This is a genomic window from Desemzia sp. FAM 23989 (genome assembly GCF_045528345.1).
In the GTDB taxonomy this organism is placed as follows: Bacteria; Bacillota; Bacilli; order Lactobacillales; family Carnobacteriaceae; genus Desemzia.
Genome location: NZ_JBGQQT010000018.1, coordinates 1 through 57,671, shown reverse-complemented (window position 1 = coordinate 57,671; position 57,671 = coordinate 1). Strand labels below are relative to the sequence as shown.

At 39.5% G+C, this 57,671-nt stretch carries 48 protein-coding genes, 1 pseudogene and 2 other annotated features (1 of these 51 running past the window's edge); of the genes and pseudogenes, 5 read left to right on the top strand and 44 right to left on the bottom strand.

Annotation, left to right across the window (positions count from 1 at the left end; all coding sequences use genetic code 11):
- From ACEN36_RS10135 to ACEN36_RS10075, 13 genes and pseudogenes are all read right to left on the bottom strand, one after another.
- Positions 1-981 carry the 5' portion of an AI-2E family transporter gene (locus ACEN36_RS10135; protein WP_407097101.1) on the bottom strand. The gene continues 204 nt to the left of window position 1, outside the view, so 981 of the gene's 1,185 nt are visible here — the first part of the coding sequence; the start codon lies at positions 979-981; its stop codon lies beyond the left edge, outside the window.
- Between the two features lie 385 nt (positions 982-1,366).
- The gene (lysS, locus tag ACEN36_RS10130) at positions 1,367-2,866 is read right to left on the bottom strand and encodes a lysine--tRNA ligase (RefSeq protein ID WP_407126553.1); all 1,500 of its coding nucleotides are present in this window, start codon (positions 2,864-2,866) and stop codon (positions 1,367-1,369) included.
- Positions 2,867-2,885: 19 nt separating this feature from the next.
- A complete protein-coding gene (locus ACEN36_RS10125; protein WP_407126552.1) occupies positions 2,886-3,149 on the bottom strand; it encodes a hypothetical protein in 264 nt (87 codons plus the stop codon).
- Positions 3,150-3,556: 407 nt separating this feature from the next.
- Positions 3,557-4,486 (bottom strand): cysteine synthase A, encoded by a 930-nt coding sequence (gene cysK, locus ACEN36_RS10120; RefSeq protein ID WP_407126551.1) that lies wholly within the window; start codon positions 4,484-4,486, stop codon positions 3,557-3,559.
- Between the two features lie 310 nt (positions 4,487-4,796).
- A complete protein-coding gene (gene hslO, locus ACEN36_RS10115; protein WP_407097105.1) occupies positions 4,797-5,672 on the bottom strand; it encodes an Hsp33 family molecular chaperone HslO in 876 nt (291 codons plus the stop codon).
- A 117-nt stretch (positions 5,673-5,789) separates the two neighbouring features.
- Entirely contained in the window at positions 5,790-7,979 is a 2,190-nt protein-coding gene (gene ftsH, locus ACEN36_RS10110) for an ATP-dependent zinc metalloprotease FtsH (protein WP_407097106.1), read from the bottom strand.
- Positions 7,980-8,086: 107 nt separating this feature from the next.
- Positions 8,087-8,623, bottom strand: coding sequence for a hypoxanthine phosphoribosyltransferase (hpt, locus tag ACEN36_RS10105; protein WP_407097107.1), 537 nt, complete (start codon positions 8,621-8,623; stop codon positions 8,087-8,089).
- 18 nt (positions 8,624-8,641) lie between these two features.
- Positions 8,642-10,039, bottom strand: a complete 1,398-nt coding sequence (tilS, locus tag ACEN36_RS10100; protein WP_407126550.1) for a tRNA lysidine(34) synthetase TilS — start codon at positions 10,037-10,039, stop codon at positions 8,642-8,644.
- 138 nt (positions 10,040-10,177) lie between these two features.
- Positions 10,178-10,837: a hypothetical protein gene (locus tag ACEN36_RS10095; RefSeq protein ID WP_407103029.1), complete on the bottom strand. Its 660-nt coding sequence runs from the start codon at positions 10,835-10,837 to the stop codon at positions 10,178-10,180.
- A 24-nt stretch (positions 10,838-10,861) separates the two neighbouring features.
- A pseudogene (locus ACEN36_RS10090) lies at positions 10,862-11,453 on the bottom strand (sugar O-acetyltransferase).
- A 72-nt stretch (positions 11,454-11,525) separates the two neighbouring features.
- Complete coding sequence (locus ACEN36_RS10085) at positions 11,526-11,993, bottom strand: DUF805 domain-containing protein (RefSeq protein WP_407103028.1); 468 nt, start codon at positions 11,991-11,993, stop codon at positions 11,526-11,528.
- Positions 11,994-12,484: 491 nt separating this feature from the next.
- Positions 12,485-13,333 (bottom strand): SDR family oxidoreductase, encoded by an 849-nt coding sequence (locus ACEN36_RS10080; protein ID WP_407097111.1) that lies wholly within the window; start codon positions 13,331-13,333, stop codon positions 12,485-12,487.
- Positions 13,334-13,472: 139 nt separating this feature from the next.
- Complete coding sequence (locus ACEN36_RS10075) at positions 13,473-15,104, bottom strand: peptide ABC transporter substrate-binding protein (protein WP_407126549.1); 1,632 nt, start codon at positions 15,102-15,104, stop codon at positions 13,473-13,475.
- Positions 15,105-15,402: 298 nt separating this feature from the next.
- On the opposite strand from ACEN36_RS10075, the gene ACEN36_RS10070 reads away from it, so the two are divergent.
- On the top strand, positions 15,403-16,722 hold the full coding sequence (locus ACEN36_RS10070; protein WP_407126547.1) for an APC family permease: 1,320 nt from the start codon (positions 15,403-15,405) through the stop codon (positions 16,720-16,722).
- A 47-nt stretch (positions 16,723-16,769) separates the two neighbouring features.
- Here ACEN36_RS10070 and ACEN36_RS10065 read toward each other — a convergent pair whose 3' ends face one another.
- The 5 genes from ACEN36_RS10065 to ACEN36_RS10045 form a co-directional block, all read right to left on the bottom strand.
- Positions 16,770-16,949 (bottom strand): 2-hydroxymuconate tautomerase, encoded by a 180-nt coding sequence (locus ACEN36_RS10065; RefSeq protein ID WP_407097114.1) that lies wholly within the window; start codon positions 16,947-16,949, stop codon positions 16,770-16,772.
- 65 nt (positions 16,950-17,014) lie between these two features.
- Positions 17,015-17,929: a nuclease-related domain-containing protein gene (locus tag ACEN36_RS10060; protein WP_407103024.1), complete on the bottom strand. Its 915-nt coding sequence runs from the start codon at positions 17,927-17,929 to the stop codon at positions 17,015-17,017.
- A gap of 895 nt (positions 17,930-18,824) precedes the next feature.
- Positions 18,825-19,940, bottom strand: coding sequence for a lactate oxidase (locus tag ACEN36_RS10055; protein WP_407126546.1), 1,116 nt, complete (start codon positions 19,938-19,940; stop codon positions 18,825-18,827).
- A 56-nt stretch (positions 19,941-19,996) separates the two neighbouring features.
- A complete protein-coding gene (locus ACEN36_RS10050; RefSeq protein ID WP_407097117.1) occupies positions 19,997-20,704 on the bottom strand; it encodes an LrgB family protein in 708 nt (235 codons plus the stop codon).
- Entirely contained in the window at positions 20,697-21,089 is a 393-nt protein-coding gene (locus ACEN36_RS10045) for a CidA/LrgA family protein (RefSeq protein ID WP_407126545.1), read from the bottom strand. The genes ACEN36_RS10050 and ACEN36_RS10045 overlap by 8 nt, the downstream gene beginning before the upstream one ends.
- Positions 21,090-21,266: 177 nt before the next feature.
- On the opposite strand from ACEN36_RS10045, the gene ACEN36_RS10040 reads away from it, so the two are divergent.
- Positions 21,267-22,154: a LysR family transcriptional regulator gene (locus ACEN36_RS10040; RefSeq protein WP_407097119.1), complete on the top strand. Its 888-nt coding sequence runs from the start codon at positions 21,267-21,269 to the stop codon at positions 22,152-22,154.
- Positions 22,155-22,209: 55 nt separating this feature from the next.
- On the opposite strand, the gene ACEN36_RS10035 is transcribed toward ACEN36_RS10040, so the two are convergent.
- The 3 genes from ACEN36_RS10035 to ACEN36_RS10025 form a co-directional block, all read right to left on the bottom strand.
- Positions 22,210-22,932: a GntR family transcriptional regulator gene (locus ACEN36_RS10035; protein ID WP_407097120.1), complete on the bottom strand. Its 723-nt coding sequence runs from the start codon at positions 22,930-22,932 to the stop codon at positions 22,210-22,212.
- Positions 22,933-23,321: 389 nt separating this feature from the next.
- Positions 23,322-24,638: a PTS sugar transporter subunit IIC gene (locus ACEN36_RS10030; protein WP_407126544.1), complete on the bottom strand. Its 1,317-nt coding sequence runs from the start codon at positions 24,636-24,638 to the stop codon at positions 23,322-23,324.
- 22 nt (positions 24,639-24,660) lie between these two features.
- Positions 24,661-26,040, bottom strand: a complete 1,380-nt coding sequence (locus tag ACEN36_RS10025; protein WP_407126543.1) for a glycoside hydrolase family 1 protein — start codon at positions 26,038-26,040, stop codon at positions 24,661-24,663.
- 573 nt (positions 26,041-26,613) lie between these two features.
- On the opposite strand from ACEN36_RS10025, the gene ACEN36_RS10020 reads away from it, so the two are divergent.
- Positions 26,614-27,081, top strand: a complete 468-nt coding sequence (locus tag ACEN36_RS10020; RefSeq protein ID WP_407126542.1) for a hypothetical protein — start codon at positions 26,614-26,616, stop codon at positions 27,079-27,081.
- Positions 27,082-27,226: 145 nt separating this feature from the next.
- Here ACEN36_RS10020 and dgoD read toward each other — a convergent pair whose 3' ends face one another.
- From dgoD to ACEN36_RS09905, 23 genes are all read right to left on the bottom strand, one after another.
- Entirely contained in the window at positions 27,227-28,372 is a 1,146-nt protein-coding gene (gene dgoD / locus ACEN36_RS10015) for a galactonate dehydratase (RefSeq protein WP_407126541.1), read from the bottom strand.
- Positions 28,373-28,411: 39 nt separating this feature from the next.
- Positions 28,412-29,812, bottom strand: a complete 1,401-nt coding sequence (locus tag ACEN36_RS10010; RefSeq protein ID WP_407126540.1) for a PTS galactitol transporter subunit IIC — start codon at positions 29,810-29,812, stop codon at positions 28,412-28,414.
- Between the two features lie 24 nt (positions 29,813-29,836).
- On the bottom strand, positions 29,837-30,112 hold the full coding sequence (locus ACEN36_RS10005) for a PTS sugar transporter subunit IIB (RefSeq protein ID WP_407126539.1): 276 nt from the start codon (positions 30,110-30,112) through the stop codon (positions 29,837-29,839).
- Between the two features lie 17 nt (positions 30,113-30,129).
- The gene (locus tag ACEN36_RS10000; RefSeq protein WP_407126538.1) at positions 30,130-30,609 is read right to left on the bottom strand and encodes a PTS sugar transporter subunit IIA; all 480 of its coding nucleotides are present in this window, start codon (positions 30,607-30,609) and stop codon (positions 30,130-30,132) included.
- Positions 30,606-31,250: a bifunctional 4-hydroxy-2-oxoglutarate aldolase/2-dehydro-3-deoxy-phosphogluconate aldolase gene (locus ACEN36_RS09995; protein WP_407126537.1), complete on the bottom strand. Its 645-nt coding sequence runs from the start codon at positions 31,248-31,250 to the stop codon at positions 30,606-30,608. Before ACEN36_RS09995 ends, ACEN36_RS10000 begins: the two co-directional genes overlap by 4 nt.
- Positions 31,247-33,319, bottom strand: coding sequence for a BglG family transcription antiterminator (locus tag ACEN36_RS09990; protein ID WP_407126536.1), 2,073 nt, complete (start codon positions 33,317-33,319; stop codon positions 31,247-31,249). The genes ACEN36_RS09995 and ACEN36_RS09990 overlap by 4 nt, the downstream gene beginning before the upstream one ends.
- A gap of 374 nt (positions 33,320-33,693) precedes the next feature.
- Positions 33,694-34,644, bottom strand: a complete 951-nt coding sequence (locus ACEN36_RS09985) for a carbohydrate kinase family protein (protein ID WP_407126535.1) — start codon at positions 34,642-34,644, stop codon at positions 33,694-33,696.
- 16 nt (positions 34,645-34,660) lie between these two features.
- Positions 34,661-36,142, bottom strand: coding sequence for a sucrose-6-phosphate hydrolase (locus ACEN36_RS09980; RefSeq protein WP_407126534.1), 1,482 nt, complete (start codon positions 36,140-36,142; stop codon positions 34,661-34,663).
- 38 nt (positions 36,143-36,180) lie between these two features.
- Entirely contained in the window at positions 36,181-37,623 is a 1,443-nt protein-coding gene (locus ACEN36_RS09975; RefSeq protein ID WP_407126533.1) for a sucrose-specific PTS transporter subunit IIBC, read from the bottom strand.
- Positions 37,624-37,751: 128 nt separating this feature from the next.
- A complete protein-coding gene (locus tag ACEN36_RS09970) occupies positions 37,752-38,729 on the bottom strand; it encodes a LacI family DNA-binding transcriptional regulator (RefSeq protein WP_407126532.1) in 978 nt (325 codons plus the stop codon).
- Positions 38,730-38,953: 224 nt separating this feature from the next.
- Positions 38,954-39,781: a MetQ/NlpA family ABC transporter substrate-binding protein gene (locus tag ACEN36_RS09965; protein ID WP_407126531.1), complete on the bottom strand. Its 828-nt coding sequence runs from the start codon at positions 39,779-39,781 to the stop codon at positions 38,954-38,956.
- 18 nt (positions 39,782-39,799) lie between these two features.
- Positions 39,800-41,020 (bottom strand): aminotransferase class I/II-fold pyridoxal phosphate-dependent enzyme, encoded by a 1,221-nt coding sequence (locus ACEN36_RS09960; RefSeq protein WP_407126530.1) that lies wholly within the window; start codon positions 41,018-41,020, stop codon positions 39,800-39,802.
- A gap of 1 nt (position 41,021) precedes the next feature.
- Positions 41,022-42,122, bottom strand: a complete 1,101-nt coding sequence (locus ACEN36_RS09955; RefSeq protein WP_407126529.1) for an iron-containing alcohol dehydrogenase family protein — start codon at positions 42,120-42,122, stop codon at positions 41,022-41,024.
- Between the two features lie 63 nt (positions 42,123-42,185).
- Positions 42,186-42,457, bottom strand: a binding site (T-box leader).
- 80 nt (positions 42,458-42,537) lie between these two features.
- The gene (locus ACEN36_RS09950) at positions 42,538-43,371 is read right to left on the bottom strand and encodes an energy-coupling factor transporter transmembrane component T family protein (protein WP_407126528.1); all 834 of its coding nucleotides are present in this window, start codon (positions 43,369-43,371) and stop codon (positions 42,538-42,540) included.
- Entirely contained in the window at positions 43,364-45,079 is a 1,716-nt protein-coding gene (locus ACEN36_RS09945) for an ABC transporter ATP-binding protein (RefSeq protein WP_407126526.1), read from the bottom strand. Before ACEN36_RS09945 ends, ACEN36_RS09950 begins: the two co-directional genes overlap by 8 nt.
- A gap of 24 nt (positions 45,080-45,103) precedes the next feature.
- Complete coding sequence (locus ACEN36_RS09940) at positions 45,104-45,652, bottom strand: ECF-type riboflavin transporter substrate-binding protein (protein WP_407126525.1); 549 nt, start codon at positions 45,650-45,652, stop codon at positions 45,104-45,106.
- Between the two features lie 21 nt (positions 45,653-45,673).
- A complete protein-coding gene (locus tag ACEN36_RS09935; RefSeq protein ID WP_407126524.1) occupies positions 45,674-46,522 on the bottom strand; it encodes an S-adenosyl-l-methionine hydroxide adenosyltransferase family protein in 849 nt (282 codons plus the stop codon).
- A gap of 39 nt (positions 46,523-46,561) precedes the next feature.
- A complete protein-coding gene (locus ACEN36_RS09930) occupies positions 46,562-47,869 on the bottom strand; it encodes an O-acetylhomoserine aminocarboxypropyltransferase/cysteine synthase family protein (RefSeq protein WP_092481198.1) in 1,308 nt (435 codons plus the stop codon).
- A gap of 17 nt (positions 47,870-47,886) precedes the next feature.
- Entirely contained in the window at positions 47,887-48,819 is a 933-nt protein-coding gene (gene metA / locus ACEN36_RS09925) for a homoserine O-succinyltransferase (RefSeq protein ID WP_407126523.1), read from the bottom strand.
- Positions 48,820-48,877: 58 nt separating this feature from the next.
- Positions 48,878-49,147 (bottom strand) — a binding site (T-box leader).
- Between the two features lie 116 nt (positions 49,148-49,263).
- The gene (locus tag ACEN36_RS09920) at positions 49,264-49,596 is read right to left on the bottom strand and encodes a hypothetical protein (protein WP_092481200.1); all 333 of its coding nucleotides are present in this window, start codon (positions 49,594-49,596) and stop codon (positions 49,264-49,266) included.
- 280 nt (positions 49,597-49,876) lie between these two features.
- Entirely contained in the window at positions 49,877-52,027 is a 2,151-nt protein-coding gene (locus ACEN36_RS09915; protein ID WP_407126522.1) for a choice-of-anchor J domain-containing protein, read from the bottom strand.
- A 294-nt stretch (positions 52,028-52,321) separates the two neighbouring features.
- The gene (locus tag ACEN36_RS09910) at positions 52,322-53,497 is read right to left on the bottom strand and encodes an acyltransferase (protein WP_407126521.1); all 1,176 of its coding nucleotides are present in this window, start codon (positions 53,495-53,497) and stop codon (positions 52,322-52,324) included.
- 414 nt (positions 53,498-53,911) lie between these two features.
- Complete coding sequence (locus ACEN36_RS09905; protein WP_407126520.1) at positions 53,912-54,730, bottom strand: MurR/RpiR family transcriptional regulator; 819 nt, start codon at positions 54,728-54,730, stop codon at positions 53,912-53,914.
- A gap of 194 nt (positions 54,731-54,924) precedes the next feature.
- Between ACEN36_RS09905 and ACEN36_RS09900 the strand changes: the two genes are divergently transcribed.
- Positions 54,925-55,617 (top strand): N-acetylmannosamine-6-phosphate 2-epimerase, encoded by a 693-nt coding sequence (locus ACEN36_RS09900; protein ID WP_407126519.1) that lies wholly within the window; start codon positions 54,925-54,927, stop codon positions 55,615-55,617.
- 11 nt (positions 55,618-55,628) lie between these two features.
- Positions 55,629-57,134 (top strand): PTS transporter subunit EIIC, encoded by a 1,506-nt coding sequence (locus tag ACEN36_RS09895; RefSeq protein ID WP_407126518.1) that lies wholly within the window; start codon positions 55,629-55,631, stop codon positions 57,132-57,134.
- The last annotated feature ends 537 nt before the right edge of the window (positions 57,135-57,671 follow it).

The window sequence follows — 57,671 nt, the reverse complement described above, 5'->3', positions numbered from 1 at the left end:
GATGATTGTTAATGGATGGATTTTTAAATTTTTTCCCATAACATTTGGTTCCACAAGATTTCCGTCTAAGAATTGGACAACCAACCAAACAATGATCAACTTGACCAGCATAAACCACGATGTAGTCAAGGCGATAATAATTGCCGGTATCATTGCCAGTGTGGCGCCAATATAGGGAATAATACTAGTAACACTGGCTACAATAGCTAAAATTCCTGCATAATTCAGACCGATAATGGAGAATCCGATAAACATCATAATACCTAAAAATAACGAAATCGTTAATTGGCCTTTGACATAAGAACCAACTTGATCTGCAATGATTACAGCTAAAGAGCGTGTATCTTTTCTAAATTTTGGAGGAATGATCTTCATCACATAATTAACGAACTTTTTATCATCCTTCAATAAAAAGAATAGGATAATAGGGAAAGTTACCATTATAACGATAAAGCTGGATACCGTAGAAACGACACTTGAAATCCCTGTGACAGCAGTTGTCAGATAATTTACGATATTGCTTGGCAATTCTCCTATCCAACCATTGAACCATTCGATTACGTTATTCGTCGTTTCTTCAAAGACTGAGTTCTCCGTCCATCCCATAATAGCAGCACCGATGCTGTCTACATACCCAGGAAAGGCTTCTACGAATTGAGTCACTTGTTCACTGATATATGGAACAACTAAGAATATCAACCCCACTAAAGCACCTAGTAAAACAACAAACAAGAGAATGACTCCCCAAATACGTTTCAACCGATGTTTTTCCAGCCAGTCGATTAAAGGGTTAAACAAGAAATAGGTTAATATAGCTAAAATAACCGGCGCTATAATCGATGAAAAGAAAACAAGAAGCGGTTCAAAAATGAAGGCAATTTGATCATAAATGAAGATCAATATCCCTACCATAATGAATATGCCTAATGTATATAATAAATTCTTCCCGCCAAGAAACGAGATATATTTTGAATCTTTCATAAGTAGAAACACTCCTAGTATTTAATTCTGTTTTTTTACAAAAAGCGAAGTCTTAAGGAATCAAAATAATCGTTATTTCATTTATCCTTTCTATTCATCCGGATCGGGTTGGAATAGAGAAGAAAAACGTATAACGCACCTAATAAAGAAAAAATGGCTATATAATTACGTTTATACCAAAGGTGCTTATGTTCTGTCCTTAACTCCCCTCCTTTAGATACATTATACTAGTTTTTTTTCATTTCTGTGAACGATTCACTTTGATTAGCGAAATAATCAAAAAAAGATCAGGAAATGATCCTGATCTTTTGATTTTTTTATTTTGTGTTTCATGAGAAATCCTCTTCTAGCCAATGAACGGGGTCAAAGCGATCTGTTCCAATCTCTATAGGTTTCTCATAGTTGGGAACAATAGTACGTCTCGGATAGATTGTGCGTCTGTTAATAACATAACCAAACGATCGATTCCGATTCCTAGTCCACCTGTTGGCGGCATACCGTATTCTAATGATTCAAGGAAATCTTCATCGATTTGATGAGCTTCGTCGTTTCCTTGTTCACGTTCTTTCATCTGTTGTTCAAACCGTTCTCTTTGATCGATTGGGTCGTTCAACTCACTGAACGCATTGCCGTATTCGTGTTGCACGATAAATACTTCAAAACGATCTGTGAAACGTGGGTCTTTAAGATTTTTCTTCGCTAATGGAGAAATTTCCACGGGATGTCCACAAACAAATGTTGGTTGGATCAATGTTTCTTCCACAAACATTTCAAAGAATTCATTGACCACATGACCAAATTGGCTATGTGCTTCTACAGGAACATTGTGTTGTTTAGCAATTTCGCGCGCTTCTTCATCAGTCATCTTTTGCCAGAAGTCAACACCTGTTTGTTCTTTGATCGCATCCACCATATGGATTCTCTTCCAAGGGGTTTCCAGATCAATGTCTATTTCGTTGTAAGTGATTTTGCCGGTACCCAAAACATTTTGAGCAACCGTGCGAATCAAGCCTTCAGTTAAGTCCATCACATCTTCATAATCTGTGTAAGCTGTATAAACTTCTAACATAGTGAATTCTGGGTTGTGAGTTGTGTCGACCCCTTCATTACGAAATACACGTCCGATTTCGTAAACGCGTTCCATTCCACCGACAACCAATCGTTTCAAATGCAATTCTAGAGCGATACGCAGATACAGTTCCATATCCAATGCATTGTGGTGAGTTGTAAATGGACGAGCCGCAGCTCCGCCAGCAATATTATGAAGCGTTGGTGTTTCTACTTCGATATAGTCTTGGTTATTTAAATATTTACGAACTTCCGCAATGATTTGGCTGCGTTTTACAAAACGGTCATAGCTTTCTGGATTACTAATCAAGTCTAAGTAACGTTGACGGTAACGTTGTTCTACATTCGTCAAACCATGGTATTTGTCCGGTAATGGACGTAAAGCTTTAGACAATTGAGTAAGCGAAGTCGGTTTTACTGTAACTTCTCCCGTGTTGGTTTTCATTAGAGTTCCCGTAACTCCAACAAAGTCTCCTAAATCGGCATTTTTAAACGTTTCATAATCGTCTTCTCCAACAGCATCTTTACGAACATAAATTTGGATTTGGCCTTTACGGTCTTGTAAGTGAGCGAATCCTACTTTCCCTTTACCACGTTTCGTCATGATACGACCAGCAACGGTTACCTCGATGTTTTTTTCTTCAATTTCTTCTTTCGTTAATGCATCATATGTTTCATGTAGCTCTTTAGACAAATGGGTACGGTTAAATTTGCCACCGAACGGTTCAATATCGCGATCACGCAATGTTTGTAGTTTTTCACGGCGTACTTGCAATTGATCATTCAATTCTTCTACATGCGAATTTTCATTGCTCATTAGTTTCTCTCCATTCTTCTTAGCTTCTCAATTCACCCTTTATAATGCCAAGAGCACGCAAAAAAAGCAAGGCAATTAGCACATTCTCGACTAACGCCCTCAAACGATTTTCATATGCTCTATCATACCATATTTTAAACCGGTTTGAAAAGACAGTGAAAATCGTTGAAAAAGTGTCAAAATCTGGATTCGATTGTCTCATCGCAACTAAAAAAGGAACCTGATGAAGAACACACTCTTCTGATGCAGCTTCCTTTGGCTCTTCATCTTCTAACGTTGGCAAAGAAATTTCCTCCAGCCTATGGGGTGGCTTATGGAAAGCCATGGGAACGCCTTGAGCCGAAAATCACGTCTCAAGGCTTGCAAGCGTCAAACTTAGTGTAACGGCTAAAGCCTAACACTAAGTAATTGCCATGATTGTTGCTGCTTCAGGAGCTTACAAGCATGGTACACTGAGGCTACGCCCACAGTGTTTCCTTTTTTTGCATCCTTTTCATGGCTATAAGCCACCCCATATTCCTCCGAAAATTTCTAGGAGTGAGTTTCTAAAAGGTTTAGAATTAAAAAGAAATCTATTTTTTACTTACCAACATCAAATGTTGAAGAACCGATTAAATTGCGCTTTTTTAGTGGTTGAAAGCAAAAAAGCAAGCACCCCACTTTTAGGGTGCTTGCTTTTGGTTAAACTCATTATTGTTCTACGTCAAAAACACCTGTCGACAAGTAACGTTCTCCATTGTCAGGAGCAACTGTTACTACGCGTTCATTGCTTTTCATTGTTTTAGCTACATCGATAGCAGCTTTGATCGCCGCACCAGAAGATGGTCCGACCAACAATCCTTCTTCTTTCGCTAAACGTCTTGCCATATCAGCCGCATCGGAACTGGTTACTTGAAGCACTTTATCGTATAAAATAGTATCTAATACCGTTGGCACAAATCCTGTTCCGATACCTTGGATCTTGTGAGACCCAGGATCGCCACCACTTAACACTGGAGATTCAGCTGGTTCTACAGCATAGATCGTAATATCAGGATCTACATTTTTCAATACTTTACCGGCACCGGTCAGTGTACCACCCGTTCCAACACCAGCCACAAATGCATCTGGCGCTTCTCCATTGAAAGCTGCCAAAATTTCTGGACCAGTTGTCGCAGCATGAACTGCCGGGTTGGCTAAGTTTTCAAATTGCATCGGCATAAAGAAACCGTCTTGCTCAGCCAATTCTGTTGCTTTAGCAATGGAAGCTTTGATCCCGTCAGCACCAGGAGTCAGCAGTATTTCAGCTCCATAAGCTTGCGCTAATTGGCGGCGTTCCATACTCATCGTGTCAGGCATGACAATCAGCACTTTATACCCTTTAGCAGCACCGATCATAGCTAAACCAACACCTGTATTCCCACTTGTCGGTTCTACAATAGTATCGCCTTTTTTCAATTTACCTTCTTGTTCAGCTACTTCGATCATGTTTAACGCAATACGGTCCTTAACACTTCCACCTGGGTTAAAGGATTCCAATTTAACGTATACTTCTGCTGCATCTGGCGGAACGACTTTCGTCAATCTTAAGAGCGGTGTTTCTCCGATCAGATCTGAAACTGAATGTACAACTTTTCCCATATACTTAAAGCCTCCTATTTTTTCAACTCTTCTTACTTTTAGTGGGTTCTTCCTCCTTAGTCTACCGTTCTTTCTTTGCAAATGCAACCATTTACATTTGCTGAAAAAAATCAGGCGTTTTTCTTTTGTGTGACGAATTTGAGTGAACTTTCTTCAAAAAGGAACGCAAATCGGTTCTTCACCATTCCTGTACTCCTACTAAAACAAAAAGACTGCTGAAAAAGTTCCAAATTACTAGGGGAATTTTTCAGCAGCCAGTGTCAAGCAGCCGCAGCTCTTAACAAGGATTCTATTTGCATGATGAGCGTTTTTACGCGTTAGCTTTTAATTCTTCCAAATCTTCTACTGAGAAGTGGTACTTGTTGCCACAGAAGTGACAAACTGCTTCAGCACCATGGTCTTCAGTGATCATGTCGTCGATTTCTTTATTACCTAGCGACACGATAGCTCCGGCAAAACGTTCTTTTGAACAATCACATTCGAAAGCGATCGGCATTTTTTCTAAGATTTTTGCATTGCCTTCACCCATTAGACGGTTCAGGATTTCTTCAGGAGTTTCGCCATTTTCCATTAATCTAGAAACCATCGGGATTTCTGCAACAGCTTTTTCGACAGCTGCAATTGTTTCTTCTGTTGCACCTGGCATAACTTGGATCATAAATCCGCCAGCAGCTTTGATAGACTCATCTGTATCTACTAAAACACTCAATCCAATTGCAGAAGGTGTTTGTTCACTTGTTGCCATGTAATACGTAAAGTCTTCTGCTAATTCTCCACTGATCAACGGAACTTGTCCAGCAAATGGTTCTTTCAAACCTAAGTCCTTGGTTACCGTTAATGTACCTTCTGTTCCAACAGCTCCACGAACATCGATTTTACCTTTTTCGTTCAACGGTAAACTTACTTTAGGATTGGCAATATATCCTTTTACAGTTCCTCTACCATTACTGTCCGCAATAATATGGCCAGCTGGCCCATTACCTTCTACTTTGACAGTTACCTTTTCATCACCTTTTACCATTACACCTAATAGCAATGCTCCAACCATTGTACGCCCTAGTGCTGCTGAAGATGCACTCCAAGTGTCATGTCTGCGTTGTGCTTCTGCAATTGTATCTGTAGCATCAATCGTAAACACACGGATTTGTCCATCGTAACAAACACTTTTCAATAAATAATCTGACATTCATTTCCCTACTTTCTGATTCTTTCGTACATTCATATCGTATGAAAGAGGGTTGCGGATTTTGCCGCAACCCTCTTTCATTTTGTTATTCAGTATACAATCTTACTAACTTTTTGTCTACTCTTTATGTGAGTCTGAATCTGTTTCTTCATTGTCAGATTCGTTTCCTTGAGGTGTCAATGCAGTATCGTCACCTTGTGAAGGCTGATCTTCATCAGTACCTAATTCTTTTTTAGCTTCTTCAACTATTTCCTCAGGGTTTTCTGTTGCTTGCTGACCTTGAGCTTTAGCTTGTTGTTCACGTTCGCGTTCTTTTTGTTCACGAGCTCGTTTAATTTCTTCAAAAGATAAGCCTTCTCCTTCACGTTTTTCACGTGGGAACTCTTCCTCTTCTGTCACTGGAGGCATTTCTCCTGTTTCAAATAAACTCTTGATTGTGCGTTCGTCTAACGTTTCAAGTTCAAGCAATTTCTCAGCAATCAATTTGTGCGCTTCTTTATGTTCTTCTAGAATTCTGCGAGCTTCATCATGTGCTTTATTCATGATCGCCAATACTTCTTGGTCGATTTGGTAAGCAATTTGCTCAGAAAAGCCTTTCGTATTTCCGTAGTCGCGACCAACGAATACTTGACTGTTTCCTTCATATTGTACTGGACCAAGTTTCTCACTCATTCCGTACTCAGTTACCATACTACGTGCCAATTGTGTCGCTTGTTGGAAGTCATTGCTGGCTCCAGAAGATTGAGAATCAAAGACCATTTCTTCAGCCACACGTCCGCCAAGTAATCCAACAATTTGTTCAGTCATTTCTTTTTTCGTCATTAGGAAGCGATCTTCTTTAGGAAGCATGATCGCATATCCGCCTGCGCGTCCACGAGGTACAATTGTAACTTTGTGAACAACACGAGCATCATTTAATACCATACCGACAATTGTATGTCCAGATTCATGGTAAGCCACCATAGCTCGTTCCGTTTTACTAATTACACGATCTTTTTTAGCTGGACCTGCAATCACGCGGTCTTGAGCTTCATCGATATCTGAAGCATCAATCGTCTTCTTGCTTCTTCGTGCAGCTACTAGAGCTGATTCATTCAATAAGTTTTCTAGATCTGCACCGGCAAAACCAGGTGTTTGTCTAGCCACTACGCCTAAATCTACATTCGCAGCAAGCGGTTTGTTTTTCGCATGTACTTTTAAGATTGCTTCACGTTCTTTAACGTCTGGACGGCCAACCATGATTTGGCGGTCAAAACGACCTGGACGAAGCAACGCTGGGTCTAATACGTCAGCACGGTTTGTTGCTGCAATAACGATGATTCCTTCATTTCCTGAGAAACCATCCATTTCAACCAGCAATTGGTTCAATGTTTGTTCACGCTCATCGTGTCCGCCACCCATACCGGCTCCACGTTGACGACCAACTGCATCGATTTCATCAATAAAAATGATCGCTGGTGCATTTTTCTTAGCTGTTTCAAACAAATCCCGTACACGGCTTGCTCCGACCCCAACAAACATTTCCACAAATTCAGAACCTGAGATGGAGTAGAACGGTACTGCTGCTTCACCGGCAACGGCTTTAGCAAGCAAGGTTTTCCCTGTACCTGGAGGTCCTTCTAATAAAACTCCAGCAGGAATACGAGCACCTAAGTTGGCAAAACGTCTTGGATCTTTTAAGAACTCAACCACTTCGACAAGTTCTTCTTTTTCTTCTTCCGCTCCGGCAACATCTGAGAAGCGTACTTTACTTGCTTTTGTATCGGCTTCTTTGGCTTTTGATTTACCAAAGTTCATTACTCCACGACCGCCTTGTCCGCCGCCGCCTTGACCACTTTGTCCCATCATCATATAAATAAAGAAGATGAAGATGACTAAAGGTAAGACAGATATCAATAATGTAACCCATACACCTGATGACTCTTCTTGCATTGGAGTCACTTCAGTATTGTTTTCTTTTGATACTTCCCATATTTCAGAAACGATTGGATCATTTTGTAAAATTGATGTCGTAAAGTTTGTTACTTCTGAATCAGTTGTTCCAATAATCGGAATACTGCTGCTTTCTTCCGATTCTTGTGCAGGTTGTTCCTCTCGGTATTTACCTGAAATCGAGTAGACACCAGCACTTGGTTGCATGGTAAATGATTCGATCTCATTATTTTCCAATTGCGTTACAAAATCACTAGCTGAAATACCTTGGCTTTGTTCATCAGAGTTTCCTCCGGTCGCCCAAGATACGATTCCGATGATCCCGATAAACACAATGGCATAAAAAATCCCATTTTTTAAGAATCCCTTTTTCACACAGTCGACCTCCCTTACTTTCATTCAAACTTTTCATTTATTTATATTTTTATTGCGACTGAATCCACTTAATCATAACATATTTGACCATAATTGACCAAACATTTTTACTCGTAAATTTTAGGTTTTAACACACCAATGTAAGGAAGATTACGGTAATGTTCAATAAAGTCTAGACCATATCCTACTACAAATTCATTTGGCACTAAGAAACCTACATAATCAGCTTCTAATGGCACCACACGACCTTCTGGTTTATCAAGCAAAGTAACGATTTTGATGGATTTTGCTTTGCGGTATTTAAACATATCGATGATGTAAGATAACGTACGCCCGCTATCGATGATATCCTCTACGATTAAAATATTGCGGCCTTCCACATTCGTGTCTAAATCTTTTAAAATTTTTACTTCTCCTGAAGAAACCATTGCATTTCCGTAACTTGACACATCCATGAAATCCATTTCTAAATAAGTATCCATAGCTTTCGTCAAATCAGATAAAAATGGGATAGCTCCTTTCAAGATTCCAACTACTAAAGGATCTTTCCCCTCATATTCTGCGCTTAATTCTTTCCCTAATTCTCGAGTTCGTTTTTGGATCTCAGCTTCAGTTACTAAAATTTTTTCGATATCATTTTGCATAAATTTAAGTTCTCCTTTTTAGCTTTCATCACCGTTTGGGTCATGAATTAGTATGTACTGTATTGTATCAGTTTCCCGCTCAATAGACAATCTTGAATCTTTGAACCCAAGGAAACAAATCACGTCTCCCGTAGCATCACAGACAATTCTAAACTCATCCCGCTGTTCCAAAGGGACCTTTCGATCAATCAAAATATCTTTGATCTTTTTTGTTCCGGTACTGCCTTTCAGCGACATTCGATCTCCCGCTTGGCGGCGACGAATCGTTAATGGCAACTGAACGCTGGCTGCATCCAGCCAGATTGCTCTCTGACCGCGGCTCTTTTGATCCATTTCTGCAGGGAACAAGCCAACTTTTCCGACTTGTGGCAAATGCACCCACTCACCCAATTCCAATTTCCTATCTGGTTCAAAAACAACTTTGCTTTCAACAAACGGGGAAAAAGTAAGTGTATCATAACTTCTCTTGGCTAGCCACTTCCCTGGCAAATCAATCTGCCCATTCGGTTTGTCGCTGTTCACTAAACCATGCAGGTCTTTGATGTGCTGCCGTTGAAATTGTTGATCTCCGCCCTTATAAACTTCCATCAATAACTGTTGTAGCACCAATCGCTGCAAACCGGCTTCCAAATGGAGATAGGGTTTGCGATCCATCACCCAGTTTCCATCGGGCAGCTTCTTGCTGATGATCGCTAGTTGTCGGTTGATTTCTATCTGCGCCACAGCTAACGCATCTTGTAAGTCATTTGAAAAGTTGGCAAAATGAGGCACCAATTGAGGAGTTTCTTGTTTCAATAACGGAATCACTTGATTGCGGTACCGATTCCGAGTATACGCTAAGCTATGATTGCTTTCATCTTCAAAATACTGCAGTCCATGTTCAGTACTGTATTGATACAATTGTTCTTTCGTATACGACAGTAACGGTCTGATCAACTCGCCTGTTAAAAAAGGACGAGCTGCTTTGATACCAGCCATACTCTCTAATGAACCTCCACGTACCAACCGCATCAAGATGGTTTCGATTTGATCATCTCCATGATGTGCCGTCAGCAAATGCGTGGCCTGCTGTTCAGCAAATACATCCCGGAAAAAAGCATAACGGAATTTCCGAGCCGCTTCTTCCACATTAGCTTTTGGCTGCTGATACTTGTCCCATTTGGCCATAAAAAACGGAATGTTTTTCTTGCAACACAATTGTTCCAAAAATTCTGCTTCTTGAATGGAAACTTCTCTTAATTGGTGGTTGACGTGAACGACTCCGAACCAAGGCTTTATATCATCTGGCAGTTGCTGCATCATATCCAGCAACACTATAGAGTCTACGCCTCCAGATACCGCCACCAGTACGCGGGAACTGTTATTCCAGTACAATTGTTTTTGACACTGCTTTAAAAAATCCGCCAACAAATCCATGGAAATAAGCTCCTTTAACCTGTCATATTTCTATTATACCTATAGAATACGAAGAATTTAAGAACATTCTACAGAATTTTATAATAAATTAAGAAATATACACTCTTTGACACAACTGTACGCTAAAAAGATACGCACTTAATCTTCATCCTCTTCTTCATAAAATTGCACCGCAACGCCCGAAGAATACAAGTTTTCTACCGGCTCACCTTGCATCTCCGCGATTTCGACCAGCGAATGCCCATTGTTTTGCCATAATCGCATACAATAGAACATTTCCTCGACCAACTTATGGATGTACAATACTTGTTCTTCCGTTTTCAATCTCACACCCATTCGTTGTAACTCAGTGAATGTATTACTGGTATTTCCATCTAAATGAATCGTATCGTAGATCTGTTCGCATACTTCTTGGGTATAATCTTCTTCACCATGAAAATAATCCTTCATATAATCGAAAAACGCTTGGTAAGCTGTTGTTTTCTCAAAATAGTAATGATCTTGATAACAAAGCAGCTCTTCTTTTTTTGGAATGTAATGAGGCTTGTCTGCTTTTTCTGCTAGTAACTTTGGAATGTCTGTTTCGAACAACACTAATGAATCATCTACAAAATAGTCTTCCATGGAGATCACAAAGTGTTGGGCAAGGTCTGCCGTTGAAGCCTCCACTTCTTTTTCTAAGTCTTCTTTAGTTACTCGTTTCTGATTTTGTGTATTGTATGTCTCTAGAACAACGTCTTTTGGTGCGATACCATACAAATTAGTCAGTGCTACAACATACGTAATGAGCAGTTTCATATCTATCGTCCTTTCTCCTAAATATCAAATGGGTTTCCGCGAAACTTCTTTGTCTTGTTTCGTGATTTCCCTCATTGGTCGGCACGGGTTGCCTATAGCCACTACATTTGCCGGAATATCTTTCGTCACTACGCTTCCTGCTCCTATGACAGCATTCTCTCCGATTGTTACGCCGGGTAAAATTTGCGCTCCGGATCCGATCCAGACATTGTTTCCGATCCGTACGGGTAGATTATACTGGAACCCTTTTTCTCTCAACTCTGGAGCTACTGGATGGGTTCCCGCAGAGATAGTCACATTCGGTCCAAACATAACATGATCTCCTACATAGATATGTGTGTCATCCACTAATGTCAAATTAAAGTTTGCATAGACGCCTTTTCCAAAATGGACATGGTGTCCTCCCAAATTTGCATGTAAAGGAGGTTCGATGTAACAACCTTCCTTTATCTTAGCAAACATTTCCTTCAATAGTTACCGTTCGCTCTCTCATTTGCGAAGGGCGGGTGGCATTAAAGTCGTACAGTTTTCCCAAGCATTCCCTTTGTTCTGCCAAGACATCCTCGTCATTTGGATCGTACAGTTCTCCACTATGTATTTTTTCGTAATGATTCACAACTGCTCCTCCTCTTTTTTAGGTACCATTCTCATTTAGTGGTCTTAAAAACAAAAGTTCCCCATGCTTATCTTAAAAATCATCCCAGTCATCACCTGAAAAGGCAGTTTCTTCATCATACAAATTATCTCTCTGAGAATTGCAGTTATATGAGTGATTTTGTTCGCTGCTTTTCGAGTAGTAGCTATCTCCATAAAAGGAGTCCGTTGCTGGACCAAATCGATTAAACCCTTGCGTTCCCGGCAAAACAAACAAAAACAATAGGATAAAAGTCCCGATTCCAGGAATAAAAGCTGCCAACATCACCCATGCTGAAAGATTACGGTCGTGTAATCGGCGGGCAAGCAGACTAATGGAAGGAATCAGATTCACAACGAACCACAAAGTCAATAGTGCATTAACAAAGAAAATCCAAGAAAACAACGTCAGAACAACTGTCCCCATGAATAAAAACAGTACAGTCCGCCAATACTCTCGTCTACTGATTCGACCCGTAAAATTAAAATAATGGCTATAATACACTTGGATTGATTCTCTCATCACATCTCCACCTTCTACCTGAATTAAACTCTTCCTTCTTATGTATTATACAGGATACTCTTCGTGAATGTTTCTTTTTATCCATTAAATACGCACTATTACTCACGCTGAATCATTTATAGCTTTAGGAAGGTATGTTTTTTCAGATAATTTTTTGGTCTTAGTGGAAGATTGACTCTATTTAGTAATGGAAAATCAGGATTGATTCATCAAGCCTCAAAGAATAAGCCGTGTTGATGAATAACAGGATTTAAACATCAATGGTAAAACCTCTTTGATGAAGAATGCAGTTTGAACACCAAGAATCAATTCTCCTTGATGTTAAACGCAGACCAGAACTCCCCTGTTTTTTTCAAATGAAGACCTTGCATGGATTAAATCAGCTAGCCAGAAACCAAGCTACTCAGTAGTACGTTCCAAAAAAACACGCTTAAAAAATCGTTAACGCCTATTCCAGCGCTAACGATTCTTTTTCAGTGTACTTTTCCACATTATTCAGCAGGTGTTCCGGGTTCGATATCATAGGCTTTTTGAACCATTTCATGACGTTGGCCTAATTTATCATCTGTCTTTTTCTCCCATAGTTGCGCCATTTGCTCTTTGATCTGCGGAACCATCTTTTCAGGAACGACATTCCGGTATGTTTTTGTTTCCCCAAGAATGACTTTGACAGCTGGATCGATGACTTCTTTTGGATCATACTGTTCGTAAGGGAATGCCAATTTGCTGTAATCAAAAACGCGTTCAGAATCATCTGGCCAATTTTTCCAAGTCTCAAATTCGCGATCATTAAATCCTGTCAGGTAAGGTCCCGGATTCACAGTGGCTACTTCTACATTGAACTCTTGCAATTCTTTGCTTAACGCATCTGCAAACGCTTCTACTGCATGCTTCGAACCCGCATAAGGGCCTGAAAACGGATTAACGGTCAATCCAGAGATCGAAGAAATAAATACAATACGCCCTCTTTGCTTCTTCACCATCTCACGCGCAAATTCTTTCGTCAGGATGATTGGACTGATCGCATTCACTTCAAATTGACTCCGCAAATTTTCTTCCGGAATATCCATCAATGAGCCGCCCTCTTTGATAGCTGCATTATTGACGAGGATATCAATATCCCATTTCCAAGCTTTCGCACGATCTTTCTCATTCGTAACATCCAGCTTTTCAATTTGCATGGAAAGGCCTTTAGCTTGCGCTTCCTTTTCTAATGAAGAAACTTGCGACATTGCTTCAACACTCGCGATCACGTTTTTACCCATTTCAGCCAATTTGAATGCGATGTCTTTTCCGAATCCTGTCCCTGCACCGGTTATGAGTATCGTTTCTTCGTTCACTAAAATTCCTCCTTCATGAATGCTGTTTCTATTTGTAGAGTACCAGTAATAAAAGAGTTGATTCAACTATTTTGGTTCAAGCACAAAAAAGAGTTATTGATGAGATTCGGAACCTCGTCAATAACTCTTTAGTCACTCCTTATTCTACATAAGCTCGGCTTAAATCAAATTCATTTCCAACAGATTGGAACACAATCCCTTTCAATGAAGGATCACGCAATTGTGTTTCTGCTTCTTGATACAACGGAATAACTCCCACATCACTGGTTAAAATATTATGTGCTTCAACCAAATCATTCCAACGCTCTTCAGGATTATTTGCATTCGTTGTTTTAGCAGCATCAATCAAGGCATCAAACTCTGGATTCACATAACTTCCTTCATTATAAGCAGAGGTACTGTACATGAGATCCATAAAGTTGATTGGATCCGCAAAGTCAGCTCCCCAACCCGTTTGCAGCAAGTCAAATTCATCATTATCAGCTAAAGCCAACCGGTTCTTTTTCGGTACGTTTCGAATCTCGATCGAAACTCCCGGCAAATTGTTTTCGACTTGTCCTTGGATATATTGACTGATTTTTTTGTTCTTTTCATCATCATCCGCCACTAAAGACAACTCAATCGTCTCCACACCTAGTTCTTCTTTTGCTTGGTTCCATAATTCTTGTGCTGCTGCAATATCATAGTTTAATGGGTTTTCTGCTGCTTCTGTAAAATCTGTTCCATCAATTGGACTGTTTACAAAATCAACCGGTAAAAAGCCAGTAATCTCTGTTGAACCGTCAGCCAATACCGTATTAACTAACTCCTCTGTATTGATGACCATTCCCAAAGCTTCTCTTAAGCTTGCATTTTGCAGGTTTTCATTTGCCCAGTTAAATTCCAAGTAAGCAGTACGGGCTTTATTTTGAACGACCACATTCTCATTACCGGCATATTGTTTCACCATTTCACCGGTTAATTGAGCATTGTCGATCTGTCCACTTTCAAATAAGTTCACAGCTGTGCTAGTCTCTTTGATAACTTGAACATTCACTTCATCCAACTGAATTTCATCGGCCGCATAGTAGTCTTCATTCTTCACTAAATCCCAAGTTAAACCAGTGCCATCCCAATTCTCCAAGGTAAATGGTCCATTTGCTAAAAGAGTATCACTGGAAGTTCCATATTCGCTTCCTTGTTCTTCAACAAACGTTTGATTTTGTGGGAAGAACGGTGTAAAAGCTAATAAATTCTCGAAATAAGGTGTCGGCTGAGTCAATTCAAATGTTACTTCATAATCACTGACAGCTGTGACCCCTAATTCGCTAGGATCCACTTCTCCAGCCATGATTTCAGGAGCGTTCACAATCGTATCTGCTAAGTAACTGTATGCAGCTCCTGTATTCGGATCTACTAAACGTTGGATCGCAAATACAAAATCATTAGCCGTAACGGGTTCTCCATTTGACCACGTAGCATCTTCACGTAGTTTGTATGTGTAAGTCAAACCATCTTCAGAAATGGTTCCTTCTTCTGAGGCAATCGCTGGGACAGGTTTCCCATTCTCATCAATTCGCAATAATCCTTCTACTACATGCCCAATGTAGTTGGCACTGTTGATATCTGTAATCAAGCTTGCATCCATAGTAGCTATTTCAGTAGGAGCCGTGTATTGAGCAACTTGTTCACTACCGCTTGAACTTTCTGTCGATTCTGCGCTTCCTCCTCCACAAGCTGATAATACCAGAGCTGCTCCAAGTGTTGTAAATAACCATTTTCTAATTCTCATTTAATTGACTCCCTTTTCTAATCTTTTTTAGCGATTTCTAATATAGTAACACATAAAAAAGGAAAAGTAAGGCCCATTTGCAAAAAAGTGATAAAATATTCAGAATATTCGGATGATGCGTCTTTGTTCAACCTATAACTAAGGATTATGGAAATCAGCATTTACATCCCCTTTCTTCTCTATATAGATTCCTGTACAATAGGAAAAGGCAAAAACGGGGTGCTAGTTTAAATAGACGCGTTGCCATTACTGAGTTGAATTAGAACTTTGATACCACAAGATAAAGGCGGAGAGCTTTATGAAAGAAACCACTAAAGGTTTAAAAAAAGAAATATCCTTTTTTACAGCATTAACTATTGTCATGGGAACCGTCATCGGTTCAGGAGTGTTTTTCAAACCGGAAGCTGTTTATTTAGCTACTGAAACGGCGGGGCTAGGTCTGGCAGCTTGGGTCTTAGGGGGGTTAATCACTATTTGCGGCGGACTGACAACAGCAGAATTGTCCGCTGCTATTCCGGAAACGGGTGGGATGGTAGTTTACTTACGCCGTGCCTATGGTCCTTTGATCAGTTACCTCTTAGGATGGGCACAGACAATTGTTTATTTTCCAGCCAATATCGCTGCCTTATCAATTATTTTCGCGACACAAGCAGTCAATTTGTTGGGATTGACACAGTCATACGTGATTCCTATCGCGATTACGGCAGCTTGTGCCATCATACTGACTAATTTGATGGGAACTCAAAAAGCTGGTCGCCTGCAATCCATAGCGACAGTAGCAAAGATGGTCCCGCTTTTTGTGATCATTGTGTTTGGTCTGCTGCATCAAGGAGATGTTCAGTTCCAATTACTGCCTGACTTTATGACTCCTACCTCCACGATTTCCAAATTAGGTACAGGATTGGTCGCGACATTATTTGCCTATGACGGGTGGATCAACGTTGGTACGATTGCCGGCGAAATGAAAGACCCTAAAAAAGATTTGCCAAAAGCTATCGTAGCTGGATTAACAGCCGTGATGGGGATTTATGTATTGATCAATTTGGCTTATCTGCAAGTGATGCCGGCTGCTGCACTCGGGGCTACGCCGATACCTGCCGCAGAAGTGGCTCATTTGCTGTTTGGAAATTCTGGAGGGAAACTGGTGACAATCGGTATTTTAATTTCTGTTTTTGGGACGATCAACGGCTACACGATGACGGGGATTCGTGTTCCTTATGCCATGGCTTTAAACAATGAATTGCCTTTCAGCAACCGGTTGAAAAAGTTAAACAGCCAGCAGGTTCCAGCCAACAGTGCTCTCTTACTTTTGTTGATCGCTATCGTAATGATTTTTACCGGTCAATACAACCAGCTGACGGATTTGCTGGTCTTCGTAATTTGGATTTTCTACACGTTGGTCTTTGTCGCTGTGTTTATCTTGCGCAAAAAAGAACCAGAACTTGTGCGCCCTTATAAAGTCCCTTTTTATCCTGTAATTCCTCTGATTGCTATCATTGGAGGCTGTTTCATAGTTGTGAATACTTTATTGACACAGCCTACAAACACCGCATTAGGAATTTTCTTGACCATTATCGGATTGCCTGTTTACTTTTATAAACGCAGGAAAACGGTATAAAAAAAGGTGCAGCCTCCACATTGAGGGCTGCACCTTTTTCTATTTGTCTAACTTAATAATTTGCCGCCGACAGCGTAATCGGTCTTTTTCATCTCTTCAATAATAACGTGCACGCGATCTGCTGGCACTTCAGCATTTTTTACTATTGCTTCTGTGATATCTTTGACTAGACCTGCTTTTTGTTCTGCAGTCCGTCCTTCAACTAATTCAACATGTACAAATGGCATAACGATCATCCTTTCTGTTTCTTTTTATTTTAGCTGTTCATGGCGAATAATCAACTGATTTTTTATTATTTGTAACATCGCCATCTGCCAGTACCTTCAGCTTTTAAATGCTTGTTTAAAGCATACCTGATTCTGCTAGCAGATAACTGAAAGTCGCACCATTTGAGAAGAACAGAAACAGTGATCTTTTGATCAGGAAACAGCAGCCTACATTCTTTTGCGAGACGAATGATAGCATGTGACACCAATTCTTCTTTGCCGCAATGACTACACACACAACTTCTTTTTTTAGTAAATTGGTTTATGAACTTACCGCATTGAACACAAGTCACCCCTTTTTTCAAAAGGTTGTCATCATAATAAGGCACATTTCGCAAAGAAAAATCTACTTTGTGCAGCTCTTTGATCTCCTCAGCAAATTGATGATGGTGTGGATTCAAATGACCCGTTATTTCATTTAACGTTGTAAAATGAGCATCTATCATACTCGGTAAGATCAACCCGCTATTTCTCGGCGCTCCAAATAAGGTAAAATTTGGATTTACAAAGACGATATACTTTTGGATTGCAAAATGATATCCCATCTGATCCAGTAATTGACGCAAGACAGATTCTGCATTCCGGATTTGGTAAGTCGGGTCGTACACCTCTTTTTCATATCGTCCATGATACATTTTGTCGTTTTGGTAATAATACTCGCCTGCAAAATTTTTCACTTCGTGTATAGATAGTCCTTTTGCCGTAATCACTAAATTGTCTATTTGACAACTTTTTCCTTTTACTTCTAAATATAGGTCATTCAAAATTAAACAGTCGCGTGTTAATCGTGTCGTCGTTAATGAAATAAAGGTGATTTCTCCTTCATCGCCTTTTTCCCAATTGCTGTACTTATTGCGGTCATCCCGAGATAAAATCATCCGATTTGCCAGAGATCTCATCACTAATAGACGATGAGGGGTCTCCCTTTCTTTAACGATCATCCTATCACTCCTCTTTTTCACTTCATAAATCCATATACGCATTTTTAAGGAGTATTTTTTAATCGCTAAAAATTTTTGCTTATCTGACAAGCTATTTCACACTTCTCAATCTAGTTTAGCTGTAATTGTTAGGTAAACTGCTGCTATCTACTAATCTAGACTAATTTTCAGCTTGAATGATTAGATAGACCAACGCTACCTAATCATTCAAGCCATTTTTTCTTGTCATTTGTGAGCTATAACTCCTCTACCTCATAAAAGACTCGTGTTTTTCTATGAAATGCTTCGGTAGCGCTCCTCTAGATTATGATTAACAACTTTTTATCTTGCTAATTATGAAGTAGCACCCCTCTACCTAATCATTGACCCACTTATTTCTCGCAAATCAGGAAGTAGAGCGTCTATAGCTCACCATTCGTCTTTAATAAAGTTCCTAATTATGAGCTATCCGGTCAATCACTTCCACAAAGCAGCTTTTCGCTTGAGCGAAAACTCTCCTAATGAAAAGTTCTTCATTACTTGACGACCTACTTCACACTTCTCGATCTGATTCAGCTGCAATTATGAAGTATGAGACATCTAGTTCATAAAACAAACGTATTTTTCTCTAGAATCATTAGGTAACGGCTCTCTATTTACTGATATACGCCCTTCAATCCTACCAATCGTTAGATAGAACCTCTCTACCTAATAATCACCTCGCTTTCTTCTGCCAAATTGTGAAGCAGAACGTCTATATCTTACAATTTACTAAGAAAAACAGTCCTAATTATAAAATAGCACTACTCTGCAGCCTTTCATTAAAGAATCTTTTCGCCTACGCGGAAATTAATCTATCAAAAACAGCGCAAGCACCTAATAAGGGGCGCTTGCGCTGTTTCAAATTCATTCTAAATTAGTATTTCATATCAAACAAACGAGCATTCTTCACGTCTTCGATCGTTTGCGTTCCTGCTAATTGCATCACACGTTGCAAATCTTTTTCAAAGTAGTCTAACACAGATTTAACACCTTTCCAACCGCCTAAAGCTAGTCCATATAATACTGGACGACCTACAGCAACGATGTCTGCACCGCTTGCCAATGCTTTAAAGATGTGTTCTCCACGACGAACTCCACTATCAAATACAATCGGAACGCGACCAGCAACAGCCTTAGAAATCTCTTCCAATGTATCAAATGAACCAGGAGCTTCATCTAATTGACGGCCTCCATGGTTGGAAACCCAAACACCAGCTGCTCCGGCACCAATAGCTAATACAGCATCTTCAGGAGTTTGAATCCCTTTAACAAAAACTGGCAATCCTGAATATTCAGAGATGAATTTAACATCTTCGGGACAGATTTTTTGTTTCGATTGAGCATAAATGTTGTTTAGAGACATGTTTTTACCTGATCCAGTCAAGTAACGAGACACAATCGGCATACCAAACGGATACACGAATTTATTCAGCATATCTTTTTCGCGGTTACCACTTAAAGTAGCATCAGCCGTTAAAATGATAGCTGTAGCGCCATCCGCTTTTGCTTCATCCAAAATATTTTTATTCATGTCATCATCTTTACTCATGTAGATTTGGAACCAACGCGGGTTGCCATTCAATCCTTTTTCGATTTCTTCAAATGTAGCCCCAGAATAAGCACTGATTGACATAATTGTTCCGCCAAATTCAGAAATCCCTCTAGCTGTTCCCGCTTCTTTTGTTTCATGAGCCAACCCATGAGCTGCGATTGGCGCCATAATGAATGGTACTTTGATATCGTGCCCCAAAATAGACGTTGATGTATCTGGATTTTCTACATCTGCTAGTACACGAGGTAAAATCCCTTTGCGTTTCCATGATTCATTGTTTTGTTTTAGCGTGTATTCTTCTCCTGAAGCACCTGAGATGTAATCAAATCCACCTTTAGGAACTACAGCACGAGCTTCATCTTCTAAACGATACGTGCTGACAACATCGATTTCTTGTTCTACTGTTGGTGCGTCATATTTAATTGTTTGTTCAGCCATAATTTTTCAACCATCCTTTTTGAGTATTGTTTTTTAAGAGTATAACCTAAATTAAATTAAAATAATAAATTTGTGATCGGTACTGTTAGCGGAGCTAGAATAACCACTATGATTCCGGTAACCACAATCGATAAACCTGACATTGCGCCTTGGACATCACCTAACTCGATCGCTTTTGTTGTTCCCATAGCGTGAGAAGAACTTCCAAGAGCCACCCCTTGCGCCACTGGATCGTCAATTTTGAAGATCTTGAAGACCGTTTGACCAACGACCGCTCCAATAACTCCGGTGAACACAACTACCGCAACCGTTAAAGAAACAATACCCCCTAAGGAGTCAGAAACACCGACTGCGATTGCTGTAGTAATCGATTTAGGCAGCAAAGTTGCCACCATATTCCGATCAAATTTGAACAACAATGCAAAAGAATAAATCATAACCGTATGGAAAATCACTCCGGAAACGATTCCCGATAAAATTGCTGCATAATATTTCTTTAAGTATACAAGATTCTTTTTCAGCTTAATAGACAAAGCCACTGTAGCTGGAGTTACAAATAAACTGAAGAAGCGTCCGCCAGTATTATAAGTCTCTAACGGGATATCTGTTGCGAGCAAGAATAAAATAATGACAATGATCGCAAATACCAACGGAGTAAACAAAGGATTCTTAGGCCATTTGGCTTTTAATTTCCCAGCTATTAGATATAGGCCAATAGTTATTGTGATCCACAACATTGGATTATTTAAAATACTCTCAAGCATGCGAATCTTCTCCTTTCTCAACTAATTTATTTTTCTTCACTATACCTTTGACACTTTGTACTATTTTGCCAACAAATCCCATCATCAAAATAGTCGTTACTGCCATAATGATCAGTAGTTGCCACCAAGTATTTGCTAAGACACCAAAGTTTGACATCAGCCCCACACCTGCTGGGACGAAGAAAATCCCCATATTATCTGTCAGCCATGTACCGACCTCATCTACTTGCTCAACGCGAACCCAGTTAAATTGCAGCGCTAAGAACAGCAAGATCATCCCGATAACGCTACCGGGTATTGCTATAAATGAAGCGATCAAAGCGGAAATAATTTCCCCTATAAAAGAGAATAAAAAAATCCAAAAGAGCTGTTTGATTATTTTCAAAAGACCACACCTTCCACCAGCGTTTTGTAAACGCTTCAAGATGTATAGTATATCATGCTATCATTTAGTTCGAAAATACTGTTTTTTTATGGTACTATAAACATTATTTATGAAAATAAACACTATCATATCTTTTGTTTATGTTTGTGTTTTCACAATCTTTCGAAGGAGCCTTATATGAATTTACAAGATTTAGTCTATTTTAACCATTTAGCAAAAACACTAAATTTCACTGCTACCGCCGAACATTTCTATATCTCTCAACCGTCTATTTCCATGTCTTTGAAACGTCTCGAAAAAGAGCTGGATACTACTCTGATTGATAGGAAAAGACTTCACAAGAACTTGCATTTGACCGAGACTGGTGAAATACTGCTCAAACACTCCCAGCAAATTTTAAATACTATTGATACAGCTAAAGAAGAAATCCATGATTTAAAGAATCAAGTTGTCTACTTCGGTTTCCTGCCCACGATCGGCGGCCACTTTATGTCCAAACTGATGCCTCATTTAGGCAAATTCACCAATTCTTTAAAGCTGATTGAAGAAGAAAGTTCAGATGTCATGCTTGACCTAGTGAGCAGTGGACAAGTTCCTTTGGCGATCATTGGAAGTGATCAGTCTGTATTCAAGGACAAAAACCTGATACAGATTCCTTTAGTGACACAAGATTTGGCTCTTTGGGCATCTCCTGATAACCCTTTAGCTGCAAGAGAGTTCGTCCGTGTGGAAGATGTCCAGCAAGAAGTCTTTATTTCCTTGGCGCAAGGTTACACTCATCAACGTGTATTTGAACAATGGGCTAAAACTCATCTGATCAAACAACCAAAAACCCTTTTTACCAAAGAAATTCAAACGGCCTTGTCGATTGCTTCTTCTACCAACATGGTTGCCTTCATGATTGACATCTTGGTAAAAGACCACTACGATCTCGTCAAAATCCCTATTGAAGATGCACCAAAATTTTACATCAGCTTGATCGTCAATAAGGAAAGCAATGTCACTTATTTCCAAAAAGAGTTCAATAATACGATGATCCAACTAACACAATCCCGTGCGAAATAAAAAAACTGCCGCCCGCTACCTAAATGAATAAGTACCGAGCGGCAATTTTTTATCTTCAACTATGCTCACCATAATTTTTTACGACATTGACCCCGCCTTTGTCGAAACGATGCCGGGTCCTTGAATATTCAAAAGGCGTTCCATCTATCAAATGAACCACTTGTTCCACCTGTAAAACAGGATCTTCCTTTGTACAAAATAGGTACTCTTGATCCAATTCATCCGGTCTTTCAGCCGTTATACGTCTGTTCAATCCACCTATCTTCAATCCCAGCGTATGTTGAATGTAACTATAAATCGAACCGGCAAGGACTTTCTTCGTCACATCCGGAATAACTTCCACAGGCATGAGAGTGTGTTCGATCAAGTACTCTTCACCGTCTACGTATCGCACCCGCTGAATATCATAAATGAAATCTTCTTCCGTCAACAACAATTTGTCTGCTTCATCTTCTGCAGGATTGCGAATGACAAATTGAATCACTTTACTTGTAACGATTTGGTCAGAAAGTTGGTCTGTTAAGCCCGTGTACACATCAAACCGGGAATCCAGCTCATTCTTAGCAAGTGCATTTTTCATTACGTAGGTCCCAGAGCCTTGTCTGCTGTAAAGATAACCTTCCTCAATCAACAAGTTCAAGGCGCGCTTAATCGTTATCCGGCTCGCCCCAAATTCTTTACACAACTGCATTTGATCGGGCAAAGCACTCTTTAGTGTGTATGTCCCATTTTGGATCCTATCTCGTATCGCTTGAGCAACCTGTTCGTATTTATGCATGGTTCTATCTCCTCTTTATCTGCTATTTAAATTATACGAAACACCTCACAAAAGTAAAACTGTTCTTCATCATTCAGACGGATTAATTGATGTTAATACCCTAGTTTCATTGTTCAGGCTGGCTTATTGATGATAAAGCTCCTAACTTCATCATTCAGAACACATCATTGATGATCAAACGTCAATTCTTTCTCATCATGGTTAAGTCTCATGACTCTACACGTATCCCATACTCCTGCAGAAGTTTCTATAAGGTTTAGAATTAAGAGGCAGTTCGTTTTTATTCGCCAACATAAAAAGTTGAAGAACCAGTAAAACTAGATGTTATAGATAAAAAGACTGAGAGACGAGTCACAGCCTTTTTGTCTTTTATTCAATTTGTCAAAAAATCAGGTATTTTTCTCTGCAGCAATCTGTGCGGAACGTTCACTGATTTTCATAAATGGCAAATACAACGCTACTCCTATTACGATAATAATAAGTTGTACCACAATGGCTCGCCAATCTCCCGCAGTTGCCAGAAAAGCACTCAGAAGAGGCGGTGTCGTCCAAGGAATATTGGCCACTGTATAATTCATCCATCCCCAAGATGTCGCTAAATAACCAATCACAATCCCAATAGCCGGCTGCAATACGAAAGGAATCATCATCGGCAAATTAAAGACGATCGGATAACCGAAAATGACAGGTTCATTAATATTGAACACCCCAGGCGCCAGCGCTAGTTTACCCAAATCTTTAGGGGCTTTTTGCTTACTAAAGATGAAAATAGCGATCAGCAGGCAGAGTGTACTCCCTGTCCCTCCGATCATTCCAAATGTAGGAACAAAGGCGCTAGTCATGATATTTGGAATTTCTTCTCCATTTGCGAAAGCTAACGTGTTTTCATTCATATTTGTCAGCAGTAAGGGATCTAGCAGGGTTCCGTTGATTACGCTTTGGTGAATCCCCAAGGTAAACAAGAAATTTCCAGTGCTGTAAATCAACAATGTCCCCAACAAGCTCGTGTTAACAGCTCTCAATGGTTCTTGAATAGCTACTGAGATCAAGTTGATCAGGTCAGTGTCAAAGAATACATGTAAAACCAATGCCACGATACCAAACAACGAAAGCACTAAAATAACAGGAATCATAGTACTAAACGATTTTCCTACTTGAGGCGGCACATTTTCACCTAGATTGATCTGCAATCTTTTAATATTGGACAGTCTGATAAACAATTCTGTGGCAGCTAAACCAATAATAATTCCTGCGAACATCCCCGTCGTACCCAGATTTCCATAGGTCATGACGCCTGAAGTGAGTATTTGTTCTTCTGAGCCCACCGGTGTAACGAAAAGATTTACAGGCATCATGATAACCAGAGAAGCAATCCCAACTGCCGCGGAAGCAATCGGATTCATAAAGCCTTTGTTCACAGATAAGTTGTACCCGATCATGGGTGCAATCAATAACCCAGCAATATTCAATGTTCCATTGATAATAACTGTTCCCCAAATCTGTGCACTTTCCAAGGTACTCCCTTCAAAGACCCAAGGAAAGACAACATTGTTAATCAGAACGGCTACCCCAGCTAGAATGAATAGCGGCATCAATACAGCAAAAGCATCACGCAATGAGCGTAAATGAACTTGGTTTCCTAATTTTGCAGCAAATTCAGCAAATTTATCTAAAAAGTTCGAACCTTTTTTTGTAGTTTGAGCCATCGATCTTCCTCCATTTCAGTCTCTAGCCTAAGTTTTCGCCATTGCTTTGAATCACTTGTTGAAGCCAAGCAAAACTTTTCTTCGGAACCCGCTTTAAGTCTTTCAAGTCGTGGTTCTCACGATTGACGTAAACCACACCGTATCGTTTGCGCATATCCCCTTGGGAACTGAGAATATCGATCAAGCCCCATCCGAGGTAACCGATACAGTCTACACCGTCTAGGAAAATAGCATCTTTCATCGCTTGAAGATGGTCTCTGTGGTAAGAAATTCGGTAATCATCTTGGATAAGTCCTTCTTCAGGCAACTCTTCGATTACACCGATCCCATTTTCAATTGGGAATATGGGCAAATGATAGCGGCTATGCATATCCAGTAATATCGAACGGAAACCAAGCGGATCGATTTGCCAATCCCATTCTGTAGCTTCTAAATAAGCGTTCGCTATTTTCCCTACTTCCAAATAACGGTAAACAGGCGTTGTCTCCGTGATATTTTCTGCACTGACCACATGGCTGGCGTAGTAACTGAATGACAACCAGTCACTCGTCAACTTCGCTAGTACTTCCAAGTCATCTTCTCTCATTTCAGGAGTTAAGTCATGATTTTCTAGATACGTCGTCATAAAGGCAGGGTATTTGCCATAAGTAAAGACTTCTAAGAAAAATTGATTGAAGAAATCATCCAATTTTTGAGCCGCGAAAACATCTTCGGGTTTAGGTGTGGCTGGATAGACTTTTGAGTAAGCGACCATTCCGCCAATTTCACAACCTGGAGCTGTTTCGTGAATGTAATTGGCTATCTCAGCATGTGCCATCATGGTATTGTGCTGCAATTGATACAACTCTTTTTCAGTATTCTCCCCTGTCATTACTCCGCCGATAGGAAACGCGCCAGAAAAACCAAAAATATTTTGCTCATTGAAGGTGATCCAGTATTTCACTTTCCCTTTAAAACGGTCTACCATAGCTTTCCCATAACGGACAAATGCATCCACAACTTCACGAGATAAAAATCCGTTATACGATTCTGCTAAATGAAGCGGCATATCAAAATGGTACAAGCAAATCATCGGCTCAATGCCTCTTTCGAGCAATGCATCAATAAAGCGTTCATAAAAGGCTACACCCTCTTCATTGATTTCGCCATCCCCATTGGGAAACACACGCGACCAAGAAATCTGGAATCGGTAGCAGTTCATGCCCAACTCGTTCATCCAATCGAAGTCTTCTTCGTAACGGTGGTAGCTGTCTGTTGCCACCTTCCAGTCAGAAGCAAATTCCGAAGCTTCACGTATATCATAAACGGATTTTCCTTTTCCACCTTCATTCCAAGCTCCTTCAGTCTGCATACTCGATACCGAATTCCCCCATAAAAAATCGTCTCTCAGTTTCTTGCCCATGCAAATACCTCCTCTTTTTTATGAGTTTATTGTAAGCGTTTTTATTTTTGTTGTCAATACAAATATACATATATTAAATAATTTGGTATATCAAATTATCTTTAAGTGTCATCTGAGTAAACAAAAGAACTCCCCTTAGAGTAAACAGTTTTTGTTTATTAACAGTCTAGTATAGAGGGAGAATATCACTATTGCTTTGAGTGTATTTTATTTATTCAGCCAATATGTTAACGCTGAAGAAAAACTATTTTAAAAAAACAAATTCAGAGAATGAGTCAGTAATTAGTTTAGAAAATAATGCTTTACTTAATAAAGCACTTAGTTTAGATAGTGAGAACAAATCGTATATTGATTCTATAATTGACTCTTACATTATAGAAAAAGGTTCTACTTTAAAAAGTTATGATACAATGATGAGTGAAGCTGTAATTAGTCTTATTGCTATGATTTTGTTGTTGGGTCTAGAAATAATTATTGTCTTACAAAGCAGACTTTGGGATTAATTAAACCGTTTAATATTTCTATATCATACACAATGTAATTGGGTTAAAATTGATTTAGGAGTGAATTGTGATGAAAAAAAAACTAATTATCGTAGGTACTATTCTAACTATTGTTAGCGGAAGTATCATTCTATTTCTTGGATATAAATGGGTTTCTCCACGATTTTTTCCACCAGATAGTATATATCGATCTCCGACTGCAAGTGCAGCTGGGCATACAATAAAAATTGATAATCATTATCGTATCGTAACAACTAGTGCCACGACTTCATATTTGTGGTTTGTTGAAGAAGGAGAAAACCCAATAACTTTAATTGAATATGTAGAAAAATTAAATTATAACGACAATTATATTATTGTTCAATCGGTTACTAAAAATAATGATAGTTTCTTTTTTAAAGAATACGAATATTTTATTGTAGATAAAGAAGCTCAGAAGGTTGATTCTTTTTCAAAAAAAAATTATTTTTTAGATGAATGTCAGAAGAAAAATATAGATTTAGATTTAAAGATTAAAGAAGAGTTTGATTGGTATTAATAATGCTCACTGTACAAAGTTTAAATTTCAAAAAATAAAAAGGTAGCAATAAAAAATAAGAATTCTTAATCCCCAGATTTTGGGAACTAAGAATTCTTATTTTCTATTAGGATAATTTCAAAAACTTGTTAGATGCCACCAATTTTTACCATTCCGCAATTGTCCCATCATAATTTTTCCATTGAGGATTGGTCCATACTAATCCTTCTTGAGAAATATCATGAATCAAATCTTCATTTAATTCAAGTCCTAGCCCTGGTTTACTTGGCAAATCAACAAATCCATCTTTGTATTGGAAGACTTCCTTATTCTTCACAAAATCCAATAAATCGAACCCTTTGTTGTAATGAATTCCTAAGCTTTGTTCTTGGATAAATACGTTAGGTGTACATGCATCTACTTGCAACGTTGCTGCTAAAGCAATCGGTCCATAGGGTGCATGTGGAGCAACTGCCATATCATAAGCCTCAGCCATAGCTGCAATTTTTCTTGTCTCTAGAATTCCTCCAACAAGAGCAACATCGGGTTGAATAATATCAATGACGCCCGCTTTGAAAATGTTCTTAAATTGCCATCTTGAATTTAATCTTTCTCCTGTGGCTAGCGGTGTAGCTACGTGTTGAGCAACTTCAGCAAAAGCTTCCTCATTTTCGGGAAGTACCACTTCTTCTAAGAACATCGGTTTAAATTGCTCAAGTTCCTTCGCTAAAACTTTAGCCATAGGTTTGTGTACACGTCCATGGAAATCAACAGCTATTTCCATATCAAAACCAAGCTCGTCTCTAATTGAGCCTACTCTGTCTATAACAGATTGAATTTTTTTAAACGAATCAATGTAATGCAACTCTTCTGTTCCATTCATCTTAATCGCATTAAACCCTCTATTTTTTCTATCCAAAGCTTGTTCTACCACTTCATTAGGTCTGTCCCCGCCAATCCAAGAATAAACTTTGATTTTATCCCGTGCAGCTCCTCCAAGAAGTTCATACACTGGTGTATTAAAATACTTCCCTTTAATATCCCAAAGTGCCATCTCAATTCCAGATACAATCGTACTGTTGATGGGACCACCTCGGAAAAATGAGCGGTGCAATTCTTGCCAAATGCGTTCAATTTCAAATGGATTACGACCTATTATGCGTTTTCCCATTTCGTAGGCACCAGCGACAACTGTTTCAGTCTTTGTTCCCGAAATCATTTCTCCCCAACCATCAATACCTTCATCCGTACTGATTTTAATAAAAATCCATCTTGGCTTAATTTTATAAACTGTTACATCTGAAATTTTCATGCTCAGCCTCCTATATAAATTGTCTTTACATGTGATAAACTAATTGGTCTGTTCAATAGGTTTATCTACTGAATTTTCAGCTAATTTAGTAGCTGCTTTTCTAGGTTTAATGACTTCAAAGAAATACCATGTAACAGCAATGACAACAATCATAACCGGCATAGTGAAGAATAGATTTCCTGTAAAAGCCAAGAATACTAAGAAGCTATGCGTCAAACTAGTTGCCGCAAATGAAGAAATCAGTAGCGCTCCTCCTGCAATAGCAATATCGATACCTACATTTTCAGCTATAGCTGTTAAAGCTGGAGCTGTAATAGAACCTGCATATAGTAAAGCAGCAGTAGTTGCTAAACCAATGATTAAATTTTTAAATAGATTTCCTTTAGTCAATGCAACAACTAATGCTACACGGAAAGGAATAACAGCTAAGTCAGCAAACGGTAACATTCGATTTCCTGGTAACATAACAGCTAATGCAATTGTTAGAGGAATAATAATTAAAGCTGTGGTAATAACATCTTGATTTCCTACAACAACAGCTGCATCTAAACCAATAAATAATTTTCTGTCTTTAAATTTCTTTTGGCTCCATTTTTGAGCGGCATCTGAAATTGGCATCAACCCTTCCATAAACATTGAAGTCATTTTAGGAATCAATACTAAAACAGCCGACATACTTACACCTAATTGAAGAATCGACGTTAAGTCATATCCAGCAAGTACTCCAATTCCAGAACCTAAGATAAGACCCATAATCATTTGATCTCCGAAGAAACCTAAATATTTTTGTGTATCTTTTAATGAAAAATTGATTTTGTTCATCCCTGGAATTCGATCTAACAACCAGTTCAACGGCCATGCAATCAAGAGGGATGATGTTGCTGAAACTGTAGGTAGTGAAACTCCTGGAATTCCAAAGAATTTCTCAATCATCGGTTGTGACCAATCAGCAATTTTGAATGTTGTGATAGCCATAACCACTGATGCACCAATACCTAACAGTACATTTCCTGTAACAAAGTGAACCATGATACCAACAATCGCCATATGATGATAATTCCAAATATCAACATCCAATGTATCGGTCCATTTAAAAATCAACATAATAATGTTTGTTGCTAAAATACCAAAAATTAAAATTGCAATAATCGGTGATGACCAAGTAACTGCTGCAATCGATCCCCAGCCGACATCCAGAACATCTAGCTCTACTCCGATATTTTCAACCATTGCTTTAGCAGCTGGTCCAATATTGGCCGTCATATAATCTAAGATAAGACGAATTCCTGCAAATCCAATCCCTAGTGTTAATCCAGACTTAAAGGCTTTTGACAGCTTGAGTCCAAATATCAACCCAATTATAGTAATGATAACTGGCAACATCACTGTTGCCCCTGCTTCTATGAGCCAATTAAACCCTGCCATAACTGCATTCCACATAATATTGTTCTCCTTTATATATAATTATTTTAAATGCCCTACTATTTCTTCTAACGTTTCTTCTTGTCCGATACCTGTTAATAAAGATAACGCTCTGACAACTGGTGTGCCTGATTTCCCATCAAATTGTCCAGTTGTAACGACCAAATCATAATCCTCAGCTTTTCCAGGAACTTCCATTAATTTACATTGTGTTGTTGTGGCACTTATTCCTTTTTCTTCTACATAATCTCTAATTTTTGACGCTACCACTGTTGATGTTGCAATTCCATTTCCACAAGCTACTAATATTCTTTTCATAATTAAAATCCCCTTTTTTATTGGTTTTGAGTTTCGTAAAAATATGGTTTTAGCATGTCTAATATGTCTGTTTTTGATTTACTGTCTACAATTTTTCGTGTTAATTCTTCGTCTTGAATAATCGATACTACTCGTTGCAGCATTTCAATTTGTCCATGAGGCTCGCTAATTGCCAGCATAATGACAATTTCAATATCTAATGGCGCTTCAACATCTTCCATTGAAAAAAAGGTCACTGGTTTATTCAGCACTGCCATAGCTATGGTTGTTTTATTTACTAAGTCGTGATTGGCATGAGGTATCGCAATTTTTGCACCAAGCGACGGCAGTCCTGTCGGGTATACTTTTTCTCTTTCCAATACAGCTTCCTTAAAGGCTGCTTGAACATATCCTTGTTTTGTTAATTCTTCAGTGAGAAATATCAAAACATCTTCTTTCTTTTCAAATTCTAAGTCAATAAATATATTTTTTTCGCTAAAGTCTAAATCTAAACTCATCGCGCAACCTCCTTTGTAGTACCGAATACTGTCTCTTCAAATACTGCTAGAGATTTCTTCACTGCTTCTTTATCATTGTTTAAGACATCCTCTTTTTCAAAGATTCCAGATCCAATTCCCACATAACTTGCGCCTTTATTTAAAAAATCATTTGCGTTTCCAGCATTTATTCCTCCAACTGCCATCAAAGAAAGCTCTCCTAACGGTCCCTGCATTGCTTTAAAGTGGCCTCTATCTAGAGAGGTCGCTGGAAATAACTTGACGACATCTGCTCCATTTTGAAATAACGTGTACACTTCTGTTGGTGTCATTCCAGCTGGAACACTCATAACATTTTTCTGTTTACAGTAATCCAAAACTTCCTTAGACAACATGACTGGCGACAAGATAAATTGCGCTCCAGCTTCTACTGCATCTTTAGCATTTTGTAAATTCAGTACTGTTCCTGCACCTATCCAGAATTTCTCTCCATATTGTTTAATGATTTTTTGAAGCGTTTCGAAAACATCAGGAGAGTTTAATGTAATTTCAATGGCAAATTGCTCTTCTTTACCTTCGAGAGTTTCCATAATCAAATTTACTTGTTGATAATTGTAGCCTCGCATAATAATTGTTACTTTAGGAAATGTCTTTTTGTTCATGCTATCGTCTCCTGACTTTCATTTTTTATGACTTGTAAGGCTTCAACTGAGTCCTTTGCAGACAATAATTGAGCTATTCTTTCGTTATCTTCAGCTAAATTAGCCAATTGATTAACCGCTTTCAAATGAAGTGTTTGATTATATATCGCTAATGGAGTAATGATACTCACTTTTTTATTGTTTTTGAACAAAACCGGCTGCTTTAATATCAACATTGCAAAACTGTCAGAAATGACACCTTGTTCAGTAGCCGCATGAGGTATAGCCATTTCATTTCCTAAAAAACTATATGTTTCACTGGTATCATTTTGCTCAATCAAAGCGTCTATATAATCTGTCGTTATTGCATTTTTGTCTAATAAAGGCTGACAAGCTATTCGAATAGCTTCTTTCCAATCTGCTACTTGATCTACAATTTGAATCACATCGTCTGAGAAATACTGTTCTAAATTTGGTAGTGTTGCATCTATATTATTTCGACCGTTTTCTGTTTGGATCTGATGAGTAATCATTTTCTCTAAAGCTTTTCTTAATGCTTCTTCATCGGTCACTGTAGTATGATTTTTAACAACTTTCATAACTTCTTCAATAGAAAATTGATTATCCTTTAAACCTAATTCCTTTAGTACTTGATGACTTAAACTGTTCTTCTCAGCATCCGTCATTAAAGCATTTACTAAAAAGACTGGCTTATCAGAATTTATAGGGACTGTAGTAAACACAATGTCATATTTCTTTTGGTATTTTCTGAATTCTCGAGTAGACAAAGCCGGCAAGAATACAAAGTTTGGAAAGAGTTTGCTTAATGTCAGTCTTAAGATTTTGGAAATGGATATACCATTTGTACAAACAACTAATGCATATATTTTATTATCTAAAGTAATTCCCTGTCTCATCAATTCGGCGCCAAAAAAGAATGAAATTAAGCTGAGTTCGTTTTTAGGTATCTTCTCATGGATCAACTTTTCTATAGGAATGACTACTTCTTTGACTAAATTGAACAATAATGAATAACTTTCATTTCCTTCAATAAAATGATGATAAGTATCTGAATCGAATGTTAAGTGATACTTTAATCGATAATAAGCAGGTCTCAAATGAAGTAAGAGTTTATTGATGAAAGTTTTTTTATCCTCTATCGTGATATAAGATTTTTCTTCGAACAGCCTGACCATATCAGTAATTGCAGCCACTAACGTATCGTCTTCCATTTCTTCAACATTGGTGTATTGAAGACTTGCAGTAAGAAACTGAAGTACAAGCCATTCTTTCTCTTGTTGCGGCCAATCACTGTATTTTCCCAACAATTCGCACGTTATACGAAACTCTTTGGTTCTGTTCATTTCCAAAAGACCATTATGAAAATTCTGTCCTAGCAAGTGGCCTTGTTCGATACGTCTCTCATTTAGTAAAATAACATAAGACATTACTTCAAAACTTTGATCTGTATAATGCAAGTTCAGCTTTTGTTCGATACTTTTAATTTCATCCTGCGCTTTATTTATATCGATATCCGTAATACGGGCTATAGAATCATTCCCTTGGTACACATTCAAAAGTTTGGAAATGATTACGCGTATTAACTTGCGGATCTTAATTTCTTCACCTATGATGTTGTATCCATTGACTCTAGAGTACAAAATTTCTAAATTATATTCTTTTAATGTTTCATTAGCCAGTTTCAAATCATTTAAAGCCGTATTTTTACTGACTTCAAGTACTTCTGCGAGATGAGTAAGCGAAATATCCTCCGCCTTAGAAAGTAAATATAGAACCAAATAAAGCGTTCTCTCTCGTTCAGTTGGAATATAATAAGTTTGTTCAGTCGCTATTGAAAGACTAGACTTGGTCAAATAATCGGTAATTTGCTTATCCACAATGAAATGCCCGTTTTGGCTTCTTAATATCTTCGGCAACTGAAGAGTTTCCAAAGAGTCGTTAATTTTCTGTACAGAGTAGTTTATCTGCCTCCTTGTTAAGGATAATAGTAATTCCAAATCTTTACTTTTTATCTGAGGATTCTGTATCAAGGTTTTCATAATATCTAGACCACGTTTATCTAAAAACATTTTATCCTCCTCCTGATGACTTTATTATACAATGGAAAAACCCCTTACTGAAATCGTTTTCGCAACAGCTTTTGTCATGCTTGACCAATAAAATTGTTACACATTGGGATCTGCATCATCTTACTTGAGAGTGTTAAGTTTCTATAAGTGTACGTGTCTTTTTTATGCAGACTAAGAAGAAACCATTTTTATTTCACCCTCATTTCTAAAGAATAAATAATTTTTCAATTACTTCTATAATACTAAAATCATTGCCCCTAAAGATAGAAAAATAAGGCTTTGATTTCTCTATAAAAGAAGTATCAAAGCCTTATTTTTAATTTATTTTCTATAATTAAATTAGATTATATATAGTATAGACATAATACATATTTTTAATTTGCTAAAGCCGACTTTACTTCTTCTAAACTCGGCAAGGCTGGAATCGCACCATATTTTGTACATGTTAACGCTCCAACCACATTGGCCACTTCTAAAAAGTCTAACAGTTTAGCAAAGCTTAATTCTGCAGTTCCTGCTTTTTGAATTTGATACAGTAGACCTCCTGTAAAAGCATCGCCTGCTCCAGTTGAATCCACTTGTTTGATTGCAATCGAACTCACTACTTGCTGGGCCTTTGAATTCTGTAAGTAAGTTCCATATTTTCCTAAAGTTACAGCCACATATTTGGCACCTAATGCACAAATCTTCTGAGCACCCCGGCTGACCTCTGTTTCACCAGTAATCAAAGTTAATTCTTCCTCACTCAATTTCACAAAATCTGCTATAGCAATAAAAGACCGGACTTTTTCTAAGTAACTTGCTAACTCATCTGGCGCAATCAAAGTATCCCGATAATTCGGGTCAAAACTAATGAATGCTCCTTTGGAAGTTGCCTCGTCTCTTAAGCAAAAATAACTATCTTCTAACGCTCCACCAGAAAAACCTAACGCAGCTCCAAAGTGAACAATATCTTTTTGGTCTAGATCAGATAAAGGCAAATTAGCTGAATCGTAATTACCGTCCGCGCCACGAACAAACGAAAAACTTCTTTCTCCAGTTTGATCGATCCCTACAAATGCTAAGGTAGTTGTTCCTTTTTGGATCACTCCTTGCGTCTGAACACCATGTTTTTCTAGAGTATCCTTTAAATGGTCTCCAAAATCATCTTTACCCACTTGACCTAAGAAACTAGTTTCTCCTCCTAATTTTGCAATAGCTGCTGAAACATTGGCCGGTGCTCCTCCAGCATTTTTTTCAAACTGTTTTCCATGAAACAGCCCTAATGAATCAGTACAAACAAAGTCGATTAAAGCTTCACCAATACAGTATATATGTCCCATCATAAGGTTGCCTCCTTTGCTAAATTTCCCATTGTGTTGCTGTTATGAACGCTTGACCGTCTGCAAAAAATTGTATTTGATTGTGGTCTAATTTCGAATAAATACGGGCTGTAAAAACTTCTAAACCATCGTTCACAAAAATTTCCACTGAAGATTCATCCACAAATAAGTGAATCTCCAATTCTTCCTCAGAAAAATCGCATTTTCGTAGCGTGCCGTAATCATTCGTAGCAGAAATTCCAGATTGGCTACGGTCAAATACTAATTTTTTAGCTGACCGATCATAGTAGAAATAAGTTGCTTCCTCTGCGCCCATACGAAAAGCTACACCAACACGCGAACCTTTTATCTTTGTAAACGTTGCTTTAAGTTCATATATACGAGCTGTAAAGTCAGAAACTATTACCATTTCATTTTCTAGCTTCATTTCTTTAGTAACTTCTTTGCCACGCAATACTTCCAGTTCTGGAACTGGTTTCTGATAAAGTTTTCCATTACGCAAACTGAGTTCACGAGGAATCGTCAGACAGTGAGCCCAGCCAAAGTCATCAGTAACACAATCTACACCCGGAAGTCCTAGCCATCCAACTAATAGTTGGCGTCCCTGTGGATCAGTCATTGTTTGCGGCGCATAAAAGTCAAAACCGCGATCCAATTCATTAAACATTTCTGTTATCTGAAATTCACCTGTAGCAAAATCAAGTGGTTCTCCTACTAAGCAACCAGATTGATAAATATTTTGATATTTATCACCCTTGGACTCCATTCCTTGAGGTGAGAATAATAAAACTCCTTGATCAGCCAATTCAAAATAATCTGGACATTCCCACATAAAGCCTTGATTCTTTGAATCTATATTCCCTTTTAATTTTACTGCTTGTTGGTACTTCCAGTCTTTTAAATCCTCTGAAACATAGTAAGCGATTGCTCCTTGATGATCTGTCGTTTCAGCTCCAATAATACAATAATAGCGCCCTGCCTGTTCAATGATTTTAGGGTCTCTAAAGTTATCTGTATATCCTATCGGTGAATCTATAATCAATGGTTTTGCGTCTTTTTTAATTTGATTGTCGCTTCCCATTATCGCATGACACTGATAAGGTATCCGTGTCCAATCTTCCGTTCGAGTATTGCCTGTATAGAATAAATGAAGCTGATCATTTTTCACAAATCCAGTTCCTGAGAATACGCCATGGCTATCATATTTTGTATCCGGTTCCATTGCAACACCCAAGTCTTGCCAATCAACCAAATTGTCCGAAGCTACATGATACCAAAATTTCACCCCATGAACTGGCCCTAAAGGGAACCATTGATAAAACAGGTGGTATTGGCCATTATAATAGCTAAAGCCATTAGGATCATTTAACAATCCTGTCTTAGGCTGAACATGAAACTTTTGACGATAGGGACCTTCGCTGACTTTTTTTGTCAATTCTGAAATATATGTCTCAGAAACATCCTCAACTCTTTTATAACGTTCTTCTCTTGACCATTCCATTCTAAAAAACCTCGCATTTTCTCATTTCTTTAATAAACTTAAGCTACTTTACTTTTATCTCGACTCATCTTAGCAAATAGTATAGTGACAACAAAGGTTACGGCAAAAGCAATTCCTAAGGAAACCATATATTGAACCATTGATTGCGGTCGTATAACGATTACGCCTGGTAATCCAGCAGGACCTTGAGATAAAGAAAGAACTTCCATCAAAGTAGCATAAGCTGATCCAACTGCGGACCCAATCAGCGCTGCAACAAATGGATATTTCAGTTTTAAATTAACTCCAAAGACAGCTGATTCAGTAATCCCTAATAAAGCCGATATTCCAGCTGCTGAAGCAATAGCTTTCATTTTAACATCTTTTTTGAACAGGAAAAAAACAGCTAGTGCTGCGGCACCTTGCGCTACATTTGAGGCAGCTACTACTGCAAAAGTAGGTGAACCTCCAAGTGTTTCGATATTCGCCAAGATTTGCATTTCAGATGTAACCAAACTATGGTGCATGCCCGTAATAACGAGTAATGGATAAACAACACCATAGATAGCTCCACCTAAAGGCCCTAATTCAAAGAATAACCACATCACACCGTTCGTCATCCAATCGCCGACCACTCGCATGATAGGTCCGATAGCTATAAATGTAAAGCTGGCTGTAAATAAAACAGCTATTAATGGCGTAATAATGTTATCTAACATCATTGGGACAAACTTGCGTAATACTTTTTCCGTTTTAGCTAAGACAAAAGCAGCTCCAATGACTGGTAAAACAGTTCCTTGATAACCGACTTTAGCGATTTCAAAGCCAAAAACATTCCAAACTGGCACAGCATTATCTAACAGTGCTTGTCCATAGTCATAACCGTTCAATAAATCTGGGTGAATCATAATTGCTCCGATAACTGCACCTAAAACAGGTGTCCCTCCAAAAATCTTCGCTGCATAAAAACCAATTAAAACTGGTAAGAAAACAAAAGCAGTATTAGCAAAAATATTTATCATTTCCGCTAAATCCGCAAATTGCGGATAGGCTCCAATTAACGTTTCACCAGAAACAAATAACCCTTCCGCTGTTAATAAGTTATTTAAACCCATTAATAATCCTGAAGCTACTAAAGCTGGCAAGATCGGCACAAAAACGTCTGCCAACGCTTTCAATATTCGTTGAACAATATTTAATTTAGTCGTAGCGAGTTCTTTTAATTCTTCTTTATCTACTTCAGATAAATTAGTTTGAGCTAAAAATTCCTGATAGACTTGATTCACTAAACCCGTACCTAAAATAATTTGAAACTGCCCACCATTGTTGAAAGAACCTTTAACACCATCAATTTCAGCTATAGCTTCTGTATCTATTAGACTGTCTTCTTTCAAAACTATTCTTAATCGAGTCGAACAATGAGCGGCTGAAACAATATTATCTTTCCCACCAACTCCCTCAATGATTTCTTTTGTTATTTGTTTTACATCTAACTTACTCATGGTACACCTCCGTATTATATTAAAAATGAAACGTTTCATTTTTAATATAAACATATAACTTCAAGTTGTCAACTCTTTTTAGAAAAGGGTTGCATCTTGAAGTTACTCATTGTTTTATGACAAATGTTTTAATCCCTAGTAGTTGTACCAGGTTGATAGGTTACCGGTAAGATTGTTTTTAATGATGTTTCTTTTTTTTCAATAATGTTGATCAAACACTTTACTGCTTCAGCCGCAATCGCTGGAATCGGTTGGCGAATACTGGAAAGAACAGATGGAATATTAGTAGATTGTTGGCTTCCATCAAAGCCAATCACTTGAATGTCTTCAGGTACTCGAACGTTATTTTTCTGAAGTAGAGCCAGCACTTCAAAGGCTTGCTCATCATTTACCACAAAAATTCCATTGACATCTTTACTTATAATAGTCTCTCGCACGAATTCAGGCAATTTTTCATTAAATTCGCGGTGATGCCCTTCATAATAAATGATCTCTGATTCAAGTCCATGAGTTTGACAATAAGCTTGAAATCCTCGATAACGATCTCTTGTTGAATTATCATAAATAGAACCATATCCTATAAACGCCAATTTATTTGCCCCTGCTTGCTTTAACTTTTCAGCCGCGAGTTCTCCCCCAGCAAAATTATCACTCATAATCGTTGGGATTTTTTCAGAAAAATAGCGGTCAATGCTAACAATCGGCAACTCACTAGAAATATATTCATCCACATTACTGTAAGTTAAAGCAATCAAACCATCAACTTTATTTTGACGAGCCATTGAGATATACGCAACCTCATTTTCATAATTATTTTGAGTATTGCATAAGATTAATTTAGTTTGATAGCTCCTCAACTCTGCTTCAATATAAAAAGCTAATTCACTAAAAAATGGATGCCAGATAGTTGGGATAATTAAAGCTATTGTATGAGTTCGATTAGTCCTTAATCCCGTAGCGTATGCGTTTTTTTCATAATCCAATGATTTGATTGCTTGCTCAATCGCTATCGTCGTTTTTTCTTTTAGCTTGCCGCCGTTCAAATATTTTGAAACACTTCCCACTGATACCTTAGCTAATTTTGCAACATCTTTAATTGAAGCCATCTTTTTTTCTCCTTCGTCCTAATCTGATACAACTAAGAATACCATTGCTGCGCAGATTGCTCAAATCAAGTTAGGAAATAAAAAGAAGTATACTAGCTAGAAAAACAGGTACTCCCTAACGCAAGAGACTATATCAATACTGCTTTTTTGCTAAGCGTAGCACTATTGTGTAGCATCAGAACAAAAAAGAAATCTTTTCCTATTCCACATTACTAAACGCTCAACTACCAAGCCGGTACCAAAGCTCCTTTAAACTCGTCTTCGATAAACTGCTTGATTTCATCCGTTTTATAATACTCCACGAACTGAGCTAAAGTCTCATCGTCTTTGTCTTCTGTTCGCGACACGATGTAGTTCACTTGCACCAAGTCCTCCACATTTTCCATCAATAAACTATACTCTTCGGGATTCATGCCTGCATCTAGCACAAAATTCGAATTGATGCCTGCAGCGCCAACATCTTGTAATTGAGACGGCAGCTGAGCAGCTTCAGAAGTCACAAAATCTAAGTTCAACGGATTTTCCACAATATCGCTAGTGGTCACTTCTACGCCAGAGCCCTCTGGCAATGTGATCAAGCCGGCTTCTTCAAATAATTGCAGCGCGCGTCCTTCTTGAGTAGGTGAATTCGGGATTCCGATGGTGTCACCTTCTTGGATATCACTGATATCTTCATACTTTTCAGAATAGATGCCCATCGGAATGGTGATTGTCGGTTCGATTTTGGCTAAGTCATAGCCGCTTTCTTCTACGACCGTGTCTAAAAAGATGCCTGTTTGGAAGGAGTTGACGTCTAAGTCACCTTCCGCCAGTGCGGTATTTGGCTGCACAAAGTCGCTAAATGACACGACTTTAATTTCCAATCCGTCTTCTGCGGCCAATTTTTTCACTTCATTCACGATGTCTTCGTGCGGGCCAGCGGTTACTCCCACTGTCAACACGCCATCACTCAATAATCCTTCTGTTTCAGCAGAGTCGGCTTTCTCGCCGCCGCATCCTGATAATACTGCTCCTATGGCTAAAGTCGTTAGTAATCCCCATTTTTTTTGCATTTCTATTCCCCCTATTTTTTAGTAACTCAACACTTTGTCGCTTACCGGTGTGCTAAACGGCGCCAAACCCGCGATTCTTTTCGCGGCTTCCAGCAACAACTCGTCTGATTGCGACAATCCAATACGCACATACCCTTCCCCTAATGTGCCGAATCCGTCTCCTGGTGCCACCAGTACTCGGGCTTCATTTGCCAAGAAGTCCATGAAGCTTTCTGAGGTGAACTCGCCGGGTGCTTTGATCCAGACGTAAAAGGAGCCTTTTGGTTTGTTGATCTCGAGTCCGGTCGCTTCCAACTCTGCCAAAAACAAGTTCCGACGGCGTTCGTAGGTTGCTGTCAATTCTCTTACAGACGTTTGGTCTCCCGTTAAGGCTTTCGCTGCTGCGCGTTGGATTCCACCGTAAAAACCGCATCCTGTATGGTCTTGCATCAAATTGATCCCTTCGATAACAGACGCATTCCCCACTGCAAATCCCATTCGCCAACCAGCCATGTTATGTGATTTCGATAAGGTGAAAAATTCTACGCCGACCTCTTTAGCGCCAGGCGTTTGCAAGAAGCTCAATGGTTTGTCGCCATCAAACCCAATCGTTCCATAAGCAAAATCATGCGCTACACACACTTGATTCTTTTCCGCAAAAGCCTCCGTCTCGGCGAAAAATTCAGCCGATGCTACAGCAGATGTTGGATTATTCGGATAATTCAAAAACATCAACTTAGCTGCTGCAGCTGTTTCCGCATCCATCAAGTCATACCGCGGCAAGAACTGATTCTCCGCCAACAATGGCAATTCAGCAATCTTCGCAGCCGCCAACGCAATCCCGGATAAATAATCTGGGTAAGACGGATTTGGCAACAGCACCGTATCTCCTGGATTCAATAAGCATTGGCTAATTTCCACGATGCCGGCTTTCGACCCATGCAAAACAGCGACTTCCGTTTCCGGATCCAGAGTTACTCCATACTCTCGTAAATAATAGTCCGCCACAGCTTCTCTTAAGTAATCGAATCCTCGATCCGGACCATAACGGTCATTCGCCAAATCGTCGGCTGCTTCTTTCAATTCATCCACAATAAACTTCGGTGTTGGTAAATCCGGATTGCCTATCCCCAAATCAATGACGTCATCCCATTGTGCTTTAATCTGGTCGGTCTTTTCCGCTAAATAAGTAAAGTACTGTCTCGGTAGACGTTTCATCGTATCCGAAAGTTCAAATGTTGCCACACTGCATTCCTCCATTTTATATTGCTTTTGCTACTACATATTCTTCTAAAGACACGATGGCTTGGTACAATTCTTCTTTTGAAGCTGGATAGCCCGATTCCACTAAGTTCTCGTCTCCTGCCACCTCGCCAGCAAACACCACCAGTTGCTCATCCGTCAAAGAACTCAGCCGCAAGTCCGCTAACGACTTCGGCAAATGCAACCCGTCATAGAAAGCAGCCAACTGGTCGATTTCAGTCCATTTGCCCTCAAATGCCAACTGCACCAATATCCCGTAAGCAACTTTTTCACCGTGCAAAAACGCGTGCATCTCAGGAAAGACGGTGATTTTATCGTGAACCGCGTGCCCAATCGTTGTTCGTGCATAGCCGTCTCCTAAACCACCGACCAATCCGCTGACCGCAATAATGGTTTCCGCTACTTGGATAAACGCCGACGTCAACGATTGCGCTTCGATATCGGCTACGGCTTGCTGTCCGTATTGAACGATGTTGTTTTTGCAATTCAACGCTGCTGCTCGAGCCATCAGTAAGAACGCATTGGTTTGGTGCTCAGGTTGAGACAAGATGACGTCCGATTCATACCATTTCGCCAACGTGTCCGCTACTCCTGCCACAAAATAATTGACCGGTGAATTCAACACTAAATTCGGTTCAATCAACAATATTCCCACTTGTTTCGTGTGCAAATCAAACCCCAAACAAACACCGTCTGCGGTATACATCACGCTCAAAGGAGTCCATGGGGCACAGTTGCTCGCTAAAGTTGGGATCAAAACCGACTCCACCCCCGAAGATTTAGCAGCTGCATATTTGACCGTATCCATCAACTTCCCGCCACCTACCCCAATAATAGCGTCGGCTTTTATTTGAGTGGCAACTGTGGCAATACGTTCGACTTCTTCATAAGTACATTCTCCATTAAAGGCTACAAATTCCAACTCGATATTGCTTTCCAGTAAACCAGCCACATACGAGCGCGCTTTTTCCCAAGAGGTTGTTCCGTGAACGATGACGGCTTTTCGGATACCTCGCACTTCTAACTTATGTATTAAGGAATCCAATACTCCCACGTTACATTCATATTCTTGCGGCCCTGTTCTCACAACTAATGACATATCCTTATCCCTCCGTTTCAATACTGGGTAAAACAAAATCCGCCCCCGCACAAAAAAACTTTGTGCAAGGACGGAAAATTCATTTCTCTCGTGTTACCACCTTGATTTGCAACAACTTTACAGTCGCTGCCTTAGCCAGTGCGTTCGGTTAAACAACGACCTACTGATACTGTGGCACTGTAACGGGTGCACCCGTAGCCGTGTCTAATGTTCCAAGAACCTTCGACCGTTCCACTCCAAGACCATCTTCCATTTCCATTCCGCTGCCTCTTCTCACCAACCGAGGCTCTCTTATCAGCTTCCTTGAAATGTACTCTTCTCTTCACCGTGTTATCTGATAACGATTTAATCTTTCTATCATCATCGTTTAATTTTAACTACTATATCAATCCCAACTTTTTTTGTCAAACAAAATTTAGTCAAAAGGATTAAAGAAACGTCCTTCGTTCACTGCAAATAATCCTATTCCCACAATGGTAATCAACACAACGACCAGTATGGTGAAGTAATCAGATGGACTAAACGCTTTTGCTGCATACCAAGTCCGCTTTTTATTGGTTCCAAAACGCCGCAACTCCATGGCGTTCGTGATAGTATCGATTCGGTCTAGGCTAGAAAAAATCAACGGCATCACGATTCCAGCAGTCCCTTTAATGCGGTCGCTGATTTTACCTTTGCGAGACATTTCCAATCCACGTGCTTGTTGGGACTGGCCAATTTGATGAAACGATTCTTGAATGTCTGGAATATAGCGCAAGGCTAATGCTACCGAATAACTGATTTTATAATGGACGCCGATTTTGTTTAAACTGGCCGCAAATTCACTTGGATTTGTCGTCAGGATAAAAATCAACGCCAAGGGAATCGTCGCCGTGTACTTCAAGACTAAATTCAACTCATAGAATAACTGCTCTTGCGTTAAGGTGTAACGACCTATCCCTTCCCAAATCACATGCCGGGAGCCATAAAGTTGAACACCGTATTCCGGTTCGAATAAGTAGACGGTCACTAGGTTCAGTATCGAAAAGACGGCAATGAACTTCACCACAAACGAAATCTGGTGCCATTTGATGTCTGCCATTTTGAACAACACTACTGACAACAACGAAATAAACAGTAAAAAACGGGTATCGTACCCCACCATGACAATGACTGACAGCAACATAAAGCAAATCAATTTTGCTGCTCCGCTTAACCGATGCAGAAACGTTTGGTTCGGGATATAGCCTAAAATTTGATGGTCATCCATTCTCCCGCACCTCCCGATCATAGGCGATAAACTGCTCTGTAAAAGCATAAGGATCTTCTAGCCCCAACCGTTTCGCAAATATAAACAGGGAGGTCTCTTTTAGGGAAGCTTTGGCTGTCAACTCTGTGTTCGTTAAAACATATACCGGGCTTGTGTCTGCAACTATTTGTCCCTTTGAAAAGACTAAGACTCGTGTCGAATATTCCAGCATCAAGTGCATGTCATGAGTAATCATAACAATCGTGACCCCTTGCTTTTTCAAGGTTTCCAATAAGCTCAAGAATTCCGTATAATGCTTGAAGTCTTGTCCAGCAGTCGGCTCGTCTAGGATAATCATTTCCGGGTCCAACGCTAAGATAGCAGCGATCGTCACGCGTTTCTTCTGTCCATAACTCAGCGCACTGATTGGCCATTCCCGAAATGGATAAAGGCCACAGACCTTCAAAATTTCTTCTACCCGCTCGCGGATGATGTTTTTGGAAACGCCACGCAACTCCAATCCCAATGCCACTTCATCGTAAATGAGTGTTTTGGAAATCATTTCATTTGGATTTTGCAACACGTAACCAATTTTATCGGCCCGTTCTTTCACACTATACTTGGTAAAATCAGTTCCTCTCCAAGTCATCTTACCGTCTTTTGGTAATAAGAATCCACAAATCGCTTTTGCCAACGTTGATTTCCCAGCACCATTCTGCCCAACAATACTGATCATCTCGCCTTTTTTAAAGGTTGTCGAGACATCCGTTAAAACGTTTGGAGACTGTCTAGTGTAGCGATAAGAAAGATTTTCAATATCCAATAAGGTTTCTGCTGGGAGCACTTCTTGACTGTAAGCTGCTGACAGCGCCCAGTTTTCCATCCGCTCTCTTAAATCTGGAGCCGAAACTTTTTGCACATCTGCTAAAAAGGCGGTCTTTTCCAATGGTACGCCTGCATATTTCATCGCCGTTACATATAATGGCTCGCGAATACCGGCTTCATGGAGTAGAGTCGTTTTCAACAACTCATCTGCTGGTCCATCGTAACTAATTTGCCCATCTTGAAAAAGCAACACACGATCTACTGGACGATGCAATACTTCCTCTAACCGATGCTCAATAATGACTACCGTTGTTTGTGTCGTTTGATGCAGCTCATCAATCAGTTCAATCGTTTTTTGACCAGTAGCCGGGTCTAGATTGGCTAACGGTTCATCAAACAACATCAACGGTACTTCATTGATCAGAACTCCTGCCATAGATACTCGCTGCTTTTGGCCACCGGATAGATCCTGTGGCCGATAATGGAGATGATCCCTCAGTCCGACCACTTCCGTAAAATATTGAACTCGTTCCATCATCTCTGATTGAGGGACTGCATCATTTTCGAGTGAAAAAGCGATGTCTTCCGCTACTGTCAAACCAATAAACTGACTATCCGTGTCCTGTAACACCGTCCCTACATCAAAGGAGAGCTCTGTTAAAGAAGAATCCACCAGCTCTTTCCCTTTAACCGTCACGGATCCTGTAATTTCGCCTGTGTAAGAATGGGGAATCAATCCATTCAAACAATGCGCAAACGTTGACTTGCCAGAACCACTTGGACCAACCACCAGGACTTTTTCACCTTCATAAAGAGTGATATTCAAGTTTTTCAAAGTCGGTTCCGCTTGACTCGTGTATTGAAAACTAAATCCTTTAAACTCTACTATTGCTTTTTTGACCATGTTATTCCCTGTCTTTCTACTGTATTACCCTTTTTTCAAACTTCCTTTAGGTGTTCTGGTTTTAGCATACGCCGTCATCAAAAGAGTTGCAATGATTCCTACAGAAACAATATTTGCACCAGCCGCAACTAAACCTTGCACAAACACTTTATTCGCGGGCTCACTGTAAATCAGTACATCCAAAAGAGGAGCGATTCCAGCCCACACGACTAAGTTTCCAATTACTTGCCAGATATTGAACGCAATGATTTCTTTTTTGCCAAATACCCCATCTTCCAGATTGATCTTGCGGCCGGCTACTCCAAAAATCACTCCAATAATCCCAGAAGAAATAATCCAACTCCACCAAGCACCATAAGTCGTCACGTCTTTAATCGTATGACCAATCAACCCAATCAATCCACCCGCAACTGGTCCAAATAAAACAGACATCAACGCTAAAAACGGATACGCTGTTTCTAAATTCGTATTTGGAATTCCAGTTGGAATCACCGCAAACCTCCCCAATATAACAAACACCGCTGCCCCAATCCCAACAGCTACAATCGTCTTAACAGAAAACTTTTCTTTCATCTTAACTTCCTCCTCTAATGGCTAAACTACTCCAACCTTTTTGATTTGAATAATCCAATCTTTTCCTATTCCAATATCATACATTTGCGAAAATGAGGCTTGATTGACGGCAACTCCAATGTTGACCAATGAATTCACATACATCAAAGCTTGCCCAATTTCCACTTCTGCAAATGAACGGACAAATGTAAGGCTATTCTGATAGATTTTCACTTGTTTGTTGTAAATCGTGACTTGTACAGTGTCATTCGGATGAATGTCTGCTTCCTTAACGACTTCTAATGGTATATTAGTCCACAGCGATCCAAAACGAATATCCAAAATATCGATACTGCCTGTTACCGCATCTTCCTTAACTTCTATCGGAACAGTTTCCAAAACCGTTAAGCTGGTCGTTTCGACCACGGACCCTAACTCTTCAAATGTCACTTCGCCAGAAGCCAGTCTCGCTCCGTTATATGCGTAAACATCTCTTCCATGAAAGGTATGACTATCTTCCGAATGAGGCAAACGGCTCTTGACTTCATCAATCTGACGCACTTCTTCAATCCCTAAATTCAATTCTAAATGAGTCAGAGATCCGTTATCCGGCGTGATTACATAATGACCAGATGTTGTTTTCACCGCGACACTTCTTCGTTCACTACCTACTCCGGGATCCACAACCGATACAAAGACGGTTCCTCCTGGCCAATAAGGTACTGTCTGCAACAAACGATAAGATGCAGACCAAATGTCATACGGAGGAATATCATGTGTCAAATCCTCCACTACAATTTCTTGACTCACCGTATGGGCAACTCCATACATCGCACTAACTGCCCCGTCCCCTAAACCGAAATCAGTTTGCAATACTAGATACTTCTTCACTGTCGTTCCTCCCTAAAATAAGTCGCTAACCTCTATAAATTATACTTCCTCTTTCACCAGTTTCTCATTAGCAATTTTTTGGAAAGCTTGTTCCAAGTCAGCAATAATGTCATCAATATGTTCAATCCCAACAGAGAGACGGATTTGTTCTTCTGTAACACCGGCTTTCAGCAATTCATCACCATGGAGCTGAGAATGTGTTGTACTTGCAGGATGGATAACTAAGGATTTCGCATCCCCGACATTCGCCAAATGAGAGAATAGATTTAGGGAATCGATGAAACCAACCCCAGATTCTCGCCCGCCTTTAATCCCAAATGTAAAGATCGAACTGACTCCTTTAGGAAAATAATTGTCTGCCAATTCTTTGTATTTGCTGTCTTCCAACTCAGGGTAATTTACCCAATCCACTTGCGGATGATTTTTTAAATAGTCAACCACTTTTCGAGCATTCTCTACATGACGCTCGATTCGAAGAGAAAGCGTCTCAATGCCTTGAAGCAACAGGAATGAATTCGTTGGGCTGATAGAAGCGCCAATATCCCGAAGTGACTGAGCGCGAATTTTAGTAGTAAATGCACCCGCCCCTAAATCACCGAATATTAAGCCGTTATAATGCGAATCTGGTTCAGTGAAGCCCGGATATTTTCCGCTGGCTTTGTAGTCAAATTTCCCAGATTCCACAACCACGCCTCCCATTGTTGTTCCATGACCGCCTAAAAATTTCGTAGCAGAATGGACAACCACATCTGCTCCCCATTCAATAGGACGGAACAAATAAGGGGTAGCAAAGGTGTTATCCACAATCAAGATGATGTTATGGTTATGAGCGATTTCGGCCACTCTTTCGATATCAATCAAGTTGATTCCTGGATTACCGATGGATTCAATAAAAATGGCTTTTGTTTTATCTGTAATGGCCGCTTCAAAATTTTCTGGATCGTCAGGGTCTACAAAAGTAGTGTGGATACCCAACTTTTCTAATGTCACACTGAATAAATTGTGCGTACCGCCATATAGCGTCGAAGCGGACACGATCTCATCCCCGCTGTCTGCGATATTGATGATCGCATAAGTAATGGCTGCCGACCCGGAAGCAACGGTAAGACCGGCTGTACCGCCTTCTAATGCAGCGACACGTTCATCCACCACAGCCGTAGTCGGGTTAGTCAAACGGGTGTAAATATTGCCTGGTTCAGTCAAGGCAAAACGTCCAGCAGCCTGCTCCGCATTGTCAAATACATAAGAAGACGTTTGGTAAATAGGAACCGCACGAGAACCAGTCTCGTCTATATGCTGTCCTTCGTGAATCTGTTGAGTTTCAAATTGGTAGTTTTTTTCTGTCATCGTAAATCTCTCCTTTTTTATGGCTTTCCAATAGATTGTTCTGCTTTATCAGTGCTTCCATTGTAGACAATATAATTCAACCAGTTGCTGACAAGTAAATGAGCCGCAGACCGCCAACGAACTAATGGCGATTTAGATGGGTCATCATTTGGATAGTAATTTTTGGGAACGGCGATTGACCGCCCTTTTGCCAAGTCTCGCATATATTCTTTTTCCAATGTATTCGCATCGTATTCCGCATGCCCGGTAATGAACACTTGCCGATTATCCCGACTGCGAATGAGGGCGACCCCTGCTTCATTTGACTCCGCTAGTATTTCCAGCTCAGCTGTTTTTTCTATGGATTCTTTATGGATTCCAGTATGGCGGGAATGGGGGAGGTAAAAGACATCGTCCATTCCCTTAAGAAGACTTGCTTTGGAATCAGATACGCTATGTTCAAAAATGCCAAATAGTTTCTCTGACAAAGGGTATTTATCCAACCCGTAAAAATAGTAGAGGCCAGCTTGAGCGCCCCAACAGATGTAAAAAGTGGAGTAAACATGGCTCTTGCTCCACTCCATGATTTCTACCAGCTCAGGCCAGTAAGCAACCTCTTCAAAAGCAAGATGTTCTACTGGAGCGCCGGTGACGATCATCGCATCGAATTTTTCATCTCGAACTTCCTCTAAGGTTAGATAGAACTCAGCCAGATGAGCAGCCGAGGTATTCTTCGATTGATAGCTCTTCGTGCGCAAAAAAACGACTTCTACCTCCAGCGGTGTATTTCCCACCAACCGCAGCAAGTGCTCTTCAGTTGTTTCTTTCAGCGGCATCAAATTCAAAATCAATAATCGTAAGGATAGTTTCTTCTGTTCTGCACTTACCTCGCCTTCCATATTTTGGATGTTCTCTCTGGCTAGCTTTTGTGCAGCCGGTAATTGTGGATCAACCCTTATCGGCACGATCATCCCTCCTATTTTAAAAAAAGTTCATAAAAAAATCCGCCCCTGCACAAAAAAATCTTTGTGCAAGGACGGAAGAAAGTTCATCTCTCGTGTTACCACCTTGTTTCGTAAAAGCCTCACAGCTTTTACCTCATCCAGTACGCCGAGTTCATTTGACTCAATTATACTGTGACACTATAACGGGCGTACCCGTATTCATCTAAAGTCCAATGGAACTGTCGACAAATCCACTCCAAGGCCATTTTCCATTTCAATTCCACTACCCCTTCTCACCAATAGGGGTTCTCTTTGAGTTTCCTGTAAAATGTACTTTCCTCTTCACTGTGTTTTCTAATCATTATTTAATGTTTGTTATTTTCATCTAATATAACAAGCAAATGTTCAAGTGTCAATCATCAAATTAACTTAAAATTCATCTAGCAAAACGCCTGTCCATTTGAAACACTGTTACTCGGAAATTATATTTTTGTGTATCACCATCGCGCTAACGATATTTAATAGGATAGTTACAATAAGAAGCACCGCGGATACCCAGTTTAAGGTGCTAGTCGTATCCATCAGTGCAGTCCAATCTTGAATTTGGACTAAGTAATTGTTAAAGGAAATTTGAAGCCATAAGGCGCCAGCACAGGCCCCCATACTCAACAAGGGCAGGACAAATGGAAATTTAGTTTTTCTTTTTTTGTATCGTACTATACTAACAACGGGAATGAACCAGGCAACCAAGCCCAAAATTAAACTCCCCACATTAAGCCAACCGTAATCAAATGAATCAAACATAATAATCTCCTTTCACGATTCTCGTAGTATGTGTCTGCATAGATTAATTAGTTGTATTATAGCCTAATGCTGTTAAGAAAAATATAAATTCGCAGCCTTCTTCTTAACCCAATTTTTCTTTTATCTTTTGTATATGTAATTCTTTAGTTTGAGTACACATTTTTATGTAAATTTCTCCTTTACTATCATAACGGAAACTGCTCTCATAAAAAGGCACTACAAGGATATTGAAAGCAGCAGCAAAAAAACGAGCCGGTTATCCCGACTCGTTTCCACTTAACTATTTGTTCCCTTTGCCGTTATTTCCTGAATTTCCGTTGCCATTTCCGTTGTTTTGTTTCAACTGAATCTCATAAGTGAATTCTACAGGATCTCTTTTCCCAGCCGGAGCTGCGTAAGTCGTAATCATGTAGTTTTTCCCGTTTTTGAACAGTTGATTCAATTGCAACGCATCTTCTTGAGTCACATTAAATGGATCGACCTCAATGACTTTCGTGTTTGTCTTTTGGCCTTTTCCATTGCCTACTACACGTTCATTGATAAAGCTGACCGTGTAGTGAACGTATTTGCCCGTAGCTTCATCTAACGTTTTAAATTCGTCGGTAGATGATCCATCATTGGCATAGCCGATTTCCGGGATGGAAATATTGTCGACATACCAACCGGCTTCATTACTCGCCCAGTCTGTTAGATAACGGAACGACAGCAAGACCGATTCGCCTGCATAAGCCGATAAATCAATGGATTCCTCTTGCCATTCCTCGTTCACTCCCGTAAACCCTGGAAGATTTTCCACAATTGTTGGGTAAACACCATCTGCTGTATCACTGCGTGTGTTTTCATTGGCCAAACTTTCCCATGTAGCTCCACCGTCCGTTGAAACTTGTACAAATCCATAATCCCAAGTGTCTTCAATTTGAAGGAGTTGGTCAAATTCTAAAGTAGCTGTCTCTACTCCTGTCAAATCAGCTTCGAAGATTAACCGGTTGTCTGCTTCATCTCCTTGATTCCCCCAGAAAACAGTGTTGTCTGCGTTCAACGGATCCGCAACTTGTTGCCATTGTTGAGGAAGGAAATCGACTCCGTTAAATGAGATGTTGTCGATTTTGCTGTCAAATTTCAGTTCTTTGAAATCGCCGCCCCATGCCGGGACACCAGACTTCTCATAAAGTTCTGACTTTTCAAAGTTGACGGTAAAGCCTCTAGGAGTCCCAGCATTATCTACAGGAACCTCGCGTAAATCAATGCTGTTAAACGCATATTCCTCCTTTCCATGGCGATCATTATCCAACACTAAAGCAGCCATGAAATTTTGATACAGTTGAGTAAAATCTAGACCTGTACCATGTGCTGCCAGTGCTTCATTAACACTCTCGATTCCTTGCTTGTCACTCAATGCCAGGTCACGAATAAACTCTTGGCCAAATTGATCATTCATGTATAAAGTAAACAGGTACACTTGCCCATAATCTGCAATCGTTTCTGGTCCTGTTTCCGCGTAACGGTGGTCATCCCAATTGACGAGCGAATTCTCCGGATGATCCAAGTAATAATTGATGGCCCCTGTGTTGTGACCATATCCTCCAAGATACTCAGAGAACGTTGACATCCCTTCATTGATCCACGTTTCTTCCGCTTCATCATTGTCCGCGTGAATCAAATGCTGCAGTTCATGAATGGTTGTTCCAAAGTACGTAGGGTCTAAACGATTCTCCCAATCCAATGTATCCACCGTAATCATATTACGGTCCGTATAAAGTTCCAATGTCTGCCAGAAAAATCCTGCCACATAATTCGGATATGTCGGATCAAAGTAATTTTCATCTTGCACGTTATCCACCATCAGCATGACTTTCTCACTGCCGGCATAATAATCGTCCGGAATGCCCATCGATTCTAGTAAAGCATTCGTCCCATCTAAAACATCTGGTGTTCCAAAAAAGGAAGTCGCTTGGGGATAGATGTTGCTGTCAAATTCAGTCCGCAACTGATCCACTTGTGCTTGTGTCACTACCGGATCTGGACGAGGATCGCCTTCTGGATAGGCAGTATCATTCGCTACCCATATCTCAACATTCTCTCCTACACTGCGCAGTGTGTATTCTTTCAATTGCAAATTGTAATCCAAGAAAAGCTTGGTTCCGCCATTATATGTAAAATTTCCTTCAGCTGCACTGTCAGAACTTGCTTCAGCAGAATCAAAATTGATGTCAGCTGTTTGTTGTTGTACTTTTTGTGCCGCTTCTTCTAAAAAGGCTTCATCTTCTGAGAGAGTCTCCAGATAAGTATCCACATCCAACGTATCCCCATAACGCTCTGAATCCCATGCTGTCCCCTCAGCTGAAACAGGTGAACTGGCAACAAGTGGGCTGACTAATGATAACCCCACTGCGCTTAATGTAACCAAAGACGATAATTTTTTCTTCTTCATTCCTTTTCCCCCTTTAAATTATCCACATCAAAAAAACTACAAGACCAAATCCGCCTTTCTCATTAAAAATAAATATTACTCACTAAAATTTAATTAAACTGAATTTAAAATAACATAACGTAAACTTTTGAGCAAGTGTTAGATACTTCTGTTCTCAAAGTAATGGTTTCGCAAGCATTATTGAAAAGAAAAAAAATGTCATAAAATATCTTTTGATATCCTATGACAAATTTTCTACTATCAAATTAAATTCGTCCACCAAGACAAAAACCCGTTGGATTTGCTAAAAACTTCTTATTCTACTCTATTCCTCACCTTGCTTTTCACTGACTTGTTGAACTCAAGCCATCTACTGTCCTTACTGAATGGATTAAAGTCATAGTGAGAAATCCATTGACCTGTTTTTTGGAACACTATTTGCCGAGTGAGTTCTACGAGTGTGGAAACAAGATAAACAACGACCGTTACTAAAACTGCATACAAAACGAAAATGAATGGCGAATCCATTAGATGCTCTTCAGTATGGAAAATAGATTGCCATAAAATTGATCTGATGAACTCATTATCGTGAAACAAATAAACTCCAAGCGTCGCTCCAGATACAGTATTGATCCACTTTATCGAGCCGATCGAGATAGTTTTGAACCAAATAAATAGACCCACTGCAGCCGCCAAAATAAATAAACTGCTGTCTTTTGTAAAAAAAGTGGCGTTTCTTATCAAAATATCTAGATTCATTCTTTCTCCAATGAAATTGAATGCAGCAATGGATGCGAAGATCACTAAACAAGAAACCACCGTTAACTGGATACCCATTTTGCGTTTTAAAAAGAAGTCAGGATAGAGCTTGATATATGCACCAATGCTATAAAAGAGTAGAAAACGGGTAATATCGTGATCGCCCATGGAACCTTTAGTAAATGTTGGAATCAAAATCCAGAGAAAAATCATTAGGAAGATTAATTTGAGGTAGTCTATTTTATTTAGACTTATTAGCAGTTTATTCAAAAACGGGGTAAATAAATATAATACGATGTACGTAGTCATGAACCAATATTGTCCATATATAATGGGAAATACATTTCTTAGTGTATCTCCTAAACTGATTGGAAAGCCTAACCCTTTAAACAGGAGTAAGATGCCAATAGAATAAAAGGATACTTGTAAAATCAGCAGAACCAGCTTTTTGAGATTGATTTTTGAGTGGATCATAAAATATCCAGTGATCATCACAAAAAGTGTCACTCCAATTTTTCCGCCTGATTCAATCACTTCTGCTAAAAATATGGTGAGTGTCTGCCTGCCAAATCCATTTTCATAAGAAGACTTTAAAACACCGTGATAGGAAAAATGATGTGCTACGATGAGCACCATAGAGATGATACGCAATAATTCAAAGTTGGATTGTTTTGCGGGGGGGTTCTTTGCATGTACAGGGTGATCGTTTTTAGGGGTATTTTTATCCGACATATCTTCCTCTCCTCAGTAAAAAAACGTGCAACTTATTTTTTTGGTATACAAAAAGAACTCCTCCTCTACATTTTTTATTTAATGAATCATCAAACGGATTGGTTGCAATCATTATACACCCCAAAAATCCTAATAAACAACTGATAACATGGTTGTCGAGACTAAAGTTTTTAGAGTATCTCGAGGTTCCAACAGCTGATGAATAGCATTGAAAAATAGTATCTAAAAAAGAACAATTTGTCTTTACGTTCCTTTTTTATTTGGATTATCGTCAAAAGGGAACGCAAATTTTTTTTGCGTTCCCTTTTGTTGCTATTTATCTCAAAAAAGGCACGCAAGATAGCTTTGCGTGCCTTTTTTTGCCGATTGCCTCTTTTAAAGTAACGTAAACGTCTCCTAAAGTGCTTCTCAGTGTTACTCCACCTGTTTATCCATAATCGACCGAGTAATCTTCTCTCTAATTTCCAACACATCGGCTTTATGCTCCAACTCATACCCTCTCACGATCGTTTCGCAAATCGACAACTGAGCAATTTTCCCTTCGATGGATTCTCCATTGATAAACTCATTGACAGGTGTCTGCAACAGCACATCCGCTAATTTGGACAAAGGAGAAATCGTGGTGTTGCTCAAAACAATAATCTTAGCTCCATTTTGCTTCGCCAAACGAACCGAATCAATAATGTCTTTAGTTCTGCCGGATAATGACATAGCTACTACCACATCACTAGTGGACATAATGGAGGCCACTTGAGATTGAAAATGCGCATCGTTATAAGCTTTTCCTCGAAGCCCTACACGCAGCAACATCTTTTCAAAACTCACTCCTATTTGCCCACTGGAACCCACACCAAATATACTGATGTTTTCAGCTTGTGCGATGTATTGGATCGTCTGCTTCAGATCATTGGAGTCGATCAGCTGATACGTTTCATTTAGTACGGTTATCGAATCTTGGAAGATTTTATCGTAATACATTTCTTCCGATTGGTATTCATATCGCTTAGAAAAATCTTCTTTGGCTATCTCTATTTTTAAATCACTAAATCCGCTGTACCCGATTTTTTTGCAAAAGCGGATAACCGTTGCATCCCCAACACTGATTTCCGCTGTGATGTCATTCATCGTTTTGTTAGAAACTTCACTGCGATTTGTTAAGATGTAATCGGCCATTTTCCGTTCGGATTTCGTCAACTCTGGGTAACAATCTTGAATTTTTTTTATATAACTCATATTCTTTCCTCTCATTCCGCTCGACATTGTATCCCCATTATACAATACTTCTTCTCATTTATCCTCTTCACTCCACTTTTCTCCAAATAGACACAAATAAATTAAATAATAAATGTAAAGGTTTTACAAAATCATTAAAATAGTGATATTGTGATTTTGAAGAAAAAATCCGAAAAAGAAAGGACGTCTATAAAATGGATAAAGAAACATTTTTAAAACAAGTTAAAGGAGGAGTAATCGTTTCTTGTCAAGCACTGCCTGATGAACCGCTTTACACCGAAGATGGCGGTGTTATGCCTCTATTGGCACAAGCCGCAAAAGAAGCTGGTGCTGTTGGGATCAGAGCTAATTCTGTTCGAGACATTATTCAAATCAAAGAAAAAGTCGATTTACCGGTTATCGGTATTATCAAACGCGATTACTTACCTGAAGAACCTTTTATCACGGCTACTATGAAAGAAGTCGACGAACTAGCTGAAACAGGCGTTGAAGTCATCGCTTTAGACTGTACTTCAAGAAAACGCCATGACGGTTTGAGCATCAACGAATTTATCGACCAAATCAAAGCTAAATACCCAGAGCAATTATTTATGGCTGACATCAGTACATTTGAAGAAGGTGTCAATGCTTATGAAGCTGGGATTGATTTTATCGGTACTACTTTGTCAGGCTACACTTCTTACAGCCCTAAAGTAGATGGACCAGACATCGAATTGATTCAAAAATTAGTTGACGCTGGTATTCCAACAATCGCTGAAGGAAAAATCCACACTCCACAACAAGCTAAAAAAATTCACAATCTAGGTGTTAGCGGAATCGTTGTTGGTGGAGCTATCACTAGACCCAAACAAATTGCTGCCGGATTTATTCAGGCACTAGAAAACTAGGAGGGAATGACATGTTTAAGAAATTATCTAAATTAGGTCAAGCCTTAATGCTGCCTATCTCTATCCTGCCAGCGGCTGGTCTGTTACTTGGACTGGGTGGCGCATTGACCAACCCTGCAACTGTATCCGCTTTTCCATTTTTAGGCGCAGCTTGGTTGCAAACGATTTTACAAGTAATGAACTCTGCAGGTAGCGCCGTATTTGCCAACTTGCCGTTGATTTTTGCAATCGGTATCTCGGTTGGTTTAGCCAATGGGGATAAAGGAACGGCTGGTCTTGCCGGAGCCGTATCGTATGTCGTTTATACCGGTACCTTGAGCGTTCTTGCAACTTTGTTCCTTCCAGAAGGCACGGTTGTGGATACTGGAGTCCTTGGGGCTATCGTAATTGGGCTGACTGTTGTTGCTTTGCACACTAAATACCGCAAAATTCAGTTACCGCAATTTTTGGGCTTCTTTGGAGGCTCCCGTTTCATTCCGATTGTCGCTTCACTTGCTGCTATTGTTATTGGTGGTATGTTCTTTATCGTATGGCCGCCAATCCAAAACTTATTGGTTTCAGCCGGTGAGTCTATTGCACAAATGGGAAGCTTTGGCTCATTCCTTTATGGATTCTTGCTTCGTTTAACAGGAGCTGTTGGACTACACCACACGATTTATCCATTGTTCTGGTATACAGAATTAGGTGGAACCGAAATCGTTAACGGCGAAACTATCTCTGGAGCACAAAATATCTTCTTTGGTCAATTGGCTGATCCAAATCACACAGGATTATTCACTTATGGAACTCGCTTCTTCTCAGGTCGTTTTGCAACCATGATGTTTGGTTTACCAGCCGCATCACTTGCGATGTTGCACTCTCTTCCTAAAAAGAACCGCAAGAAAAATGCTGGGCTTTACATCAGTAATGCTTTCACTTCTTTCTTAACCGGTATCACAGAACCGATTGAATATTCATTCTTATTCGCTGCACCCTGGTTGTATGCCATTCATGCCTTTTTAGACGGAGTATCTTTCTTCGTAGCCGATATTTTAAATATCCGTATCGGAAATTCATTCTCCGGTGGCTTTATTGACTACTTACTATTCGGTGTCTTACAAGGAAATGATTCAACGAACTGGATGTTGGTCATTCCTATGGGGATCGCATGGGCGCTTGTGTACTATGCGGTATTCCGTTTCTTCATCACGAAATTCGTGGTAGCTATCCCGGGAATGGAAGTCACTGACGACGACGCTGCTCCTGAATCTGTTGAACGCGGCAACTCTTCTTTAACAGACGAAGCAATGGTGATCATTGATGCACTGGGTAACGAAGAAAACATTGAATACGTTACTGCTTGTGCAACTCGCTTACGCGTTTCCGTCAAAGACAACCAAATAGTCGACAAAGACCGTATCAAACAATTAGGTGCCGCTTCTGTTTTCGAAGTAGACGGTGGAGTTCAAGCCGTGTTTGGTGGTAAAGCCAATCTATTGAGCCAAGAGATCAATCAGATTATGGGAACAGACGACTAATTTTTTCTTTCTGATACAAATAAAACCGTGTTCTGCTCAGAGGTTGAGCAGAACAGGTTTTTTCGTTTTTTGATGGAACAAGAAAGAAATTTAGCCAACACACGTAAAGTCCATTATAACGCTGGTTGCGGTTTAACGCTGATTGAACATCAAGGTGGTTTTTCTCTTGATGTTTAAATGCGATTCTTCATCAAGGGCGGTTTTCCCTTGATGTTCAAACTCAATTTTTCATCAAGGGCGGTTTTCCCTTGATGTTCAAACCCAATTCTTCATCAAGGCTGTTTTTACCTTGATGTTCAAACCCAATTCTTCATCAAGGCTGTTTTTACCTTGATGTTCAAACCCAATTCTTCATCAAGGCTGTTTTTACCTTGATGTTCAAACCCAATTCTTCATCAAGGCTGTTTTTACCTTGATGTTCAAACCCAATTCTTCATCAAGGCTGTTTTTACCTTGATGTTCAAACCCAATTCTTCATCAAGGCTGTTTTTACCTTGATGTTCAAACCCAATTCTTCATCAAGGCTGTTTTTACCTT

Excerpts from the sequence above, each read along its gene's own strand:
- ACEN36_RS10095 (WP_407103029.1), bottom strand. The coding sequence starts at position 10,837 with ATGAAACTGCTCATTACGTATGTTGTAGCACTGACTAATTTGTATGGT.
- ACEN36_RS09955 (WP_407126529.1), bottom strand. The coding sequence starts at position 42,122 with ATGTCATTAGTTGTGAGAACAGGGCCGCAAGAATATGAATGTAACGTG.
- ACEN36_RS09945 (WP_407126526.1), bottom strand. The coding sequence starts at position 45,079 with ATGGTCAAAAAAGCAATAGTAGAGTTTAAAGGATTTAGTTTTCAATAC.
- ACEN36_RS09985 (WP_407126535.1), bottom strand. The coding sequence starts at position 34,644 with ATGATGGGACATATATACTGTATTGGTGAAGCTTTAATCGACTTTGTT.
- dgoD (WP_407126541.1), bottom strand. The coding sequence starts at position 28,372 with ATGAAAATTTCAGATGTAACAGTTTATAAAATTAAGCCAAGATGGATT.
- ACEN36_RS10020 (WP_407126542.1), top strand. The coding sequence starts at position 26,614 with ATGAAAAAAAAACTAATTATCGTAGGTACTATTCTAACTATTGTTAGC.
- ACEN36_RS10030 (WP_407126544.1), bottom strand. The coding sequence starts at position 24,638 with ATGGCTCAAACTACAAAAAAAGGTTCGAACTTTTTAGATAAATTTGCT.
- ACEN36_RS09970 (WP_407126532.1), bottom strand. The coding sequence starts at position 38,729 with ATGGCTTCAATTAAAGATGTTGCAAAATTAGCTAAGGTATCAGTGGGA.
- hpt (WP_407097107.1), bottom strand. The coding sequence starts at position 8,623 with ATGCAAAATGATATCGAAAAAATTTTAGTAACTGAAGCTGAGATCCAA.
- ACEN36_RS10005 (WP_407126539.1), bottom strand. The coding sequence starts at position 30,112 with ATGAAAAGAATATTAGTAGCTTGTGGAAATGGAATTGCAACATCAACA.
- ACEN36_RS09915 (WP_407126522.1), bottom strand. The coding sequence starts at position 52,027 with ATGAAGAAGAAAAAATTATCGTCTTTGGTTACATTAAGCGCAGTGGGG.
- metA (WP_407126523.1), bottom strand. The coding sequence starts at position 48,819 with ATGATCGTGCCGATAAGGGTTGATCCACAATTACCGGCTGCACAAAAG.
- ACEN36_RS09900 (WP_407126519.1), top strand. The coding sequence starts at position 54,925 with ATGGATAAAGAAACATTTTTAAAACAAGTTAAAGGAGGAGTAATCGTT.
- ACEN36_RS10075 (WP_407126549.1), bottom strand. The coding sequence starts at position 15,104 with ATGAGAATTAGAAAATGGTTATTTACAACACTTGGAGCAGCTCTGGTA.
- ACEN36_RS09905 (WP_407126520.1), bottom strand. The coding sequence starts at position 54,730 with ATGAGTTATATAAAAAAAATTCAAGATTGTTACCCAGAGTTGACGAAA.
- ACEN36_RS10070 (WP_407126547.1), top strand. The coding sequence starts at position 15,403 with ATGAAAGAAACCACTAAAGGTTTAAAAAAAGAAATATCCTTTTTTACA.
- ACEN36_RS09965 (WP_407126531.1), bottom strand. The coding sequence starts at position 39,781 with ATGCAAAAAAAATGGGGATTACTAACGACTTTAGCCATAGGAGCAGTA.
- lysS (WP_407126553.1), bottom strand. The coding sequence starts at position 2,866 with ATGAGCAATGAAAATTCGCATGTAGAAGAATTGAATGATCAATTGCAA.
- ACEN36_RS09910 (WP_407126521.1), bottom strand. The coding sequence starts at position 53,497 with ATGTCGGATAAAAATACCCCTAAAAACGATCACCCTGTACATGCAAAG.
- cysK (WP_407126551.1), bottom strand. The coding sequence starts at position 4,486 with ATGGGAAAAGTTGTACATTCAGTTTCAGATCTGATCGGAGAAACACCG.
- ACEN36_RS10040 (WP_407097119.1), top strand. The coding sequence starts at position 21,267 with ATGAATTTACAAGATTTAGTCTATTTTAACCATTTAGCAAAAACACTA.
- tilS (WP_407126550.1), bottom strand. The coding sequence starts at position 10,039 with ATGGATTTGTTGGCGGATTTTTTAAAGCAGTGTCAAAAACAATTGTAC.
- ACEN36_RS09960 (WP_407126530.1), bottom strand. The coding sequence starts at position 41,020 with ATGGAGGAATGCAGTGTGGCAACATTTGAACTTTCGGATACGATGAAA.
- ACEN36_RS09980 (WP_407126534.1), bottom strand. The coding sequence starts at position 36,142 with ATGGAATGGTCAAGAGAAGAACGTTATAAAAGAGTTGAGGATGTTTCT.
- ACEN36_RS09995 (WP_407126537.1), bottom strand. The coding sequence starts at position 31,250 with ATGAACAAAAAGACATTTCCTAAAGTAACAATTATTATGCGAGGCTAC.
- ACEN36_RS09990 (WP_407126536.1), bottom strand. The coding sequence starts at position 33,319 with ATGTTTTTAGATAAACGTGGTCTAGATATTATGAAAACCTTGATACAG.
- ACEN36_RS10065 (WP_407097114.1), bottom strand. The coding sequence starts at position 16,949 with ATGCCATTTGTACATGTTGAATTAGTTGAAGGACGGACTGCAGAACAA.
- ACEN36_RS10000 (WP_407126538.1), bottom strand. The coding sequence starts at position 30,609 with ATGAGTTTAGATTTAGACTTTAGCGAAAAAAATATATTTATTGACTTA.
- ACEN36_RS10035 (WP_407097120.1), bottom strand. The coding sequence starts at position 22,932 with ATGCATAAATACGAACAGGTTGCTCAAGCGATACGAGATAGGATCCAA.
- hslO (WP_407097105.1), bottom strand. The coding sequence starts at position 5,672 with ATGTCAGATTATTTATTGAAAAGTGTTTGTTACGATGGACAAATCCGT.
- ACEN36_RS09895 (WP_407126518.1), top strand. The coding sequence starts at position 55,629 with ATGTTTAAGAAATTATCTAAATTAGGTCAAGCCTTAATGCTGCCTATC.
- ACEN36_RS09950 (WP_407126528.1), bottom strand. The coding sequence starts at position 43,371 with ATGGATGACCATCAAATTTTAGGCTATATCCCGAACCAAACGTTTCTG.
- ACEN36_RS09975 (WP_407126533.1), bottom strand. The coding sequence starts at position 37,623 with ATGAGTAAGTTAGATGTAAAACAAATAACAAAAGAAATCATTGAGGGA.
- ACEN36_RS10060 (WP_407103024.1), bottom strand. The coding sequence starts at position 17,929 with ATGATCGTTAAAGAAAGGGAGACCCCTCATCGTCTATTAGTGATGAGA.
- ACEN36_RS09930 (WP_092481198.1), bottom strand. The coding sequence starts at position 47,869 with ATGACAGAAAAAAACTACCAATTTGAAACTCAACAGATTCACGAAGGA.
- ACEN36_RS10025 (WP_407126543.1), bottom strand. The coding sequence starts at position 26,040 with ATGGGCAAGAAACTGAGAGACGATTTTTTATGGGGGAATTCGGTATCG.
- ACEN36_RS09920 (WP_092481200.1), bottom strand. The coding sequence starts at position 49,596 with ATGTTTGATTCATTTGATTACGGTTGGCTTAATGTGGGGAGTTTAATT.
- ACEN36_RS10050 (WP_407097117.1), bottom strand. The coding sequence starts at position 20,704 with ATGCTTGAGAGTATTTTAAATAATCCAATGTTGTGGATCACAATAACT.
- ACEN36_RS10055 (WP_407126546.1), bottom strand. The coding sequence starts at position 19,940 with ATGGCTGAACAAACAATTAAATATGACGCACCAACAGTAGAACAAGAA.
- ACEN36_RS10010 (WP_407126540.1), bottom strand. The coding sequence starts at position 29,812 with ATGTGGAATGCAGTTATGGCAGGGTTTAATTGGCTCATAGAAGCAGGG.
- ACEN36_RS09940 (WP_407126525.1), bottom strand. The coding sequence starts at position 45,652 with ATGAAAGAAAAGTTTTCTGTTAAGACGATTGTAGCTGTTGGGATTGGG.
- ACEN36_RS10085 (WP_407103028.1), bottom strand. The coding sequence starts at position 11,993 with ATGAGAGAATCAATCCAAGTGTATTATAGCCATTATTTTAATTTTACG.